Below are 57,671 nucleotides of genomic sequence, written 5' to 3' on the forward strand. Positions count from 1 at the left end.
CTCGACGACGGGTTCGCCCCAGCCGACCACTCCGTCGTCGGTCTCGACGCGGCAGAACAGCCAGCGCGGCGGGACGAGGAAGGTCTCTATCCGCTCGATCTTCACCGGCCGCCGCTGCCTTCCGTGTCGTCGGACCCGGCCGCCTCGTGCGAACCGGTCGTTTCCTCGGGGCTGTCGAGCCGTGCCAGGTCGCGGCCCGCCTGGTCGAGCAGGGCACGCATGGCCGTCTCGGCCGCCTGCGGGTCGCGGTCGCGTACGGCGTCCAGGACGGCGCGGTGGGCGGGGACGGGGTCCTCGCTGTGCGGGGAGCTGTGCACGATCCGGTCGCGGTGGGCGAGGCCCGACTCGATCACCATCTCCATGCGTTCGAGCAGTTCGTTGTGGGTGGCGGCGAGCAGGGCCCGGTGGAAGGCGAGGTCGGCGTCGACGGCGTGGCCCGGGTCCGCCTCCTCCCGGCCCATCGCCTCCACGGCCGTCTCCAGCAACAGCAGGTCGGCCTCGGTGCGGCGCTCGGCGGCGAGCCGGACGGCGGCCGGCTCGATGATGGCGCGCACCTCGGCGAGGTTGCGCAGCAGCGACCGTTCCGCGCCGGTCGTCCCGCCGCCCTCGAACTGCCAGCGCAGCACGTCGGCGTCGAGCAGGTTCCAGTCCGCGCGGGCCCGTACGAAGGTGCCGCGTTTCTGGCGGGCGTCGACCATACCCTTGGCGGCGAGCACCTTGAGGGACTCGCGCAGTGCGGTGAGGCTGACGTCGAGCTCGCTCTGCAGCGCCACCAGGTCCAGCGTGGCCCCTTCCGGGATCTCGCCGCCCAGGATGCGGCGTGCCAGGGCCTCCACGGTCTGGCCGTGCACACCGCGGCGGGCGTAACGCGTCATGTCGTACAGCCTTTCTCTTCCACGCTGGGGTCCGCGTTCTGGTCCAAGGGCATCATGCGGAAGCCTTCACCACGCTCCAGCCGCCGTCCACGACGAGACTGGCCCCGGTGATGTAGGAGGCCTCGTCGGCGCTGAGGAACGCGATGGCGGCGGCCACCTCCTCGGGGGTGCCGAAGCGGCGGGCGGCCGTTCCTGCGACGCTGCGTTCCCGTTCCGCGGGCTCCACCCGGTCCCAGGCCGCGGTGAGGATCGGCCCGGGGAGCACCGCGTTGACGCGCACCTCGGGCCCGTACTCGACGGCGAGCTGCCCGCACAGGGACAGCAGGCCGCCCTTGGCCGCGGCGTAGGCGGGGTGGCCGGGGATGCCGGCACGGGCGTGCACCGACGAGGTGAGGACGACGGCCCCGTGGCGGGCGCGCAGGTCGGGCAGGACCGCGCGGACGCCGAGGAAGCCGCCGGTGAGGTTGACGGCGAGCTGTCGCTGCCAGGACGGCAGGGACATCTCGTGGGCCGGCACGACCTCGACGGTGTAGGCGTTGGCGACGAGCACGTCGACGGGGCCGAAGGCGTGGGCGGCGGTGACGATCCGCGCCCAGTCGTCCTCGGCGGCGACGTCCGCGTGCACGTACCGGGCCTGGCCGCCGTCCTTCTCGATCCCGTCCACCACCGCCTGGCCGCGTTCGTCGGCGATGTCGGCGAGCACGACGGCGGCGCCCTCTGCGGCGAGGCGTGCGGCGGTGGCGGCTCCGATGCCGGAGGCGGCGCCGGTCACCACGGCGGTGCGGCCGGTGAAGCGGGCACCGTACCGTCGTACGGACTGGTCCATCGGGCTCCTTAGAGGGTGAGCTGCTGGAAACATATGCGTCCTACCGGCGGCTCAGCACCACCAGGTCGGCATCGTGCTCGGCACTCCACGCGAACGGCAGGCCGTGGTGGAGCAGATGGGCACCGCTGTACGACGTTCCGGTGGCCGTGTCCCGGTAGCGCGCCGCCGGGTCCAGGCCGCGCAGCCGGAGCCGGTCGGGGCGGCCGGGCAGCAGCGGCGCGCCGTCGAGGCGGCCGGTGGAGAGCGCGGCGACGACGGTCCGGTCACCGGCGTCGTACTGCACGCCGCAGGTCGGGTCGTCCGGCGTCCCGAGCAGCCGGGCCTCGCCGTGGTGGACGACGTCCCGCACCTCCTTGTAGCGGGCGGTCCACCGGGTGGCCTCGGCCCGTTGCTCCGGGGTCCAGGCGCGCAGGTCGGCGCCGATCCCGAGGACTCCGCACATGGCGTTGACGAAGCGGAAGGCGAGGCTGCGCGGGCGCGGGTCGAAGAGGCCGGGGGCGTCGGTGACCCAGGAGCTCATGACGTGGGGCGCGTGGGCGTGCAGGAAGCCGTGCTGGATGCGCAGCCGGTCCATCGGCGCGGTGTTGTCGCTGGGCCAGACGACGTCGGTACGGGCGAGGGTGGCGTGCTCGATCCGTCCGCCGCCGCCGGCGCAGCCCTCGACGGTGACGTCGGGGTGGGCGGCGCGCAGGTGGTCGAGGACCCGCAGGTATCCGGCGACGTGCTCGGCGTCCAGGTCGGCCGGGGCGGCGGATCCGGTGCCGGGGCGGCCGCGTTCGGTGGGCGGGCGGTTCATGTCCCACTTCAGGTAGCCGATGCCGTAGGCGCCGAGCAGCCGGTCGAGGGTGCCGATGACGAAGTCCTGGACGTCGGTCCGGCCCAGGTCGAGGAGCAGCTGGTGGCGGACGAGCCGGGCCGGGCGGCCGTCGATGCGGTAGACCCACTCGGGGTGTTCGGCGTACAGGCGGCTGCCGGGACTGACCGCCTCCGGCTCCACCCACAGGCCGAAGTCCAGGCCGAGCGCGCGGACTTCGTCGACGAACCGGCCGAAGCCCTGCGGGAACGCCGCCGGGTCCGGGTACCAGTCGCCGAGGCCGCCGGTGTCGTCGGCGCGGCCGGTGAACCAGCCGTCGTCGACGACGAACAGCTCGGCCCCGATGTCCGCGGCCGCCTTCGCCAGCTCCAGCTGGCCGACGGCGTCGACGTCGAAGCCGGTGGCCTCCCAGGAGTTGTAGAGGACCTTGCGGGTGCGGTGCAGCCGGTCGCCGGCGAGGCGGCGCTCGTAGCGGTGCCAGACCCGGGACAGACCGTCGAGGCCGTCCGGGCTGAAGGCACAGGCGAGGCGGGGGGTGGCAAGGGTTTCGCCCGCGGCCAGGAGTACGGCGCCCTCGTGCGGGACCCGCCCGGCGCGGACCCGTACGGCACCGCCCGGCTCGGCCTCCGCCGTGATGTGCCAGTTGCCGGGCCATTCGAGGGCGACGCCGTAGGTGGCGTCCCCGTCCTGCACGGCGAGCCAGGGCGCGTACGCGTGGCCGGGCGCACCCTGCGTGCTGCCGATACCGAACGTGCCCCTGGTGAGGTCGAGCCGGGTGTGCTGGAACTCCTGCGACCACTGGCCGGAGAGATACGTCAGCCGGGCCGCGCCCCTGACGGGGACGGTGACGGCGGCCGAGTCGAGCCGTTCCAGGCGGAGTTCGGCCGTGGCGGTGAACTCGGCCCAGCGGAGGATCACGTCGGTGCCGGGGACGGTCCGGTAGCAGAGGACGGTGCGCAGGCCGATCAGCTCGTCCGCGAAGGCGAGCCGAAGAGACCCTTCCGTCTCCTCCGCCCCGTCGAACTCCCACCACACGTAACGGCCTTCACCCGCCACCAGTTCGGAGCCCGTGAACGGCCGCAGCCCGTAGGGCAGATACTCGGCCGGGGCCGCGTCGGCGGGCGTGATGAAGTGGGTGCGGTGGGACCAGTCCAGGGCGGACGGGCCGTCCTCGACCCCCAGCGGTCCCCAGGCGTCCAGCTCCGCCCAGGGGCCGTCCGGTGAGAGGCGGACGGTGTAGCTGGTGTGCTCCGTACGCAAGGTCCAGCGGTCGTTGGTCACTTCACCGCTCCCAGGTTGAGGCCGGCCACGAAGTGCCGCTGGAAGCGCAGGAAGACGGCGACCGTGGGGGCGGCGGCGATCACGGACCCGGCCGCGATCACGTTCCACATCGACACGTACTGGCCCTGGAGTCCGATGAGGGCGGCGGTGATCGGCATCTTGGTGTCACTGCGCAGGACGGTGATCGCCCAGAGCAGGTCGTTGAAGACCCAGGTGAAGGACAGCGCGCTGAGGGCGGCCAGGGCGGGGCGGGTCAGCGGGAGGATGATCCGCCAGAAGATCTGCCAGGGTCCGGCGCCGTCCACGACGGCCGCCTGCTGGATCTCCACCGGGATCGACCGCATGAACCCGTGCAGGACGAAGACGTAGAAGCCGACGCCGAAGCCGATCTGCACGCCGATGAGCGCGGGCAGGGTGTCGTAGACGCCCATCACCTCGCTGAGCTTGGACACCGGGATGAGCAGGATCTGCGGCGGGAGCAGGTTGCCGCCGAGCATGAGCAGCAACAGGGAGCGGCGGAAGGGGAGTTCGTAGCGGCTGAGGGCGAACGCGGCCATCGCGGCGAGGGCCAGGGTGACCAGGACGCAGGGGATGGTGACGAGCAGGCTGTTGATCAGGGCCCGCTGCTGGCCGCCGTCGGTCCAGGCCTGGCCGAAGTTGCCCAGGGTGAAGGAGTGGGGCCGGCTGCCCAGGCCGTGGGCGGCGATGTCGTCGAAGGAGCGCAGGCTGGTCACCACGACCAGGGCGATGGGCAGCAGCCACAGGACGGCCAGGGCGCCGGCGCCGAGGTGGAATCCGGCGGTGGCCGCTCTTCTGCGGCGCAGCGCCGTGGAGTCGGCGGACATCAGTCGGCCTCCCGGAAGGCACGGACGAGGTAGGAGGCGATGACCCCGAAGGCGAGGACGAAGATGACGACGGCCAGGGCGGAGCCGTAGCCGAGGCGCAGGGACTGGAAGGCGGTCGAGTACATGTAGGTGCTCAGCAGCTCGGACGAGTGGTAGGGGCCGCCGCGGGTGAGGGACCAGACGACGTCGAAGGAGCGCAGCGAGTCGATGACGATGACCGACAGGACGACCGCGTTGACGCTGCGCAGCTGGGGCAGCGTGACGTGCCGGAACCGCTGCCAGGCGCTCGCGCCGTCGACCTTGGCGGCCTCGTGGAGCGCCGGGTCGATGCCCTTGAGGCCGGCCAGGTAGAGCACCATCACGTAGCCGATCTGGCGCCACAGCGCGGGCACGATCACCGCGTACAGGGCGGTGTCCTGGTCGGCGAGCCAGGCGTGCTGGAGGCTGCCGAGGCCCACCCCTTCCAGCACCCGGTTCAGGACGCCGTCGGGCTGGTAGACCGCCTGCCAGACAAGGGCGGTGGCGACCAGTGAGAAGACGACCGGCAGGAACAGGGCGGCCCGGTAGAAGCCGACCCCGCGCCGCTCCTGCTGGAGCAGCAGCGCGGCGGCGAGCCCCAGTACGGCGGACAGGCCGCCGAAGAGAACCAGCCACAGGACGGTGTGCCCGAGCGCGCTGCGGAAGACGTCGTCGTGGGCCATCTCCCGGAAGTTGTCCAGGCCGACGAACTGCGGCGGGGACACGCCGTCCCACTTGGTGAGGGCGAGGTAGAAGCCCTGGAGCGCGGGCCAGAACACCCACAGGGCCTCGGCGAGCAGCGGGACCAGGACGAAGGCGAGGACCAGCGGCGGGGTGCGCCGGGGGCCCCGGGGCCGCCTGCCGCTGACGGGCAGGCGGGCCGGGGACTTCCGGTCGGGGGCGGTCAGCACAGCCACGTCAGGCGTTCCAGATCTTCTGGGCATCGCGCTGCCAGTCGGTCAGGATGCTGCCGATCTGCCTCGGCTTGGCCAGGAACTTGGTCAGGGCGGTGTCCGCGGTGGGCTGGAGGGCGTCGCTGGAGTCCCGGTTGAAGAACTGGGTGATCTCGGCGGCCTCCGCGACGTGCGCGCGGCCCTTCTTCACCAGCGCGGTCCCGGCGTCCTTGGCGTCCGGGTTGCAGGGCAGGACGGTGCCGGAGGAGCCCTTGATGTAGATCTCCTGGGCCTCGGCGGTGGCGAGGTACTTCATCAGGTCGATGACCTGGTCCCGGCGGCCGGTGCGGGCGCTGGCGAAGTAGCCGTCGACCGGCGCCTCCTCGGCGAGCGGGACCTTGGAGTCGATGACGGGGAAGCGGAAGAAGTCGATGTCGTCCAGGGCGCTCTTGGGTGCCGAGTCGGCGAAGAAGGTACCGATGAGCATCATGCCGGTCTTGCCGCCCAGCAGGGCGGTCGTGGCGTCCTGGAAGGCGAGGGCGGTGCCGTTCGGGTCGAAGTACGGCAGCACCTCCTGCCAGCGGCCGAAGATCTTGCGCACCTCGGGGTCGTCGAACCGGTGCTTCCCGGCGAGGAGTTCACGGTGGTACTGGGCGCCGTTGATCCGGATGTCGAGATAGTCGAACCAGGCCGACGCCACCCAGGGGGTGTTGCCGCCGGCGCCGAGCCCGATCGGGGCGACGCCCTTCTTCTTGAGCTTGTCGCACAGGTCGAGGAAGCCGTCCCAGCTGGTGGGCTCGCTCACGCCCCACTTGGCGAACTGGGACTTCCGGTAGAACATGCCCCACCAGTAGTAGGTGTTGGGCACGAAGACCTTCTTGCCGGAGCTCGCGGTGCAGAGCGTGTGCAGCGCCTTGGTGTACCGCTTGAGGTCGGGCGAGGAGCTCCACGCCTCGTCGAGGTCGAGCAGCAGGTTCTTCCTGGCATAGGCGTCCGCCACCGAGCCGGGGTACCAGGTGTACACGTCCGGCGGGTTGGCCGAGGTGAGGTAGGTCGGCAGCTGGGTGCGGAAGGTCTCGGCGGCAATGGTGTTGAGGCCGGCCTTGCCGGACCCCTTCTTGCCGTACGCCGCGACCAGGTCCTCCATGGCGGTCTTGGCCTGCGGGGCGGACAGGTTGGACTGGAGGGTCACCGCGCCTGTCGAGGAGCCCTTGCCGGAGGAGGTGGAGGTGACGCAGCCGCTGAGCAGCGCCGCGGTACCGGTGGCGCCGAGTCCGGCGAGGAACCGCCGTCTGCTGGTCTGGGGGTTGGCCATGGTGGATTCCTCGTTCACTTGAATCGGGTCCGGTACACGTGGCCGTCGACGCCGCGGAAGGCCGCGTCCACGGCTCCGTCCGGGCCGTCGACCGCGCCGAGCGCGCCGTCGAACGCGGCGCTCGGGAACTCCTGCCGCTTGCTCCAGCCCTGCCAGGCACCGTCGGCGTACCGCTGCTGCCAGAGCGTGTAGTCGGCGGCCCGTGCGTACAGCAGCACCGCGTCGCCGACGGCGACCAGCGTCGGGCTGCCGCTGACGGTCCCGCCGAGCGAGGTCCAGTCGGACCACTCCCCCGACGTGTCCCGGGTCCGCGTCCACACGTCGTCCGCGGCGGTGCGTACGGCGACGTGGACGCGTCCCTGGGCGTCGACGACGGCGGACGGACGGCCGTACACCGTCCGGCCCCCGGGTTCGCCGAGCGACGACCAGCCGGACGCCGGACCGCGCTGTACGACCGTGCCGTCGGCGCCGCGCGCGAACAGCGTCCAGTGGGCGGGATCGGTGAAGGCGACGGACGGCGCGTCGGTCAGCTGCCCGCCGAGGGACTGCCATTGACCCCAACGGCCGTCGGCGTAGACCCGCCGGTACGCCTGCGAGTCGGCGCCGCGCACGAAGACGTCGACCCGGCCGTCGGCGGAGGCGTACGCGGCGGGCTGGCCGAGGATCTCGCCCCGCGCGGGACCGCCGAGGTCCCGCGTCCGCCCGCCGGTGTTCTGGACGAGCGAGCCGTGCGGCCCCCGGAAGAACGTGGAGCCGTCGCCCGCCACGGCCGGGCTCGCGGTGGCCGTCACGCCCAGGTCCGTCCCCGGAAGCGCGTCGGCGCCGGTCAGCTTGAGGAAGGCGGTACCGTGCGCGGGGACCTCGACGGTGTACGACCCGGTGTGCGTGCCCCGGTCGGCACGCGCGCGCAGGTCACGGACCTGGACCGGGCCGCCGAGACCGGTGTCGGCGAACTGCACGGTGCGCTCGGCCGGTTGGTCCGAGCGGTTGAGCAGGACGACCGCGCGCTGCCCGTGCCCTTGCAGGACCTTGCTGTAGACGTCGCCGACCGGGTCGGTCGCCACCCGTACGCCCTGGACCGCGAGGGGGTCCTGGTCGACGGCGATGATCTCGGGGTTGCGGAGCGTGGCGAGCATCGAGTCGGACAGCGTCCGCGGATCGGAGCCCAGCATCAGCGGCGAGCCCATCTCGGCCCACATCACGAACTGCGTGGTGGACTCCTCCTGGGTGAGCTCGTACGTCCCGTCGGTCATCTTCCGCATGGGGATGAGGTAGTCGGGGTCGTCGTAGTGGCCGGGGCCCTGTGCCTCGGGGTGCCAGGCGTTGGCGTCCATGTTGCGCAGGATGTTCGGCCACTCGCCGGGGCTGGGGGTGCCCCAGGCGATGTCGGTGCCGGTGCGCCAGGAGTCGGCGATCGCCGGGGCGTAGACATAGGTGTTGTGGGCGTCCTGCTCGGGGGTGTGCGGCAGGCCCCAGTCGTCGGTGAGCGGGTTGCAGAGGTTGAGCAGCATCCTGCGGCCGGACTTGGCGACCGCGTCGCTGAACTCCTTGTAGGCGGGACCCGGATCGAGTTTCGCGCCGATCCCGCACAGGAAGTCGGCCTTGATCGCGTCGATCTTCCAGCTCGCGAACTGCCGTGCGTCCTGGTCGTAGTACCCACGGCTGCCGAGACCGCAGCTCCGGCCGCCGTCGTAGGTACCGGCGTCGGTGTAGATGCCGGCCCGGAGTCCGCGTTTGTGCAGGTAGGAGACGAGGGCCGGGATACCGGAGGGGAAGCGGTCCGGGTTGGCCGTCAACCGGCCCTGGGCGTCCCGGGGGTTGTCGGCCTGCCAGCCGCCGTCCAGCCAGACGATGTCGTAGCCGGCGTCCCGCAGACCGCTGCTGACCAGCCTGTCGGCGACGGAGCGCACCTCCTTCTCGGTGGGCGCGCCGAGCCCGTAGTAGGTGTTCCAGCCCATGTAGGGCGTGGGTGCGAGGCCGCTGTCGTAGGCGGCGGGCGCGCCCTGGTCGACTGCCGTCTGCGCGACGGCGGCGGGGGTCGCGGTGGCGGCCAGGAGCACCGCGACGGCGGCCGCGAGGGCGGGCCGGGTGAGCCGTTGGTGCCGGGGTCCGGCTGCGGGCGGGTGCGAAGTCATCTGTGTCTCCCGGGGGTTGGGAAGCAGGAGAACGAGACGCGGGCCGCGCTGCCGGAGCGGGCCACGACGTCACGGCGACGACTGTGGCCCGTGGCCGAAACGGTGTCAAGATTAATTACTAATTTACTAGAAGCCGGATGAGGCTGCGGCGAGGAGAGCGCACACCACGAGTACCGGCGGGAGCACACCGGCCCAGCCCGGTGCCGTCCGCAGTACCGCCATGCAGGCCGCCGCGCCCGCGAACAGGCCTGCCAGCCGGACGGGCACCCAGCGGTTCGGGCGCCCCGCCCCCACTCCCTTGACGATGAAGGTGGCCAGGGTGCCGGTCAGGTAGGTGGTCGGCGCCGCGGCCCGGCCGGCCGCGACCATGGCTCCCGATTGGATGCCCATCGTCAGCGCGGCCCCGAACTGCAGGACGTCCCGGGCCGTCCGCCCCGGCGCTCCGCCCAGGACGGCCCAGACCACCGCGCCCGCGGCCAGCAGGAGTGCCTCGCCGGCGAGACAGAGCACCACCGGCCGCGGCCAGTGCCTGGCGGTGCCTTCGTACCCTCGGGCGAACCGGGCGGTGACGGCCGCACCCAGCCCGAACCCCGCCAGCGCCAGCACCGCCGCGGTCACGCCCGTGGCCTGGGCGCGGCCGACCGCCATGCCGAGCAGGGCCAGGTTGCTCGTCATGACTCCGGCGAAGACATGGTCCAACGCGGTGAAGGAGATGGTCTCCACCGCCCCCGAGGCCGCCACCAGAAGCACGACGGCGACGCGCAGCGCGGTCCCCGGTTCCGCCGGCGGCCGCCCGGGGGTCTCTGTCGCTTGCTTGCGCGGCTCATCACTCACAGTTCCCGAGCGTAACGCCGGGTGAGAGTTCGATCTCCGGCTACGCGGAGGCGGCGCGGACCAGGCCGTCCAGCCGGGCCTGGTGGCCGTTGAGCATGGAGTTCGGGCGCTCGTTCGCCAGGGCCGCGGCCGGTTCGCCGATCCGGGTCTCCTGGGTGAGGATGCGCACCCGGCCGCCCGGCAGGTCCTCCACCAGCCAGGCGTGCAGCACGTCCAGCCGCTCCGCGGGCCCGCCGTCCTGCTTCGCCGTCCACGACAGCCGGCCCGGGACCCCCGCGGCGGGGGCCCGGAACTCGACGACATGGGCGTCCAGGGGCGGTTCTCTGGGGTTTTGAGGACTGTGGTGTGATATTGCGCCTGTTGCTGTCGTTTGGTGTATTACGACGGTTCTCGGGGTGTGTGGCTCTTGTAGCGGATCGTTGCGATCGACATACGGAGCATGGGAACGAATGTACGGAACATTTCTTGTCCTGATGCCGTCGGGTACCCGGTACTGGACTGTGATGGACGACGAGCTGGAGGTCATGCCGGAGGCGGATCGCTTTCTGAGGGAGGTACGCCTGACTCGGGGTCGGGCAGAGAGGGAGTGTCTTTTTCTTTGTGTAAGCCCGGTGTGATGGTTCGGGTCAGTAGTCGGTGATGCGGTCGCCGTAGTAGCCGGCGAGGGTGTTGATGGCTTCTTTCCAGTTGCGGGTCTGACCAGTGATGTGGGGTCTGTTGGGCTGGCGGTCACGGATGACGAGGTAGAGCACCTTCAGGGCGGACTGCTCGTCGGGGAAGTGGCCGCGACGGCGGGTGGCCTGCCGGAAGCGGGAGTTGAGGGACTCGATCATGTTGGTCGTGTAGACGATCTTGCGGATCTCCGGCGGGAACCTGAGGAACATCACGAAGTGCTCCCAGGACCTGCGCCAGGTGGCGGTCAGCGCCGGATACTTCGCGCCCCAGGTGTCCTCGAAGTCCGCGAAGCGAGCCTCGGCCGCATCCGCGGTCGGCGCGGTGTAGACGTACCGCAGCTCCTTCGCGATCAGCGACCAGTGCTTGGTGGAGGCGTACTTGAGGCTGTGGCGGACCATGTGGACCACGCACAGCTGCACGTCCGCCAGCGGCCGGATGTTCTGGATCGAGTCGGGCAGACCCTTCAGGCCGTCGCAGCAGGCGATCAGCACGTCCTGCACGCCACGGTTCTTCAGCTCCGCCAGCCAGGTCATCCAGGCTTTGGCTCCCTCGCCGCCGCTGCCCACCCACATGCCCAGCACGTCGCGTTCGCCCTGAAGGTTGATACCGATGGCAACGTACACGGGCCGGTTGGCCACTGCCCCATCCCGGATCTTGATGACGATCGCGTCGATCATGACGACGGCATAGGTGCGGTCCAGCGGCCGGTTACGCCAGGCGTCCGGCTCGCCCGCAACCTTGTCAGTGGCTCGAGAGATCAGGTCCCGGGAGACCTCCACGTCGTAGATCTCCGCCAGATGGGCCTGGATCTCACCGGTGGTCAGGCCCTTGGCGTACAGAGACAGGATCGACTGGTCGAAGCCTTTGATACGGCGGGAGTGCTTGGGCACCACCTGCGGAACGAAGGAGCCGGCCCGGTCCCTGGGCACCTCGATGTCCACCGACCCGACCTCGGCCAGCACCCGCTTCCTCGACGTCCCGTTGCGGGAGTTGCCCGAGCCGGCACCGGCTTTGTCGCCCTTCTCATAGCCCAGGTGCTCGGTCAGCTCCGCCTCCAAAGCTCCCTCGAGGACCAGCTTCACCAGCCCGGACAGCAGCCCGCCCTCACCGACCAGGTTCACCCCCTCCCGGCGGGCCCGCTCGATCAACTGCTCGGCCAGGTCCCGGTCCAGCTGCGCCGCTCGCGCCAACTCCGCACCCGTTCTCACGCTGTCCGCGACGCTCTCGCGCGGGCCATCGTCCTTGATCGCCATGGTGGATCCTTCCCGACAGAGGGAGCACCTCATGCCAGACGGGTCACACCAGGGCTTACACGAAATTCAGGACAGTCCCGACCGAGGAACTTGATGCCGCGCGGGCGGCTAACCGGGAACTGACCCGGGCACTGAACCAGGCCCGCTGAGGCGGTTTCGCGCTCTTCCTCTGTTCCCTGAAGGCGGAGCTTTCAGGAGGAGGGCTGACCGTTGCGCAGGTGGCCGCGTGTCTCAGTTCCAGGCGGCTGAGGACGTCGGTGCTGTCGATGAACTGGTCGACAGCACCGATCGTCGGCAGGGCGAGGATGGCCGAGCCGGTGATGCGGGTGGTCAGGGCCCAGGCGAAGCGTTCGGCGTGCAGGACCCCAGAGTGATCTCCAGCCGGGGCAACAGCTTCTCCCGGTCAGTAGGACGCGGTCAATGCCTCGATCGTGTCCGGCGTTCGGCAATCTCCCCCGCGCGGCGGTCTTCCGCCGATTGAGCTCCTCCAACCACGAAACCATCACCGCCTCCAAGAACGGCGCACTGCATCACCAGCTCACTGCAGAAGAGCCGCACCCCGGGAAGGCCACCCATCGCCCGCCCCTGGCGGACGGCAGCGACATGGCCTTCGTGCCGGCCTCTCCGGCATTGTCGGACCACTCCAGGAATCAAAGGTAAGTGGATCGACTTGCCACGAGGGCGGCGCGAGGGCTACCTTCAAATGGTAAGTCCATCGACTTACCTCACTTCTCGGCAAGGAACCATGAACATGACTCGTCTTGCGGGCAAGCGCGCCCTCATCACCGGCGGTACGAGCGGCATCGGCCTGGCGACCGCCCAGCGTTTCATCGCGGAGGGCGCCGACGTGCTGGTCACCGGCGTCACCCCGGCCAGCATCGAGAAGGCGCGGGAGATCCTCGGGGACAAGGTGCCCGTCGTGCAGGCCGACGCACGCGATCTCGACGCCCAGCGGGACCTGGCCAAGCAGGTGGGTGAGCACTTCGGGGGTCTGGACGTGGTGTTCCTGAACGCCGGCGTGTCGGACTGGCGGTCGTTCGAGGACCACACGGTGGACAGCTACGACCGGCTGTTCGACATCAACGTCAAGAGCGTCTTCTTCCTCACGCAGGCCCTGGTGCCGGTGCTGGCCAACCCGTCCTCGGTGATCCTCAACGCGTCCGCCAGCGTGCACGGCGGCTACGGGCAGGCGAACGCCTACGCCGCGACGAAGGCGGCTGTCTCCTCCCTGATGCGGTCGTGGAACGCGGACCTGCTCAAGTCGCACGGCATCCGGTTCAACGCGGTCAGCCCCGGCCCGGTGGACACCCCGCTCTACTCCAAGCTCGGGATCGAGGACCCCGCGGTGCAGGCGGCGGTCCTGGAGGGGATCAGCGCCGGCATCCCGCTGGGCCGCATGGGTCTGCCCGAGGAGGTCGCGGAAGCCGTCGTCTACCTGGCCTCCGACGCCTCCGCCTTCGCGGTGGGCCAGGACCTTATCCTGGACGGAGGTTCGACCGTCCTCTGACAGCAAGGACACGGCCGGAAGACGGGCGAGGGGCGAGGGGTAGAGGAATGTCGGTGGAGGACCGAGCGGAAACCCGTGGCGACACGTGCCAGGCCGGGTACCACGCGCAGATCAAAGAGGAGAACCGGGCGCGCATCATCCGCGCCGCCCGCGATCTCTTCCTCGCCCGGGGATACGACAAGACCTCCCTCGCCCAGATCGCCAAGCAGGCCCGCGTCTCCACCGGCACCCTCTTCAAGCGGTACCCCTCCAAGGCCGCACTGTTCGCGGCCGTCACCTCCGAGCAATGGCAGCTGGATGTGGAGTACGCCGCACCGCCCCCGCCCGGTGATCCCCGGTTCGGTCTGGACCACATCGGCCGCGACTACGCCTGCCTGGTCGCGCGGCCCGGCACGGCGGCGCTGTGCCGCCTGATCATCACCGAACTTCCCCAGATGCCGGAACTCGCCGACATCGTCGGCACCGGCTTCGCCATCGACCGCGGCCCCTTCTTCGACCGGCTCCGCGACTACCTGGACGCCGAAGCACAGGCCGGCACACTGGACTTCCGTTCGGCCGACGGACAGCGACAGTCGGCATCCGCAGTGGCCGAGCAGTTCCTCGGCATGATCTGCGCCCAGTTGCTGTGGCCTCAACTGGTACGGACCGACTTCGTCCCGCCCAGCCCCACTGATCCCGCGATCGTGGACGAAGCCGTCGCCCTCATGCTCAAGCGCTACAGCACCGGATCCTGATACCCCGGACCACCACTTCACTCTGCCAGAACGCCGATACGTCCCCCTGCCGGGACAGGTGCACGCGCCCTCCCGGTACTGCCGGCGTACACCCCGGCCTTGCGCCCGATGGCGTGAGCACCGGCAAGTGATCGACGCAATCCTCCAGCACGTGCGAAACCGGGGCCGATGCCGGCCCCGCCGCGACGGTGCTGTCCTTCTGACCGATAGAGGTTTCCCATGTCCAGATCCCAGCGCGACGCCCTGGACGCCATGCTCCGTTCCGCCCCCCGCAGCGAGACGCCCCCCACGGTGGCGGAACAACGCAGCGGATTCAGCGCAGCTCTCACCCGGCCCGCTCCGGCGGGCGTGGTCACCCGCAGAACCGTTCTGGGTGGGCGGCCGGCCCTGGAACTGGAGCCGGCCGAAGTCTCCGGTCGGGGCCGGCTGCTCTACCTGCACGGTGGCGGCTACGTCGTCGGCTCACCGGACACCCACGAAGGGCTGGTCGGTGAACTGGCCCGCCGCCTCGGCCTGCGAGCGCTGTCGGTGGATTACCGGCTGGCTCCCGAACATCCCTTCCCGGCGGCCGTCGACGACGCGCTCGCAGCGTATCGCGAGCTGCTGGACGCGGGCATCGACCCACGCGACCTCGTCATCGCCGGTGACTCCGCCGGCGGCGGCCTGAGCATCGCCACGCTCCTCGCAGCCCGGCACGCCGGGCTGCCGCAACCAGCGGCCGTGGTCGTCTTCTCCCCGTGGGTCGACCTCACCCTCGCCGGCGAGAGTATGCGTTCCAAGCAGGACGCCGACCCCCTCTTCATCGAGGCCGACCTGCGCGCCTTCGCCGATCTCTACGTCGGTGCAGGCGACCGGGCGCATCCCCTGGCCAGCCCGTTGTTCGCCGACCTCACCGGGCTGCCTCCGCTGCTCGTGCAGGTAGGGGCGAACGAGGTGCTGCTCGACGACGCGGTCCGGCTGGCCGCCCGTGCGGGCGCCGACGACGTCGAGGTCACGCTCGAGGTCGGGCCTGGCCTCCCTCATGTCTTCCAGCTCCAGTACGGCCGTCTCGACGAGGCCGATGCCGCGCTGGACCGCGCCGCAGCCTTCCTCACCGCCCACCTGAGTGCCGACCGGCCCCAACCTGTCAACTGAGAGGTCGTTTTCACCTGTAGTGCGTCGGTATTTTCACTATTGCACCCGGTGATGTATTGGTGCGGGTGAGGCGGTCGGGTCGGTCGTGCTTGTCGGGACGGATGGTGTGGCGTCAGGGGCGGGAGTCGGCTTGCGCCTGTCTCATCCCAGGACGCCTGGATCTGTTCCGTGCTTCAGCGCGGCAGAACGCACGCCTGGGCGCACGCCCCCGACCGGCGATACCTCCATGTCATGACCGACCGTCGCGCATATCCGAGTGATCTGTCCGATGCCCGCTGGGAATTGATCGAGCCAGTGCTGTCCGCGTGGCGCTACGAGCGCCACGGCCGGGCCCTGGGATTTGGCCGGCCGCCCGAGCACGACCTGCGCGAGATCATGAACGCGATCTTGTACGTGGACCGCACCGGGGTGCAGTGGCGCTACCTGCCGCACGACTTCCCGAACTGGAACACGGTCTACGGCTACTTCGCCAAGTGGCAGTCCGACGGCATCTTTGCCCAGCTCAACGGCCTGCTGCGGGAGTTGGTGCGACAGCAGGAGGGCCGCAACGCGGAGCCGTCGGCGTGCGTGATCGACGCGCAGAGCGTCAAGGCCTCCACCAGCGTCCCCGCCACGAGCCATGGCACGGACAACGCCAAGAAGATCGTGGGCCGCAAATGGAGCATCGTGACCGACACGATCGGCCTCCTGATCGCGGTACTGGTCACCGCGGCCAGCGTGCAGGACTCCGTGGCCGGCACCCAACTCCTCGACCAGGTCTGCGCCGGGCATCCCGGCATCCGCAAGGTCTGGGTCGACGGCGGCTACCGCCAGCACCTCGTCGAGCACGCCGCCACCCTCGGCATCGACATGGAAATCACCGCCCGCACCCCCGGGACCAGGGGATTCACCCCGATCCCGAAGCGGTGGGCCGTCGAGCGGACCTACGGCTGGCTGATGCTCCACCGCCGCCTGGCCCGCGACTACGAAACCCTCGCAGCCCGCTCCGAAGCCATGATCCACCTGGCCATGACGGACCTGATGACCCGACGTCTCCGGCGAGAGCACCGTCTCCTGGCGCGACCCGGCAAATACCAATCAATCACCTATTCCAGGATGAAACACCGGGAGAAAACGACCTCTCAGAACATCGTGTTGTCGTTGGCGGCGGTCTCGGGCACGGCCTGTTCGGAGCTCCAGTGCTCGACGATCCTGGCATCGCGGACCCGGAAGAGGTCGATGACCGACCGGCCACGCTCGCCCGGCGTGTCGACGTAGTGGCTGTGCACGGCGACCAGGTCGCCTTCGGCGATGACGCGTTTCGGTGTGACACTCGACTGCGGGAACTTGTCGAAGTAGCTGCCCAGGTCGGCCTTGAGGCCGGCCGCGCCGTCGGAGAGGTTCGGGCTGTGTTCGTGGTAGTCGGCGCCGACGTAGGCGTCGATGGCGGTCAGGTCCTTGCGGACCAGCAGCTGGTCGACGAACGCGGTGACCAGTTCCTTGTGGTAGGCGGTGAACCAGCGCTGCCCGACCGCGTCGGTCCGCGGCTCGCTGAGCGTGGCGAACATGTCGTTGCCGCTGGCCGTGGTGGCGGGCACTTCCTGAATGACGTCCCAGTGCTCGGCGATCTTGCCGTCCTGGAAGCGGAACAGGTCGAACACGGCCAGACCCTCGGTGCCCGGCACCATGACGTAGCGGGAGTGCAGCAGCACCAGATCACCTTCGGTGATGATCCGTCGTGGCTCGAAGGCGGCCTGCGGAAACTGCTGTCGCATGCCGGCGCTGAAGTACTTGAGGGCGTCGGCTCCGTCGGGCGCCAGGGGGTTGTGCTGGATGTAAGAATCGGGCCGCACGACCCGATCGACGATGGCCGTGTCACCGCGGACGAACACGTCCTCCAGTAGTTGCTTGGCAAGTTGCGCCTTGCTGTCTCGGACGGTCAGCACGATCTTGCCGGTGGTGCGGCCGGTCTCGCCGAGCGTGTGCGCCTTCGCGGCCTCGGCGAGCGGGAAGGTGGCCTCGATGTGGGCGCGCAGTGCGCCGGTCTCGACGAGGGCGGCGATGGCCTGCATGCCGGCGTGGTCGGCCTCGACCAGCAGCGACTCGTAGCGGATCCCCCGCTCGGCGATCGCCGCCAGTTCGCCGGCGTCGACGGGTACCGGAAGGATCGAGACGAGGGTGCCGCCCGGGCGCAGCACGGCCACGGATCGGGCGCGGGCGGCGGAGTCACGGGAGATCGGGTCGAGGACCACGTCGATGTCGCTGAGCACCTCGGTGAAGTCGACGCTGTGGTAGTCGATGACCTCGTCGGCACCGAGGGATCGCAGGAAGTCGTGTTTGGCGGCGCTGGCGGTGCCGATCACGTACGCGCCGCGGTCCTTGGCGATCTGCACGGCGAGGTGACCGACGCCGCCGGCCGCCGCGTGGATCAGGACTCGCTGCCCGGCCCGGACCCCGGCGGTGTCGACCAGTGCCTGGTAGGCGGTCAGCGCGGCCAGCGGCAGCGCACCGGCCTGGACGTGGTCGATGCCGGCGGGCTTGTGCGTGAAGACGCGGGCCGGCCCGGTCACGTACTCGGCGTGCGAGCCGACTCCGCCCGGGTAGGGCAGCATGCCGAAGACCTCGTCGCCGGGCTTGAACAGCGTGACGCCCACGCCGACGGCCTCGACGACGCCGGAGACGTCCCAGCCGAGCACCAGCGGCATCCGGGCGATGGTCGCGGACTGGGCACGGTTCCCCCAGTCGGTCGGGTTGACCCCGGCCGCGTGGACGGCGACCAGGATCTCGCTCACCCCTGGCGCCGGTTTGGGCAGCAGGGTCTCCTGCAGCACGTCGGGGGTGCCGTAGGTGTTCTGGCTGATGGCTCGCATGGTTTCGGTGTCCGTCATGGGCCCAGCCTGGCCGCCGTCACAGGCCCACTACAATGGCGTGATCGCCAATTTTCGACGGGATCCTGCCGTGATCAAGGTGCACCGCGTCGTTGTCCTCGCCTCGCACGGGGTGTACCCGTTCGACCTGGGCATTCCTCACCGCGTCTTCGGCGCCGCGGACGGCCGCTACGAGGTCGTGACCTGCACCATCGACGGTCGCCCGGTGCGCACCAACGCGGACTACTCCATCACCGTCGATCATGGCCCGGAGGCGTTGCGCACCGCCGACACCGTCATCATCCCACCGTTCCACACCGGCAACCCCCGCCGTCAAACGCCGGTCGACCTGGCGCAAGTCCTCGCGTACGTGGCCCCCGGCACCCGGATCGTGTCCACCTGCACCGGCGCCTTCGTGCTGGCCGCGGCGGGGCTGCTCGACGGGCACCGGGCCACCACGCACTGGCACGCCACGGGCCTCTTCCGGGAGTGGTACCCGCAGGTGGAACTCGACCCGAACGTCCTGTTCGTCGACGAAGGCGACGTGCTGACCTCGGCCGGTGCCGCTGCCGGCATCGATGTCTGCCTGCACCTTGTCCGCAAGGACCACGGCAGCGAGATCGCCAACCGTGTGGCCCGCACCTGCGTCGTCCCCCCGTGGCGCGACGGAGGCCAGGCGCAGTACATCGAACACCCGGTTCCCGATGCAACGGCGAACGACACGTCCGCCGCCCGGCAGTGGGCGCTGCAGAACCTGCACAAGCCGCTGACTCTGAGCGACCTTGCCGAGCAGTCGAACATGAGCCAGCGCACCTTCGCCCGCCGCTTCAAGGAAGAAGTCGGCTTGAGCCCCGGACGCTGGCTCATCCAGCAACGCGTCGACCGGGCCCGGCAGTTGCTGGAATCCACCGACCTGCCGGTCGACGAGATCGCCGGCCAGGTCGGCTTCGCCGGCGGCACCTCGCTGCGCGAACACCTGCACGCCGCTATCGGCGTCACACCACTGGCCTACCGGCGGACCTTCCGAGGCGCACCGGCAACGAGCCGTGCCGCCGCGGCGGATGCTCGGCGGGACGGGCAGGCATGTCGCCCTGGACCGTAAAATTATGTACGTCATACCATCGGCTATGCTGGGGACCGGTATCGGTCGCGGGTATGACAGCAAAGGCACCCGTGAGTTGCCCGACGAGATCGGCTTCGACGCCCAGATCGCCTGCAAGGGCATGCCCGCCCCGATCCAGATCGGCAAGAGGTGGGTGGTGGAGCGGACCAACTCGTGGATGAACGGCTTCGCATCGCGCCAGGTGGGGGCGTTCGCGCCGGTGAGGCGTCGGGTCATGACGTGGGTCATCGCCCAGTAGACGCGGGAAGCGGAGGAGGAGGGGCGGTGCTCGTAGTCGCGGACCAGGCGCCGGTGCAGTGTCAGGATCCCGTAGGTCTGCTCGACCCTCCACCGCTTCGGCTGCGGCACGGACCCCTTGACGTCGTCACCGGATACGGCGACGAAGCCGGCGCCGCGCTGCCCGCCCACCCGGGCATCCGCACGATGAGCTTCACCGGCTCGCCCGCCACCGGCACCGCCGTCATGGAGGCCTGCGCCCGCAACCTCATCCCCCTGTAACGGGAGCTGGGCGGCAAGTCCGCGCAGCTCGTGCTGCCCGACGCGGACCTGGACCGGGCCGTACCGGCGCCGAACTCATGCGGACGTTCCGCCCGGGCGCGGAAGAACTGCGCATCGGCTGGCTCCTGTCCGGGAGCTGATGCGCCGGGCACCCGGCCCCGCGCAGAACACGGCGGGGTCGGGCCGGTCTCGGCCCGCCCGGAAACATCACCTGAGCGCTCCACGGGCACAGGGGTGTCCCGAGGACGCCGTCCCCGGTGGTCCGGGAGCGGACGGCGTGCTCCGGCTGCAGCCGGCGGTGCCCCGCGGAGAGGCCGTCGTGACGGCCTCTCGGTATGACCCGCCCGCGGCCGCTCTCCTTCGGCGGACGCGAGTGGATCGTGTTCGCGAAGAAGGACGACCGTGAGCTGGTCGTCGCCAAGGACGACCTCACCGACGCCGCGTACAACAGCGCGTACAACCCGACCACGGGCCAGGCGCTCTGCACCACCTGGGAGAACAGCGAACTCCGTTCCTACCTGAACGGCTCGTTCTACGACACCTTCAGCGCCGACGACCAGTCGCAGATGATCAGCACCCGGATCGGCAACTCGCCGAACACCGACTACAAGACGCTGGCCGGGAGTGACACGACGGACGACATCTTCCTGCTGTCACAGCAGGAGTACGAGACCTACATCGGCTCCGACCAGACGCTGGTCAGCGCCCTGAAGCATCTGGTGGAACGAGCCCACTCGTCCGTCGGTTCCGTCCCCGACTCTGCACGCCCATGACGCGTCCGTGCCGAACAGCCTCAGCCCAGGGACTTCACCAGGCGTTCGATGCGGGCGGCGACCTTCTCGGCCGTGCCCTCGACGTAGAAGCCGTCGCGGGCCTCGTAGGTGTAGTGGTCGTAGTTCCAGCGGTCGGGCATGTTCTTGGCGCCGCCCTCGAACATCGACATGACGAACGTGCTGGGGAAGTGGGAGGCCTTGCGAATGGCCGTGGCGGTGCTGGTGGACAGCTCCGGCTCCACGCCGGCGAAGACGCCCTTGCCCACCTGGAAGACCCAGAGCGGGATGTCGACGCCGGTGGTCGGAGTGTAGGTCGCGGACTCGACCGGACCGGTGGGGCGGTCCGTGGTCATCTGGGTGGCGGTGACGGAGTCGGTCAGGAGGCGGACGGAGACGTTCTTGCCGCTCTCGTAGCGGGTGATGGCCTGGGCGACCCGCACGATCTCGTTGCCGAGACGCTCGCTCTGCGCGGTCAGCAGCGCGAACCCGGCATCCTGGAGGTCGACGCCGTACGTCCACCCCTTGTCCTTGTCGATGGTGTACCGCTTGGATCGATAGGCGGGGAACTGGTCACCGCAGGCGCCGACCAGCCAGAACCCGATCGCTCCGGAGTACTGCGCCTCCACATGGGCCATCGCCGCGCCGGCGAGGTCGGCGGTGATCGGCAGGTTGCCGTCGGCCGTCTTGGAGTCCTGCATGACACAGGACTGCACGTTGTAGTTGGTGAGCACGGCGATCGGGTTGCCGCCGAGGTCGTCGAAGCGGGCCACGTACACGCCGTCGTCCGATTCGCCCTGCTCGTTGACGCCGAGCCAGTAGCCGTCCGCGGTGAGGACGTTGCGGTTGACGTTGACGTCGGCGGAACCGGAGCCGTAACCGACCTGGGCGTCCTGCAGGTTCTTGACGGCGGCGGCGACCGCGGTCCTGGTCGCGTCCGCGATCCCCTGCACGTAGGCGGCGGCTCCGGCCGACGAGGTGCTGTCGGCGACGTGCGGTGCGGAGAAGCAGTGCGTCACCGTGACCATGATGTCGGCGGAGGCGATCCCGGTGGCTGCCGTGATGGCCGTGCGCATCAGCGCGATCGCCTCCGCGCTGATCGAGGTCAGGTCCAGCACGGCCAGCGCGAAGCTGCGCGATCCGGACTCCACCAACAGCACGCGGACGTACAGGTCGTCGTGGACCGAGGTGAAGGTGTCCAGCGGAAGGACGGAGGCAGCCGGCGTGAACGCCGCCTTGCCCGCGCCGACTTTCAGCGTGCTCGGCGCCTTGTCGGCGGCCCCGGCCGGGGCGGCGACACCCACGACCGCCGCGGCCGCCGCCGCAGCGACCGCCGTCGTCGCCACGAAGGTGCGGCGGCTCACGTCGACCGCAGAGCCGGAAACCTCGATCTCACTGGCCTGTCCCTCAAGCATTGCAAACCTCCACAAGAAAAGTGGGTCGCGCGCCGTGATTTTCGCTGCCCGCGCACGGTGAACGTCACACCGCCAGCAGCGCCGTAACACTGACGAAGCATCACATCGGTTCAGGAAGGCAGCAATTCGCGGGCTGCAAACTGAGGTTTCATACGGTGCGTGTTGACGGTGAACAGTGCGGCGAGGACTCTTCTGGCCGCAGGACGGGAAATTCGAGATCCGATGATCAACACCCCTGGCGAATCACACGGATCTCACAGGCAATTCATCAGCGGTATTTCACAGCACTTTCATCGGTCAGGGCCAGTTGTGTGCCAGAAATGCGGTGGACCATGACCCTGACTACGCCTTGGCCACCGATCATCACATCCGAGTCGCAAGGAGTCAGTCTTGACAAGCAGGCGTGCATTTATCGCGGGATCCGTCGGAACGGGACTCGCGGTCGTCGGCGGTGCGGCCTTCCAGGCGTCCGCGGCCGGCGACCGGAACACGCCGGCCGCCGGCGGTTCGGGCCACGTCCGGAGCGTCACCGCGATCACCGAGGTGTACGGGGACGGGCAGAAGTTCGTGGCGGTGGCGCTGGAGTACGGCCACGACGTCGTCGACCGTCACCTGACCACGTCCACCTTCACCGTCAGCGGCCGCACGGTCACCGACGTGTACGCCAACCGCGCAGCCGAGCGGGCGCCGCGCGGCGAGAACGGCCGGTTCGTGGTCGTCGAGCTGTCTCCCGACGACTCGGGCGCCGCCCTCTGGTCCACCGGTGGGGGTGGTGGAGGCGGCACGCCTCCCGGCTCCCCCGCCCCGACGGCCACCCCGACGGCCACCCCTTCGGCGAGCGCTTCGGCGGGCGCGGCGGCGAGCGGCCCGACCATCCTCACGCCGTCGGCCACCGTGACGCAGGCCGGAACCGTCTACACCACCGCCGGCCGACGTTACGAACCCGACGGAACCGCGCTGACCACCGACCGAGTGGTCAACCCCGTGGTGGACGACTTCGTCCAGCGCACCTTCGCCGATCCGGTGACCGGCGAGAGCCTGCCCTACAACCTCTTCGTCCCGCGCGACTACAACCCGCACAAGAAGTACCCGCTGGTGCTGTTCGTGCACGACGCCAGCGTCGTCGGAGCCCCCGTGCTCGGACCACTGGTCCAGGGCCTGGGCGCGGTCTGCTGGGCGACGCCCGAGGACCAGGCCAGGCACGAGTGCTTCGTCCTGGCCCCGCAGTACCCGTCCGTGGTCGTCGAGGACGACTACAACCCGACGGCCCTGTTCGACACCACCATCAACCTGGTCGAGCACCTGACCGATGCCTACAGCATCGACCCCAAGCGCCGCTACACCACCGGCCAGTCCATGGGCGCGATGATGTCGCTGGGCTTCGGCATCCGCTACACCGACGTGTTCGCGGCCCTGTACATCGTGGCCGGCCAGTGGCCCGCGGCACAGGCCACGCCTCTGGCCTCGAAGAAGATGTGGGTCCACGTCTCGCAGGGTGACGCCAAGGCATTTCCCGGCGAGAACGCCATCATGCAGGTCGTCGAGGCGGAAGGTACCAAGATCGCCACCGCGGCCGGCTGGGACGCCCAGTTCACCCAGGCCGAGTACGCCGCCGCCGTCCGAGCGATCGAGGCCCAGAAGGCACCGGTGCAGTACACCACCTACCTCGCGGGAACCGTCAGCGGAGCGGGTGCCGACGCCGGCGCCGAACACACGGGGACCTGGCGCTATGCGTACACCGTTCCCGGAATTCGGGACTGGGTCTTCCGGCAGTCGCTGTAGGAGGCGCTGTCGCCGCAAAGGATGCCGGCGGTCCGTGCCCCTCGATATCGCCCGGGGCACGGACCGCCCGTTCCGTCCGGAGCGGGATTTCCCGCAATCGGCGGCCCACCGTCGCATGATGGCGATTCCAGCCCGTCGTCTGTTTCGCCACCGTGTACACGACCCCGTCCCCAATGACGCAGTCCGGCGTATTTCCAGAGCGACATCGGCGAATTCGCGCCATGATTGGCGCGACGGGGCCGGCCGGCCCCGCCCCGATGACGATGACGTCCATGAGCACTCCGTACGGGCCGTGGGCCGTCGTCGCCTGCGGATCCGACGGCGTCGGTTCCGCCTTCGCGCACAAGATCGCTGCCCGGGGCCCGGACGTCGTGCTCGTGGCCCGCCGCGTCCCCGTGCTGGAGGCGTCGGCTGCCGGGATCCGCGAGAAGTACGGTGTCCGGGTGCGCACGGTCGCACTCGATCTCAGCGTCCCGGACGCCGCCGCGGACCTCGTCAAAGCCACCTCCGGTCTTGAGATCGGACTCTTCGTCTTCAACGCGGGTGCCGACGACGCCGGCCCCGTTCCTGCACTGGAACGTCGAGACCCACGCCTCCCTGATCCGGCGCAACTGCAGCGCGGTGATGGAGACGGCCCACCACTTCGGCGCCCCCATGACGGCGCGGGGAAACGGCGGACTGATCCTGGTGACGTCGGGCGCGGCCTGGGCGGGCGGCGCGACACTGTCCGTCTACGGAGCGACGAAGGCGTTCGACCTCCTCCTGGCCGAGAGTCTGTGGGCGGAGTGGCACGAAGCGGGCGTACACGTCCTCGGCCTGGTGCTCGGCCGCACCGACACCCCTTCCCTGCGACGGACGTTGAAAGGCAAGGATGGGGCGTCCCTCGGCGAGCTCGCCGACCCGAACGACGTGGCGGAAGCGGCACTGGAGCACCTGGCCCACGGTCCGGTCTGGATCTACGGCAGCGCCGACCCAACCGGCGCCTCACCACTGGGCATGTTGAGCCGCCGTGACGCCGTACTGCTGAGGAGTCGGTCCTGGTCGGCCAAGTCCAGCTGAGAGACCACCCGACTCCCGCAGCTGACGGCCTGGAAATTAGGGTGCGGTCGGCTGAACTGAGGTGATAGGCACGAGATGTGACAGAGCGTCTTGAGTATTCCTCCCTGCTGCAACTGATCGACGAGCGGTCGGCCGCGTTCCGGAGTGCGGTTGCCGCCGCGCCCAGCATTGACGCGCCGGTGCCGTCCTGCCCCGAGTGGACGTTGTTCGATCTGGTGCAGCACCTGGGTACGGGCCAGCGCTGGTGGGCCGCGATCGTCGCCGCGGGCCCGGCCGAGGCTCCGCCGGCCAAGGATGCCGCAGAGGTGCCGCGCGAGCTCGAGGCGCTGCCGGCCTGGTACGCCGAGTCGAACGAGCTGCTGCTGAGTGCGCTGCGCGAGGCCGGCCCGGAGCGCGCGTGCTGGGCGTGGTGGGGCGCCGGCGTGTCGCCGGCGAATGCCTGGGGCGTTGCCCGGCGCCGGGTGCACGAGGTGCTGGTGCACACCTACGACGCCCAGCTCGCCGCAGGCGCCGTGCAGCCGATGCCGGCGGACGTCGCGATCGACGGCGTGGCCGAGTTTCTCGACACCTGCAACTCCACCCCGGCGGCCTGGCCGCACGAGGCCGCCACCATCCACTACCACGCCACCGAGGGCCGCTCCTGGCTCCTCGCGCTGGACGGCACCGGCGCCTGGCCCGCACCCCTGACGGATGACGTCGCGCCCGCCTCCGCTTCGGCCACGGGCACGGCCGAGCAGCTGCTCCTCTTCGTCTGGGGCCGCCTCACGCTGAGGGACCTGAAGATCGAGGGCGACCAGCAGGTGTTCGAGCAGCTGATCGCCTGGGAGCCCGAGGAGTAGCCAGTCAACACCGCCAGCGGACGGCCTCGACCCACGCGCGCCGGCCCTGCCTTACTGGGAAACCCTCGTCGCACTGGCCGACGCGCTCGTGGCCGCTTCCCACGACCAGTACCGCGGGCGGGGAGACGTGCGGCGGCGGACCACCCCCGCGCCCGGCGGGTTGAGCGACAAGGGCACCAAGGGCGAACGGGCCCGCAGGGTTCCGGTCCACGTGCACGTCCTGCGCAGGGTCGCCGTCCACTGGTCACTGACCACCACCCAGCGCTACCTGCAGCCGGACGTACACAAGACGACCGCCGCCGGACCAGCACTCTCCGCGCACTTCAGCGTGCTTCGGGCGCCCCGTTCCCTGCCTGGCCTGATCGTCATGGCCCACTGACCCCGGTCAAGGGCGCTGGTCCCCAACTGGTCCCCGGGAATGATCAAAGGCCGGTTTCGGATCGCTCCGAAACCGGCCATGACCTGCGACTGCCTCCAGTCGGGACGACAGGATGTGAACCTGCGACGCCTTGACCCCCAAGTTGGGTGGTCCGTGAGCGGCGTGCGACGGGTCGTTCTTCGAGGTCAGTGTTCAGCGTACTCGGCCGAGTAAAGGAGTCCGTGTTATCAGATATGCAGGTATACCGAAACAGTTGTCGGTCCGGCTGCCGACGGCCTGGCCGCGCCCCGCATCGGCACCGTCGGCGTGGCGGACGTGGTCGACGGAGTCGTGACAGCCGTGACCGGGCGGCCGGTTCGCGTCTTTCGAGTCTTCGCAGGTACTTCGCCCTGGGCTGTGCGGCGCGAGGGTGATGAGTCAGCCGCAGTGAGCCGCGCGAACGGTGGCGCAGCCGGCCCCGACGACTCGCCGGGCATGGTGCCCGACGCCCCCCTTGCTCCCAGCGGCACCCCCGCAGTCGGCCTGCGCACTGTGACGGGCCAGGGCGGGTGAAGGACGCGGAGCGCCCCCGTGCCGTGAGTCCGCGCGAACGGCACCCGGCCTCCGGAGCGGCATACATTCCAGATCTCGCGAAGTACCGGGGGAATTCAGCGAATCGGTTCGACGTAAGCGCTTCGACGGGAGGTCACGACCGGTGATGCGTGGGCCGATGGCATGCCGCGCGGCGAGTGCGGCGCCGACGTGACGGTCGACGTCCGACCGCTTCGGCCGGTGTCCCGCCAGCCGGCGCTCGGTGGCCCGTCTGCCGGGCTGTATCCCCTGTTCAACGGCATGATGGTGGGTCGGCCGAGCGATCCGGGCTAGGGCGCCGGGCACATCCGCGACCGCTTCATCGCCCGAGCGACAGGCGGCCACACCGTCGTACCGCTGCTGCCACACCGCAACTTTTCGAGCACGCAGAGAGCTTGCGCACCGCGGGAATCAGCAGTCGAATCGATTCCGCAACAGGGTTCGCAGCAGGGGGCTCCACACCCGTGACAGCCCCGCGAAACCGGGAGCACCGTCTCCCCCCGAAACCTCTCCGCAATCCCACTGCACCACGGCACGCTCAAGCGCTTCGGCATGTGTCAGCGCCGCCACCACGACCCGAGCGGGTTGCGCCGGCACGGTAGGGAGATCAGATGGGAACCACACGTACAACACGCCACCTGTCGTCCGGGCGTGGTGGCGTCGCGCGGTTACTCGCGACGGTACGACACCGTGGCGGGCCCGGGAACGCGCCGTCCCAGGCGCACGTTCCTTCGCCGGCCCGCTCCCGGTGGAAGTCGTTCGCCCGGGCGGGGGCCGCGGCCGCGCTCGTCGCGGGAGCTCTGGCCGGCGCCACCGCCACGGCCGGCACGGCCCGAGCCGCCACGTCCGGACCCTGCGACATCTATGCGACAGGCGGGACGCCCTGCGTGGCGGCGCACAGCACCACGCGAGCCCTGTACGCCTCGTACAACGGGCCGCTCTACCAGGTCCGCCGTGCCTCGGACAACACCACCCGCAACATCGGCGTCCTGAGCGCGGGCGGGTACGCCGACGCCGCCGCCCAGGACTCGTTCTGCTCGGGGACGACCTGCCTGATCACGATCATCTACGACCAGTCGGGCCGTGGGAACAACCTCACCCAGGCACCCGGCGGCGGCGCGGCGGGCGGCCCCGACAACCTCGCGAACGCGACCGCCGCACCCACCACGGTGGGCGGCCACAAGGCGTACGGCGTCTTCGTGGCACCCGGCACGGGCTACCGCAACAACCACACCAACGGCATCGCCACCGGGGACAACGCCGAGGGCATGTACGCGATCCTCGACGGCACGCACTACAACGGCGGCTGCTGCTTCGACTACGGCAACGCCGAGACGGACAGCAACGACGACGGCAACGGCACCATGGAGGCCATCTACTTCGGCAACATCAAGGTCTGGGGCTACGGCAGCGGCAACGGTCCATGGATCATGGCCGACCTGGAGAACGGCCTCTTCTCCGGGGTCAATCAGCGCTACAACGCGGGCGATCCGACCATCAACCACCGCTACACGACCGCCATCATCAAGGGCGGGGCGAACCACTGGGCGATCCGCGGCGGCAACGCGCAGTCCGGTGGCCTGTCCACCTTCTACGACGGTCCGCGTCCGAACGTCGCCGGCTACAACCCGATGCGCAAGCAGGGGGCCATCATCCTGGGCACCGGCGGCGACAACAGCAAGGGCGCCCAAGGCACCTTCTACGAAGGTGTGATGACCTCCGGATACCCGTCGGACGCCACCGAGAACGCCGTCCAGGCCAACATCACCGCGGCCGGATACAGCAACTCGTCCGGCGGGACGGGCACCGGCGCGCTGCACGCGGTCGGCGCCGGCAAGTGCCTGGACGTGCCCAACTCGTCGACCACGGCCGGCACGCAGCTGCAGATCTGGGACTGCAGCGGCGGGGCCAACCAGACCTGGACCCGCACGTCCTCGGGGCAACTCACGGTGTACAGCGGCAGCAGCCAGATGTGCCTGGACGCGTACAACAACCAGACGTCCGCCGGTACCAAGGTGGTGACCTGGCCGTGCAACGGCGGCGCCAACCAGCAATGGCAGGTGAACGCCGACGGCACCGTCACCGGCACCCAGTCCGGGCTCTGCCTCGACGTCACCGGCGCATCCACGGCCAACGGCGCCCTGGCGGAACTCTGGCCGTGCAACGGCGGGTCCAACCAGCAATGGAGCCTCAACTGACCTGATCTGACCGGCTCCGGCCCGTGGCCGGGCACACCGCCGACCACGGGCCACCCGCCACCAGACGCGCCACCACCGGAGGATGACCATGCTCAGAGCCGGAGCGCTCCGCGGCCTGTGGGCCGCCCCCACAGCTCTGCTCGCCCTGCTCGCCGGCAGTCCGGCCACCGCCGGGGTCGCGTATGCGGTTCCGGTGGAACGCCAGGCCGCGTCCGCCGACCTGTACGTGGCGCCGAATGCGGCTCCCGGCGGAAACGGCACCGCCGAGCAGCCGTTCGCCACCATCGATCAGGCAGAGCAGCCCGCGCACCGGCTCTCGGCCGACTCGGACGTCGTCGTCCACCTGGCCGGTGGCACCTACCTGCTGACCAAGCCACTTGCCTTCGGCTCCGGCGACGGCGGCCAGAACGGCCACACCATCACCTACCAGGCCATGTCCGGGCAGCAGCCGGTCGTGACCGGCGCCCAGCAAATAGCGAATTGGCATGTACATGATCATACGAAGAACATCTGGTCGGTCCACGTAGGCCCCGGCGTGAACACGCGCCAGCTGTACGTGAACGGCAGGGAAGCACCGCGAGCGGCGATCCAGGTGCCCCGCTCCGCCTTCACCTTCACCCAGACCGGCCTGACCGTCACCGACTCCTCCCTCGACTACCTGGCCGGCCTCTCGGACCAGAACCACATGGAAGTCGAGAGCCTCAACTCCTTCACCGACCGCTATGCGCCGGTCCAGTCGATCAGCGGCAGGACCGTCACCATGCGGCAGCCCGCGTGGAACAACAACTCCTGGGGCTACGACACCATCAACGCGCCGTTCGCCGGCGGGACGATGTACCTGGAGAACAACTACGCGTTCCTGCAGCAGTCCGGACAGTGGTACCTCGACTCGTCCACCGGTGACCTGTACTACCGGGCCCAGCCGGGGCAGAACCCGAACAGCCTCGACGTCGAACTGCCCCGGCTGCAGAACCTGCTCGGCATCAGCGGCAGCTACGGCTCACCGGCCGCCGGTCTGGGCTTCAGCGGCATCCGGTTCACGGGAACCTCCTGGCTCGGACCCAGCGGACCCGACGGCTACGCGGACCAGCAGAGCGGCGCACACATCACCGGCGCCTACGCGATGCCCGCCAACTGGCTGAGCACCTGCAAGTCGGGATGCACACAGTTCGAGGCCACCCGCAACCACTGGGCGCAGATGCCCGCGGCCGTCCAGGTCTCCGCCGCCACCGGCATCACGTTCCTGGGCGACACGTTCTCCGAACTGGGACAGGCCGGACTGGGCGTGGGCAACGACGCCGTCGCCACGGCCTCCGGCACCGGACTCGGCGCGAACGGCGTCACCATCACCGGCAACACGTTCACCGACACCGCCGGCAGCGGCATCCAGGTCGGCGGGATCCAGCCGGACGCGCACCACCCCGGCAACCCGCAGATGACCAACCAGAACATCACCATCAGCAACAACAAGGTCAGCGGGGTCGGCACCGACTACAAGGAGACCGCTGCCATCCTGTCCACCTACGTCACCAACGCCACCATCACCCACAACCAGTGCGACCACCTGCCCTACGACGGCATCGACATCGGCTGGGGCTGGGGCGCCAACGACCCGGGCGGCAGCCAGGACTACGTCAACCGGGGCACGTACAACTACCAGCCCGTGTACGGCACCCCCACGACGCTGAAGAACAACACCGTCACCCACAACCTGATCTTCGACACCAAGAACGCGATGTTCGACGGCGGCAGCATCTACAACCTGTCCGCGAACCCCGGCTCGGTGATCTCCGACAACTACATGTACGACAACCACCGCACCACCGCGCTGTACCTCGACGAGGGCTCCCGGTATCTGAGGGTGTCGAACAACGTGGTGCAGGACGCCGGCAACTGGGCGCTCACCAACGCCAACGCGAACAACCACACCGACGACAGCACGTTCTCCGGCAACTGGTACAACGGCGGCAACACGTACGTGGCCACCGGGCCGCCGCACAACAACGTCCTGACCGGCAACGTCCAGGTCAGCGGCACCAGTTGGCCGCAGGGCGCGCAGCAGGTCATCCAACAGGCGGGCGTCCAGTCCTCGGGCGGCGGTGGCGGCTTCCCCACCGGCTCCCACCAGCTGGTGATCGGCAGCGACAGCCTGTGCCTGGACGTGTACGGCAACTCCGGCAGCGCGGGCGCCGCGATCGACCAGTGGACGTGCAACGGGCAGGGCAACCAGCAGTTCCGGTTCGTGCCGGCCTCCGGAGGTCACGGGCAGCTGCAGGCGCAGAACTCGGGCCTGGTGGTGGGGGTTTCGGGCAGCCTCACGGCCGCCGGGACGCCGGACATCGTGCAGCAGGCGTCGAGCGGGGCGACCGGCGCCCTGTGGCTGCCGGTACGGCAGTCCGACGGCTCGTACTCCTTCCAGAACCAGAGCAGCGGCCTGTGCCTGGACGTCTACGGCGGCGGCGGCAACCTCGGCCAACAGCTTGACCAATGGCCCTGCAAGAACACGGCCGGCAGCAACCAGGACTTCACGCCGCGCTGACCCGACTCGACTCTCGGCACCGACTCGTGGTCGGTGTCTCAGCTCCCCCCCCACCCACAAGGAGATTGATTCATCATGTCCTGGCTCAACGAAGGGCCCCGTCTGCGCACGGTCCTGGTCCTGGCCGCCGGACTGACGACCGGCACGGCTCTGGCCCTGGCCGGCCCGGCGAGCCCCGCCGCCCACGCGGCCTCCGGCACGCTGGGCGCGGCAGCGGCCGACAGCGGCCGCTACTTCGGCACGGCCGTGCCCGCCGCCAAGCTCGGCGACTCGACGTACTCCACGATTCTCGACCGGGAATTCAACATGATCACCCCGGAGAACGAGATGAAGTGGGACACCACCGAACCGTCCCGCGGCAACTTCAACTTCGGGCCCGGCGACCAGATCGTCGGCCACGCCGCCGCGCACGGACAGAGGATGCGCGGGCACACCCTCGTCTGGCACTCCCAACTCCCGTCCTGGGTCAGCTCCATCAGGGACGCGAACACCCTGCGCGGCGTGATGGACAACCACATCACCACCGAGATGAACCACTTCAAGGGCAAGATCTACGCCTGGGACGTGGTCAACGAGGCGTTCGCCGACAACGGCAGCGGCCAGCACCGCAGTTCGGTGTTCCAGGACGTGCTGGGCAACGGCTTCATCGAGGAGGCGTTCCGCACCGCGCGGACGGCCGACCCGGCGGCCAAGCTCTGCTACAACGACTACAACATCGAGAACTGGAGCGACGCCAAGACCCAGGGCGTCTACAACATGGTGCGCGACTTCAAGTCACGTGGCGTGCCCATCGACTGCGTCGGCTTCCAGTCCCACTTCGGCACCGGCGGTCCGCCCGCGAGCTTCCAGACCACGCTGTCGAACTTCGCCGCGCTCGGCGTCGACGTACAGATCACCGAGCTGGACATCGCCCAGGCGTCACCGACGGCATACTCCAACACCGTCAAGGCATGCATGAACGTCGCGCGTTGCACCGGCATCACCGTGTGGGGCATCCGGGACAGCGACTCCTGGCGCAGCGGCGAGAACCCGCTGCTGTTCGACAACAACGGCAACAAGAAGCCCGCCTACGACGCGGTCCTGTCCGCGCTGGGCGGCGGCGGTTCGGGGAACCCGGGCGGCGACATCGTCTCGGGCCAGGTGTACCAGGTGAGCGCGGCCTCCGCGGGGCGGGTGCTGGACGTGCCCAGCGGGCAGACCGGGAACGGCACGCCGGTGCAGGTCTGGGACGCCAACGGGAGCGCCGCGAACCAGCAGTGGCGGGCGAACCAGAACAGCGACGGCTCGTACACGCTGACCAACATCGCCAGTGGGCGGGTGCTGGACGAGCCCGGTGGCCAGACCGGCAACGGCACGCGGATGACGATCTGGGACAACAACGGCGGCGCGAACCAGCACTGGCGGGCGAGCCGGAACGGCGACGGTTCCTACACCCTGACCAATGCCGCTTCCGGCCGGGCGCTGGAGGTCCCCGCGGGGCAGAACGCCAACGGGAGCCCCGTCCAGATCTGGGACTCCAACGGCGGTGCCAACCAGCACTGGAACTTCAGGTGAGGCGACCGGCACCCAACGCTCGCGCCTGATCCCCCGACGAACGCCGCGTCCGGCACTCCGGTCATCGCCGGACGCGGCTTTCGGCTGCCCTCAGACTGACCTGACCAGGCAAAACATGGGATGGATCGCGCCCGAAAGGGCTCGGAGACTTCTATTGACAGGGTCATGTCCCTGTGGGATCACTATGCGACATGGGATGTCTGAGGGCTCCCTGTGCGTGCACGGCACTCTCCGTCCCCTCCCTCCCCCGCATATCCGAGGACACAGAATGCAGCCTCCATCCGCTCCGCACCGCAGCCCCGCGGCTCGTGCCTCGCGCTTACCGGCTGCGGCCGCCGTATCCGTGCTGGCGCTGCTGGCCATGCTCCTGGCGACCGCGCCGACCTGGTCGGCGCCGACGTCCGCGGCAGCCCTGGTGAGTTCGGCGTCGAGGCGGTGCCTGGACGTCAAGGGCAACGTCGACACGCCGGGCACGGGTCTGGAGATCTGGGACTGCAACGGCCAGACCAACCAGGCGTTCGAGTTCACGGCGGCGGGCGAGCTCAGGACGATGAACGGCACCCGGTGCGTGGACGCCTACGACACCCGGACGGCTCCCGGAGCCCCGGTGGTCATCCGGGGGTGCGACGGGCGGGCGACCCAGGTCTGGCGACAGAACTCCGACGGGTCCGTCACCGGAGTCGCCTCCGGATTCTGCCTGGACGTGAGCGGGGCGGGAACGGCCGACGGCACCGCGGTCATCCTGTGGACCTGCAACGGCCAGAGCAACCAGAAGTGGACCACGTCGACGCCTCCGCCTCCGACCGGTGGGACGGGCCCGTGCGACATCTACGCCGCGGGCGGTACGCCGTGCGTGGCCGCGCACAGCACCGTGCGGGCGCTCTACGGTTCGTACAACGGCTCGCTGTACCAGGTCAGGCGCGCCTCGGACAACGCCACCAGGGACATCGGCGTCCTGGCGTCGGGCGGCTTCGCCGACGCGGCGGCGCAGGACGCGTTCTGCGCGGGCACCTCGTGCGTGATCACGGTCGTCCGCGACCAGTCCGGACACGGCAACGACCTGTGGTACCAGGGATCGGCCCAGGTTCCGGGGTCGAGTCAGAGCAGTCCCGCGAAGGCGACGTCCGAATCGCTGACGGCCGGCGGCAGCAAGGCGTACTCGCTGTACATCAACCCCGGCAACAGCTACTGGCGGGACGGCCATCTGACGGGCGTGCCGACCGGTGCCGCACCCGAAGGGGCGTACATGGTGACCAGCGGCACCCACGTCAACAACGGCTGCTGCTTCGACTACGGCAACAGCGAGACGACCAGGAAGGCCGACGCCGCCGGGGCGATGGACGCGATCAACTTCGGCACCCAGTGCTGGTTCGGCGGCTGTTCGGGCAGCGGCCCCTGGGTGCAGGCCGATCTCGAATGGGGCCTGTACCCCGGCGGCAGCCAGTCCTGGAACCCCGACCAGCGGGCGTTTTCGAGCAAGTTCGTCACCGCGATGCTGAAGAACAACGGCACGTCGAGGTTCTCCCTCAAGGGCGGGAACGCCCAGTCCGGCGCCCTGACCACCCTCTGGGACGGCGGGTTGCCCGGCGGATACAGCCCCATGAAGAAACAAGGGGCCATCGTGCTGGGCAGCGGCGGCGACTGCTGCAAGCCCGGCGGCGGCGCCAACCTGAGCGCCGGCACCTTCTACGAGGGAGCCATGGTCGCCGGCTACCCCTCCGACGCGACCGACAACGCGGTGCAGGCCGACATCACCGCCGCCGGCTACCGCTGACCCGCATCCAGCTCCCCAACTCGCCTCAGGAGTCGATGACTTATGCCCACGAGCACTGTGAGAGCCAGGCGTCCCCGGTCGCTGCCCCCGCTACGTTCCCTGCGCAGAACCCTCGCGCTCGCCTTCTCGGCCGTGCTGCTCACCGCGACCGCCCCCCTCCTCTCCCTCGGCACGGCGCAGCCCGCCGCCGCACTCGGAAACGGGCTGGCGCCGACCCCGCAGATGGGCTTCAACGACTGGAACGCGTACGGCTGCAACGTCTCCGAGTCGCTGATCAAGTCCACCGCCCAGGCGATGCACACCAACGGCATGCAGGCGGCCGGCTATGCGTACGTCAACATCGACGACTGCTGGATGACCCACAACCGGGACTCCGGCGGCCATCTGGTGCCGGACCCGGCGAAGTTCCCCGACGGCATCAAGGGCACCGCGGACTACGTGCACTCGCTGGGGCTGAAGCTGGGGATCTACGAGGACGCGGGCACCGCGACCTGTGCGGGATACCCGGGCAGCCTGGGCCACGAGACCACGGACGCGCAGTCGTTCGCGGCGTGGGGCGTGGACTACCTGAAGTACGACAACTGCAACAACACCGGTGTGCCGGCGCGGACCCGGTACACCGCGATGCGGGACGCCCTGGCGGCCACCGGACGGCCGATCCTGTACAGCCTGTGCAACTGGGGCCAGGAGAACGTGTGGACCTGGGGCGCGGACGTGGGCAACAGCTGGCGCACCACCGGGGACATCAGCCCGAGCTTCTCCAGCATGCTGTCGATCTTCCACAGCACCGTGGGACTGGCCTCCTACGCGGGCCCCGGCCACTGGAACGACCCGGACATGCTGGAGGTGGGCAACGGCTCGATGACGGCCACCGAGAACCGCAGCGAGTTCAGTCTCTGGGCGGAGATGGCCGCACCCCTCATCGCGGGCACCAACATCCCCTCGGCCAGTGCCTCCACCCTGTCCGTCCTGACCAACTCCCGGGTGATCGCGGTCGACCAGGACCCCCTCGGCAGGCAAGGGACCATGGTGTCCTCCTCGGGCGGCCTGGACGTGCTGGCCAAGCCGCTGGCCAACGGGGACGTGTCGGTGGCACTGTTCAACGAGACGGGCTCCACGGCGGCCATCACCACCACCGCGGCAGCGGTCGGGAAGACCGGGGCGTCCGCCTACACCCTCACCGACCTGTGGTCGGGCGCGTCCTCGACCACCTCCGGCACCATCAGCGCCTCGGTACCGGCGCACGGCACGGTCATGTACCGGGTCGCGGGCGGCACCAGCGGTGGCGGCGGCACCAGCGTGACCGGCGCGCTGCACGCGGTGGGGGCGGGCAAGTGCCTGGACGTGCCGAACTCCACCACGACCGCGGGCACCCAGGTGGAGATCTGGAGCTGCAACGGCGGCGCCAACCAGACCTGGACGCACACCACCACCGACCAGCTCACCGTCTACCCCGGCAGCGGCCAACTGTGCCTGGACGCCTACGACAACCAGACCACACCGGGGACGAAGGTGGAGATCTGGCCCTGCAACGGCCAGCGCAACCAGCAGTGGACGCTGAACTCCGACGGCACGATCACCGGCGCCCAGTCCGGCCTGTGCCTGGACGTCACCGGCGGGGCCACGGCTGACGGAACCCTCGCCCAGCTGTGGACCTGCAACGGCGGCAGCGGCCAGCGGTGGACGCTGGGATGACCCCGTCCTCCCCGCGGCCACCGGCAGCTTCGGTGCCGCCGTACGGCGGCACCGCCACAGAGGAGGTCTCCTTGCCCGGCTCAGCAACCGATCGCCGACGAAGGCGATTCCCGGCCGTGCTCCTGATCGCCCTGGCGATGGCCCTGGCCGCGCTCGGGACACCCTCGTTCGCCACCTCCGCGCGGACCGGCACACCTGCCGGCGTCCACGCGCCCGTGCCCGCGGCGGACGCGTCGCTTCCGTGCGACCTCTACGCGGCGGGCGGCACGCCGTGCGTGACGGCGCACGCCACCACCAGGGCACTCTTCGCGGCGTACCACGGGCCGCTGTACCAGATCCAGCGGTCCTCCGACCACAGCTACCGCGACATCGGAGTGCTCGCCGCGGGCGGGTACGCCGACGGCGCCTCCCAGGTGTCGTTCTGCGCGGGCACGTCGTGCACGATCACGAAGATCTACGACCAGACCGCCAGGCACAACGACCTGCCGATCTCCTGGGGCGGCTACTGGAAGGGCCCGGGTCCGAACGGATCCGACGTCGGGGCGGACGCCATGGCCCTGCCGGTGACCGCGGCCGGTCACCAGGTGTTCGGTGTCAAGGTCACCCCGGGCGTCGGCTACCGGCTCGACCACGCGAGCGGCGTGCCCACCGGCTCCCAGCCCGAGGGCATCTACATGGTGACCTCGTCGAACTACACCAGCCAGTGGTGCTGCTTCGACTACGGCAGTGGCGAGAACTCCCACACGGACACCGGCAACGCCACCATGAACGCCATCTACTGGGGCACCGCCTGCTGGTTCGGCGGCTGCACGGGCAGCGGCCCTTGGGTTGAGGCCGACCTGGAGAACGGCATGTTCCACACCAACACCGGCTCCAACAAGGACCCGAACAACCCCGGTGTGCACTATCCGTTCGTCAGCGCGTGGCTGAAGAACAACGGCACCAGCAACTTCACCCTCAAATACGGCAACGGCACGAGCGGCGGCCTGACCACCACGTTCTCCGGCCCCCTGCCGAACGGCTACTCGCCGATGAAGGTCGACAGTTCGGTCCTGCTCGGCACCGGGGGCGACAACAGTCCCAACGGCGTGGGCGAGTTCTTCGAAGGCGCGATCACGGCCGGCTATCCGTCCGACGCCACCGAGAACGCGGTCCAGGCCGCCATCACCGCCGCCGACTACGGGTCGGGAAGCGGTAGCGGCACGACAGGTGCCGTGCACGCGGTGGGTGCGGCCAAGTGTCTCGACGTGCCGGGCGCATCCACGACGGCGGGTACGCAGCCGCAGATCTGGGACTGCAGCGGCGCGGTGAACCAGACGTGGACCGCGACCGCGTCCCACCAGCTCACCGTGTACTCCGGCAGCAGCCAACTGTGCCTGGACGCTTCCGACAACGGCACCAGTCCGGGCACGAAGGTCATCACCTGGCCCTGCAACGGCCAGACCAACCAGCAGTGGTACCTCAACGCCAACGGCACCGTCACCAGCGCCCAGTCCGGCCTGTGTCTGGACGTGACCGGCGCCGCCACCGCCAACGGCAGCCTCGTACAGCTGTGGACCTGCAACGGCGGATCCAACCAGAAGTGGTCGCTGAGCTGACCCGACGAATCGCTGTATCGCTGTCTCGCTGAACCGCCGGCCCATAGGAGGTCCGTATGAGGACGCGAGCGAGGGGCCGCCGTGTGCTGCTCGCCGTCGGAGTCGTGTTGGCGTTCGTGCTGCAGTTGCTGTCGGCGGCCGGGAGCCGTGCCGCCGCGGGCGAGGCTCTGAGCGTGAACCTGGCGTCGACGCGAGGCCCGTCGACCGGTGTGGGTGAAGGGTTTCTCTACGGCTTCACCCAGGACGGCAGCCAACCCGTGGACCAGTTCATCCAGCCGCTGGGGATCAACGCGTTCCGCGGCGGGGGCTGGTTCTCCGGCGGCTGGATCAAGGACAACTACCAGTACGGGGCGGCCAGTCGGGCCGACGTCGACGCGATCATCGCGCAGGCGAAACGGCTCACCCGGCCGCCGTACCACGCGCAGTACCAGGTGCTCGTCAGTGACATCTACGGCGCGAACGGCGGCCAGCCGTCCAACACGACATACCCGTGCGACAACGGCAACTGCGCGAACTGGATCAGCTTCATCGACTCCACCGTGGGAGCGCTCCAAGCGTCGGGGCTGAAGTTCTCCTACGACATCTGGAACGAGCCCGACATCTCCTACTTCTGGACCCGCGGTGTCAACAGCGCCCAGTACTTCCAGATGTGGGACACCGCCTACCGGGAGATCCGGCGCATCGCCCCCGGTGCGCAGATCGTGGGACCGTCCCTCGCGTTCACCCCGCAGCGCAACCCGAGTGAGTGGCAGACCTGGCTCGCGCACGTGAAGGCAGCCGGGACGGTGCCGGACATGATCACCAACCACGACGAGGGCGACGTCGACGACCCCGTCACCGTCGCGCAGGCACTCAACAGTTCCCTCAGCGCGGCAGGTATCGGTCCGCGGCCGCTGTCCGCCAACGAGTACCAGCCCGCCGACCGGCAGACCGCCGGGGTGACCGCGTGGTACCTGGCACGGTTCGCACAGTCCGGGTACGCCAACGCGATGCGCGGCAACTGGGTGTGCTGCGTCGCCCCCAACCTGACGGGAGTCCTGACCCAGAGTGGCGGCAGCTGGCAGCCCACGGGCAACTGGTGGGCGCTTCGGGACTACGCCGACATGACCGGCACCCTCGTCGACACCTCCGGCCAGGTCGGCTCGACGGCCATCGCGGCCTCCGAGGACTCCGCCGCCGGGCGCGCGGTGGCCGTCATCGGCGACTCCAACGGCTACACCGGCGCCGCGTCCGTGACCTTCGGCGGACTGTCGTCCGTCCCCTGGCTGACGAACGCCGGCAGCGTCCACGTCACCGTGCACCGCATCCCGGACCAGGCGCCGCTGGGTGCGCCGCAGACCGTGTACGACCAGAACCTGAGCGCCTCGGACGGCTCGGTCACCGTGCCGTTCGCGTTCCAGGGCTCGCACGACGCGTTCGCCGTCTATCTCACCCCGGCATCGTCCGACGGCGGGGGCTTCCCGGACGGCTACCACCAACTCGTGGTCGCAAGCGACCAGTTGTGCCTTGACGTGTACGGCAACTCCGGCACCGCGGGCGCCGCGATCGATCAGTGGACCTGCAACGGGCAGGGCAACCAGCAGTTCCAGTTCGTGCCGGCCTCGGGCGGTTACGGCGAACTGCGCGCCCAGAGCTCCGGCCAGGACGTGGCGGTCGCCGGCAGCTCCACGGCGGCAGGCACCCCGGACATCGTCCAGCAGGCCCCCGGCACGGCGGCGGCCGCCCTCTGGCTGCCCGTGCGCCAGTCCGACGGCACCTACGCCTTCCAGAACCGCAACAGCGGTCTGTGCCTGGACGTCTACGGCGCCGCCGGCAACGCCGGACAACAGCTCGACCAGTGGCAGTGCAAGAACGCGCCGGGCACCAACCAGGACTTCGCGGTCCGCTGATACCGCACCGGGCGCGGACCCCACCGACCTGCGAAAGGAACTCCCACCGTGTCAGCATTCAGACGGCTGTTACGGCGCCTGCGCGCCTCGACGGCCGTGCTCGCGGGCCTCGTCCTGGCCGCCGGCGGCCTCGTCGGCACGGCCGCCGCTACGGCCCATGCCGCCACCTCCATCACCGTCAACGGCGCGTCCGGCGGACGGACCTTCGACGGCGTCGGCGCGATCAGTGGCGGAGGCGGCAACAGCAGACTCCTGATCGACTATCCCGAGCCCCGGCGCGGCCAGATCCTCGACTACCTCTTCCGGCCCGGCTACGGAGCCTCCCTGCAGATCCTCAAGGCCGAGATCGGCGGAGACACCAACTCCACCTCGGGAGCCGAGCCCAGTCACCAGCACACCCGCTCCGACCTGAACTGCGACCGCGGTTACGAATGGTGGCTGATGGAGCAGGCCAAGGCCCGCAACCCGAACATCAAGCTGTACGGCCTCGCCTGGGGCGCCCCCGGCTGGATCGGCGGCGGGAACTTCTGGTCCACCGACATGATCAACTACCTGGTCTCATGGCTGGGTTGCGCCAAGCAGCACGGCCTCACCATCGACTACCTCGGCGGCTGGAACGAGCGCGGCTACAACATCTCCTGGTACGAGCAACTGCGCAGCGCGCTCAACTCCAACGGCTACGGCAGCGTCAAGATCGTAGCGGCCGACTCGGACTGGTCCGTGGCGGGCGACGTCGACTCCGACCCGGCGTTCGCCGCAGCGGTGAACGTCATCGGCACGCACTACCCCTGCGGCTACCGTTCCTCCCAGTCCAACTGCTCGGTGCCGTCGGCCGCCACGTCGTCCGGCAAACCGCTGTGGGCGAGCGAGAACGGCTCGGACGACTACAACGCGGGAGCGCCGGCCATGGCCCGCGGTATCAACCGCGGATACATCGACGGCCGGATGACCGCGTATCTCAACTGGCCGGTGATCGCGGCGATCACGCCCAACCTGCCGTATCCCACCATGGGCCTCGCCCTGGCCTCGCAGCCGTGGTCCGGCCACTACACGATCGGCAAGAACACCTGGGTGATGGCGCACACCAGTCAGTTCACGGCCCCGGGCTGGAAGTACCTCGACGCCTCCAGCGGCTACATCGGCGGCAACCGGAACAACGGCAGCTACGTCTCGCTGAAGTCCCCGAACAACTCCGACTACTCCACGGTCATCGAGACCATGGACGCCGGCAGCGCCCAGACGCTGAACTTCGACGTCACCGGAGGGCTGTCCACCGCAGCCGTCCATGTCTGGTCGACCGACGTCAACTCCGGCAACCCGGCCGACTACTTCGTGCACACCACGGACATCACCCCGTCCGGCGGCGGCTTCAGCCTGACGGTGCAGCCCCATCACGTCTACACCCTGACCACCACGACCGGCCAGGGCAAGGGCACCGCCACCGGCCCCGCCCAGGGCACGATGAGCATGCCGTACAGCGACTCCTTCGACGGCTACGCCACCGGCACCGAGGCGAAGTACCTCATGGACTGGCAGGGCGCCTTCGAGGTGGCGGCCTGCGGCGGCGGCCGCAGCGGCAAGTGCGTGCGCCAGATGAGCCCGCAGAAACCGATCACCTGGGACGCGCTGTCCGACCCGCACGCCTTGCTCGGTGACACCGGGTGGAGCAACTACACCGTCTCGTCCGACGTGCTGCTGGAACAGCCGGGATACGCCGAGCTGATAGGGCGCGCAGGCGGGCAGGACTACAGCAGCACCGGAGGACTGAACGCCTACCACCTGCGGGTCAGCGACACCGGAGCCTGGTCGATCCTGAACTCCGGCACCAACGGCAACGTCTCCGCCCTCGCCCACGGCAATACCGCGGCGCTGGGCACCAACCGGTGGCACACCCTGGCGCTGACCTTCTCCGGCACCACCCTCACCGCCGTCGTCGACGGTTCCACGGTCGGTTCCGTCAGCGACCGCACCTGGGCCGGCGGTCAGGCGGGCTACGCGACCAGTCAGGGCGAGACGGCACAGTTCGACAACCTGTCCCTCACCCCCGGCAGCGGCGGACCCGGCGGCGGCACGACCGCCGCGATCGTCGGGGCCGCCTCCGGCCGGTGCGTGGACGTGCCGAACCAGTCGCAGACGTCCGGCACCCAGGTGGAGCTGTGGGACTGCAACGGCGGCAGCAACCAGCAGTGGACGAGCACCTCGGCCGGTGAACTACGGGTCTACGGCAACGCCTGCCTGGACGCCTCGGGCGGCGGCACCGGCCCCGGCACCAAGGTCGACATCTGGACCTGTGACGGCGGCAGCAACCAGAAGTGGACGCTCAACGCCGACGGAACGGTCGCCGGTGCCCAGTCCGGCCTGTGCCTGGACGCCACCGGCGCGGGAACGGCCAACGGCACCCTGCTGGAGCTGTGGACCTGCAGCGGCGGCAGCAACCAGAAGTGGGCGCGCAACTGATCCGGTGACCGCCGAGATCCGAGACCACCCACCCCGTCAATGACGCCGAGAGGCCCGCATGACTTCCTCCCCCCTTCCGATCAGCCGGCGCCGGCTGCTGGCGGCGACCGGCGCGGCCACGGCCCTCGGCCTGCTGCGGTTCGCCCCCGAGGCCGCCGCGACCGACGGCAGCGGCAGCGGCAGCGGCAGCGGCAGCGGCAGCGGCAGCGGCAGCGGCAGCGGCAGCGGCAGCGGCAGCACCACGGTGGGCTCGACCACGGTGATGTGGACGCCGAACTCCAGCACCAACAACGCATGGACCATCACCGGCGTGTGAACCGCCCCGGCGACCGACGTCCCTGTGCAACCCCCCACCACGGAAGAAGGAGTGCATGAAACGCACACCACTCTTGACGTCCTTCGCGGCGGCCTTACTTCTCGTCCTGTCGGCTGCGGGCTCCTCGTTCAGCAGCGGCCTCGGCACGCCCGCGTCGACCACGACCACCGGCGCCCTCGGGGCGACCGCCGGCTGCGGCAGGGCTCCGGCCCTGACCAGTGGCACCCACACGATCCAGAGCGGCGGCCAGACACGCAGTTACATCCTGCGCGTCCCCGCCGGGTACGACAACAACCACCCCTACCGGCTGATCTTCGGCTTCCACTGGCGGGGCGGCACGGCAGGCGACGTCGATTCGGGCGGAACGGACGGGTACAACTGGTCCTACTACGGCCTGCGGCGCCTGGCGGACAACGCGAACAACGGCACGATCTTCGTCGCCCCCCAGGGCAACGGCAACGGCTGGGCCAACCCCGGCGGCCAGGACGTGGCCTTCGTCGACGCCATGGTCAGCCAGCTCGAAGCAGGTCTGTGCGTCGACACCACCCAGTTGTTCTCCGCCGGCTTCAGCTACGGCGGTGCGATGTCCTACGCCCTCGCCTGCTCACGGGCGACGGCCTTCCGTGCGGTCGCGGTCTATTCCGGCGCGAACCTCAGCGGGTGCAGCGGCGGCAATCAGCCCATCGCCTACATGGGTCTGCACGGTATCAGGGACAACGTGCTGCCCATCTCGTCGGGACGGGAACTGCGCGACACCTTCGTCCGGACGAACGGCTGCACCACGCAGAACCCGCCCGAGCCGGCCTACGGAAGCCTGACGCACATCATCACCACCTACTCCGGATGCCGGTCCGGATACCCCGTCGTCTGGGCCGCGTTCGACGGAGCGGGCCATGACCCCGGTCCCATAGACGGCTCCACCGGTGACGGCTGGCACACCTGGACGTCGGCAGCCGTGTGGCAGTTCTTCACGCAGTTCGGCTCGAACCAGCCGCCGCCACCGCCCTCCGGCAACCAGGAGATCGTCGGGCAGCAGTCGGGGCGCTGCCTCGACATCAACAACTCCACGACGGCCAACGGCACGCAGGCACAACTGTGGGACTGCAACGGCGGCTCCAACCAACGGTGGACCTACAACACCGGAAAGCAGCTGATGGTCTTCGGCAACAAGTGCCTGGGCGTCGGCCAGTCCGCGGGCAACGGCACCCCCGCGGCGATCTGGGACTGCACCGGGCAACCGGACCAGCAATGGAACGTCAATCCCGACGGCACGATCACCGCAGCACAGTCGGGACTCTGCCTGGACGCCAACGGCCAGGGGACCGTGAACGGGACGAAAGTCCAGCTGTGGAACTGCACGGGCGGTGCGAACCAGCACTGGCAGCTCGACAACTGACCCGCCGGGGCCAGGCACGCCCGATGCCGGCCTGGCCCCGTGCCATGCTGCCGAAAAACGGCACCGGGGTGGGAAGCCCGTCTCGAAGCCCACTACGTTCGTCCACTACCGCTACCGCTACCGCGACCACGTCCGCGCCGACCTCATCCCGGCCTTCGGGCGCATCGCCCTTCAAGATGTTCGTCCGCGGCACATCACCGCTTGGCAGGAGGCCGAGTTCGCTCGCGAGCGGGGGCGCACCACCGTCTACCGGATCGGCGCCACTCTCAGGCGCCCTCGGCTCCGCCGCGCGCGCACGGCTGATCGCGGACAACTCGTGCCGGTACGCGATGGCGCCCAGGCCCACGGCGCAGGAGCGGATGCGCTGGAACCCCGCCCAAGCGGCCGCGTTCCTTCGCCACAACCACACCCATCACGGCGACCAGCCGGCCGACCTGTTCGAACTGCTGCTCGGCACCGGCATGCGCCGTGGCGAGGCCCTCGGCCTGCACTGGACGCATGTCCACCTGTCCGAGAAGTCCCTGCTGGTGCGCTGGAACCCAACGGCTGTCAACAACCACCGGCTCTATCTCGGCCATCCGAAGACCAAGGCGAGCCGGAACTGGGTCAGCCTGTCCCTGCGTGTCGCGGCCGCGCTGGAAGGCCTGGTCTTCTGCCAGCCGGACGGTTGCCCGCTGCGCCCGCAAGGTGTCCTGACCGAGCTGCGCCGACGCTCTGAGGAGATCGGCCTGCCCCGGATCGGCGTCCACGACCTGCGGCACACCGCCGCCACCATCATGATCAGCTCGCGGGCCCCGCTGACCGTGGTCTCCAAGACGCTGCGCCACTCGACGCTGTCCACCACCGTCAACCTCTACGGCCACCTGCTACCCCACGCCGCCCGCGACGCCGTCACCCCCATCGACAAAGCCCTGACCCGCTCCGACCGCGAACACCGCCAGAGCACCTCGGCACCAGAAGACCGGGCAGCTTGAGACCGGCTGCCGAGCGTCTCTCGATTGCCATCACGTGTCACACGAACGCACCCAGCGGGCCTGCCGTTTCCGGCAGACCCGCTGGTGAACACCGTCAGGACGACAGGATTTGAACCTGCGACCCCTGACCCCCAGCGGATCTAATCAGGACGCATGATGTGCGCAGCAGGATCCCTCGTGCGCCATCGCGCACACTGTGTGGTCCCCAGCTGGTCCCCACCGACGGTCATAGCTCTGCCGCCAGACGCTCCCTGAAACGTGTCGACGCCATGGCTAGGTCCACCGGCTGGACGCTGCCGCACAGGTACCGTCTCCCCGAGGGCGACATCTTCTCCCTGGGGCATACTCGTCGACTACGACTCCGTAAGCCGTCTGCCCGGTCCCGGCCCCCGACACTGCCGAGTCCAGAACGGCTTCGATTCGCTGTCGCCGACCACCACACCGAGGATCTCGCGGTGCCCGGTGGCGGAGATCCCGGTCGCGATGACCACGGCCTGCGAAGCGATCCAGTGATTCATCCTGCCGCGACCTGCTCACCTACGGCGAGGAAGCCGACCTGGCCTCGGTCATCCAATGGGCGGCCAGCCGAGCCGACGTCGCACAGGTCTGCGACGCGCTGCACGAGTCCGGTCTGCATCGCATCGCCTATCGCATAGCGGAGGTGCGCGCAGAGCGAGGGGTGAACCGCCGGGTTCGGTAGAGATCTCAGAGGGCCGGCGCTGTCGGCGAAGTACACAACGCCGGTGCCGGCCACCGGCGATGCCTCGATCGGGGAGTCGTTGGGCAGTGTCCAGCGTCGCTGTCCGGTGTCCGCGTCGACCACCACCAGATCGAAGAGATCATCAAGGACATAGACGGCGCCGTCGGCTATGGCCGGCGTCCGGTAGGGAATGCCCCCGCCGGGTACCTTCCACAGCGTTCTGTCGCCGACGTCGACACCAGTCATCGCTCCCCCTGCCCAGGCATCGTTGGCCTTCCGCGTTCACCCGGCGCCCTTGTGCACGACCAGACCGCGCAAGCCGGTAATGAAACGAACCCCGACATGTCGCTTTTGGGCAGCGCCACCGTGAATCCGCGTGCTCCTACAGCCCGTTGGCCTCGCCCGGCCTCGCAACTCTCGGGTCCCGTTACGGTCGAAGCCGACGCGAGACGGCTACGACGGATCGATGGGACAACGCGGACCGGCCGGAGAGTTGGACGCCGCACGGGCGGTGAACTCCCGGCCCGGCGCCGCGGGACGGCGTCCACAGCCGATGGCAGCGCGGCGTGCCCGCCCATCCCGTCCGTGGCCGGACGAGCCGCGCGGGGGGCGGTATCCGCGAGGTTCGGGCCACAGGCACCGGCCTATCGCGCACGTCGCGCGGGTTCTCGGCATCCGTCCCGAGGCTCCGCGCGACGGGGTGAGACGGGTCTCGGCTGAACGCGTTCATCGTCTGGTGAGCGGGAGGCTCAGGACCCCGCGGTCGTGCCCGACGATCAGGTCCGGACCCGCGGTGGCCAGACAGGTGAGCACCACATCCAGGGCGATGTGCCCCACCGCGCCGGTCTCCGGTTCCCATACCCGCAGCCGGTGACCGTGACGGGTGCCGGTGACCAGGACCGTGTGGCCGCCGTGCAGGGCGGAGGCGGTGATGACCGGCAGGCCCCCGGTGCCTGTCGAGGCGGGCAGACCGTCGCCGACCGGGGCACCGGTGGCAAGGTCCCACAGCATGACCACGCCCTGGTTGTCCCCGGTGGCCAACATGGTTCGGTCGGGTGTGGGCACAGCCGCCACGGCTGCCACCCGGTGGTCGGCATCGGCGAGGGCACGGGCGCTCAACTGCACGGCCGCGCCGCGTTCCCAGGGGTCCTCGACGGCAGGGTCCCACACATGAAGGCGGCCCCCGGTATCCGCGGCCGCGATCAGTGTGTGGTCGGCGGAGATCGGGACGGCGGCGATCGACTGGATCGGACTGCCATAGGGGTTGAGGCGCCCGACGCACTCACCGGTGTCCGGATCCCACAGCCGGACCGCGCCTCGGGGGGTGGCGGTGACGAGCAGGGTGCGGCCGTCGGGGACGATCGCGGTACACATTCCGGTCACCCCGCCAGGCCAGTCCCCGGCCGGTTCGCGGACCGGCTGCCCGGTGACGGGGTTCCACAGGGCGATCGTCCCGGTGTCGCCTCCGCTCGCCAGAAGGACGCGGCCGTCGGGCAGGGGCAGGGCCGTCATGGAGCGGATACGGTCACGGTGTCCTGGCAGCGGGGCATGGACGAGCCGGGCGTCGGCCACGTCCCACAGGCACACCACGGCCCTGTCCCCGGCGCCGGCCACGAGCGTCGGCCGACCCGGGCGGGAGACCACCGCCAGCGCGTTGACACCCCCGGATGAACCGGGCGCCGAATCGGAGAACACCGGCACATCGGAGAACACCGAGATACGGCCCCAGGGGGTGCCGTCGGCCGCGAGCACCGCGTTCCCGTCCTGCCGGAACCGAGTCGCCGCTTCACCTGTTCGTCCGGGCGCCGTCGACTCCACCATGGCGGCCGACTCGTCGGAGTCCGCCCGCGCCTCCGTCGGGCGGTGCCGGGGGCTCGCACCGTCCGGGTTCTCCGCCAGGCCGTCGGCGATCGTCCACGTCTGCTCGCAGTCCCAGCAGCGGAAGTCTCCGGTGAGCGCCATCAGTTGGCGGGCCAACTCCCATGCGTCCTGTTGCGGGGTGCCCCCGACGGCGACCATGCCGACGACCAGACACAGGACGGCCTGTCCCGGTGTTTCGGGGGGTACCCCTGCCACCGCGACGTCGCGTGCCGCCCGCAGGAAGGGCTCCCACTCCTCGCCCACTGCCTCCTCCCGCAGTGCGGCAGCGACCTCGCCCCAGGGATGTCCTCCCTGCCTGACATGGGCGGGATCAGGGCGTCCCGGAGCCTCGGCGGGCGGACGTGCCGGGTCCACGAAGAAGTCGGGGATCTCGGTATCGCTCCCGCACTCGGGACATATCAGCAGGAGGTCACCTTCCCGGGGATCGGGGAACCGCCACAGCGCTTCGCCCATGTGGTGGCCGGCGAAGGCCACGCAGGCGAGCACGAGGTGGGCGCAGACCCGCGGGGTGGTATCGGCGGCAAGGAGGCTTCGGATGGCCGCCCGCTCGGCCAGACGCAGTGCGGCGCCGAAACCCGTCTCGAGATCGGCCGGGACGGGGGGCCTGTCCTCCGCGGTCACGATGCATCCCAAGTCCACCCAGAAGTCCGCGGTCTGTCCCGGAGGCAGGGCCGCTGCCGCCTCGACGAGATGCGGCAGAGCGGCATAGGCCCCGTCGAAGACGGTCCCGTCGTCCATCAGGCCGCCGGCCAGGTACGTCCAGGTCTGCCTCCATCCATCGTCGCTCCCGGTGGCAGCCGCGGAGGACAACTGCTCCAGGAGTGCTTTCACCTCTTCGACCTTCACACCGTCGAGGTCAAGCCAACGAGGGCTGTGCAGGGGCAGCTTGGGAATCATGGAACGAGTCTCGCAGGCAGCACTGACAATCAGGAGGCTGCCCCGGATCAGCTCATCATCCGATCGGCGACCACTGCCACGGAACGGGGGACGATCCGCTCCAGGACCGGCAGAACAAGATCCCAGTCGCCCGCAACCATCACGACCTGCGCGGCGAGCCTGCGGGCGTGGGACGGCTCGGACAACTCCACGAGTGCGGCCAGGGCGCGGGCTCGTGTCGCGCGGTGGGCGATCGAGCGGGTGAGAGCCTCGGCCCGGGCGTGATCGCCGTGCCGGGCCGTCTCCCGGACGACCGCGACCAGTGCCTCGCCCTGCGCCCAGCGGTCGTTGATCGAGTGAACGAGAGCCTCGGCCCAGCCTGGATCGCCACGCCGGGCCAGCTCCCGGACCACTTCGATCAGCGCCCTGTCCTGTGCCCTGCGGTCGTTGATCGTGTGGGCGAGAGCCTCGGCACCGCCCGTGTCACCGGACCGGGCCAGTTCCCCGACGACGTCCGCCTGCCGCGCCACGGACAGATCGGGGTCGAGACGGCCGGCGAGGGCCATGGCCCGCTCGACCTGCCCGTGCCTGGCCAGCAGGAGCGTCACGGACCTCAGCAGAATGTCGTGATCACGGCCGTCGCCGGTCTCGAGCAGTGTCTCGGCCCGGTCGGCAAGGGCCAGGACCACGTCCTGGTCGGCGCTGTGAACGACCGCGTCCAGCACACAGGCCATGTCCCAGGCGTCGAGCGGGGATCCGGGAGGGAACGGGCGAACGGCGGCCTCGTCCAGGTCTCCTTCCGGGACCACCATGTCCTGTTCGGCGGCTTCGCCGAGCGCCCACCCGCATACCGTGCCCCCGGCGCCGACGGCCGGTCCGGGCGGGGTGCGCAGGAGAGCATCGAGCCGGTGAAGGTCTCCCGCCAGCGCCTCGCGGGCCAACACCGCCGCCAGGGGCCGTGGCTGGGACCACCCTGTCGAGTTGCGGGAGCGGGTGATGTCCTCCACGCGGTCGGCAAGTGCAGCGGCTCGGTCATGGTCGCCGCTGGCGACGGCCACCTCCACGAGGAGGGCGAGCACCTGTTCCGTCCCGTCGGCGGCGTAAGAACTCACCACGTCGTCGGCGCGAGCGGCGAACCTGAGCGCCTCATCGATGTCGCCGCTGTCCGCCACCGCCTTCGCCAACAGGGCCCAGGCCCACGCCCAGTTGTGCGGGTAGCGGATCCTCTCCGCCAGAGCGACGGCCCGGTCACGCTCACCGGCACGGGCCCACGCCGGCACGAGGGCGACCAGTGCCTGGTCCCGCACCTGCCGTAGGGGAATCGACTCGGCCAGCGCCTGAGCGCCGCCCAGGTCTCCCGCGCCCGCCGCGGCCTGCACCAGCGCCAGTAGTTCCGTACCCTGCTTGAGCTCGTCACTGATCGTGTACGCCAGCTCAGCCGCACGGACGAGGTGGCCGGTGCGGGCAAGCGCCCTCGGGAACCACCCACTGGTGAGACCGGTGCTCGAGTGCCTGCCGACCGACAGCCGCAGAAGGGTCAGCAGGCAGGGCTCGAACCCCCCCTGAGCGATGTCCCTTCCCATGTCGTTCTCGGGTGCCAGGCCGCGACGTAGCTCTCGTTCCCGCGTCATGAAAAGCTCCGGCCCCCACTGGGCCAACCCCTCTGACATACCTGGTGCCCCCCTTCGAAGCCCCTCAACTGCGCACCTGCGCAGGCGGCCCAACAGTAACGGGCCCCCGACCTGACGGAGTCTCGCCAGTGGCCTGGCCGAGACGCTGGTCCCGTTGGAGCGCAGGAAGGCGACAGCGCGCCCGCGCAGCTGAATCGCCGCACAGATCCACGCACCGCTGAGCCCGTTGTTTCAACAGGGCAGCGGTGAACATCGCGTGGCTCTCAGCTCGGACATCAGCTTCGACGATGCCTGGGCTGCGTGTTTTCCCCGATGCGGTGATCCCCAAGAGCGTCTACAGTCGTCTCGGTCACATTTCTGGGGGGCGTATGAAATATCGAATGTTGACCGCCGGTGTGGTGAACCTGCTGATGGGAGACGGCGAGACAACTCCGAAGGGCATCGAGACCACCGCCCTGGAAATGGTCCGCACGGGCCGACTGCAGGGTGAAGAGAAAGCCGACGGTACGGTGACCGTACGAATCGTCCCGCAGACCGCCGACTCGGCACCGCTGCGGCCCGTCGAGGAACTGATGGTCGAACGGATCCGCCGGCGCTGCCGAAGCGGTGTGGACCGCGTGCCGATAGGCGCCCTCGGGCCGGGCGACGGCGACGAGTTCTGGGTATGGTGGCGCGGCTTTCAGAACAGCGTCCGCAACGAGGCGACCGCTCTTGGCCTCATACGGTCGGCCCGGAACAAGTACGTGACGCTGCTGTATCGGGGTGCGGCCCTCGCGGCCTGGTTCGGCGCCCTGTGGGCCGGCGTTTCGTTCAGTCCCGAGTGGATGCGGATCATTCTCAAAGCGGTCCTCTTGCTCAGCCTGTTGGGGCTGGTGCGACTGTCAGACGTCCCGCTCGAATCCGGGCCCAGGTTGACGGCCGCCGGACGGCAGGCCGCGCGCGAGTGGCGGACCCACGACCGCGCTGGAGAGCATCGGCTGCCCAAACGCCAAGTGGGAGCGGCTGGTCCCGAATCGGCGCTTCCCGTGCGCGAGCCGCAGCGGATCTGGTCCGCGTACGGCAGATCGTGGCACGTCGTGGACGCCGGGCCGCTGGACACCCCGCGCTGGGGACACCTGTGGCAGCTCGTGCTGCTGGCCCTGGCCGTGTGCGCCGCCTTTGGTGCCCTGGTCGCGGTGACCCTGACCGCGCACCGCCCGGCGTTGGCCTGGGAATGGGACACCGCTCCGTTGCTCGCCGGCGTACTGCTGTGGGGTTTGTGGCTGCCGGCCCGCCGCCGGGTCCTGGCCGTTCCCGACGAGGCGAGCTTTCGCGGTGCCGTCATCTCACGCTGGGACTACGACACCCACTACGACGACCCGTACACGGACATCACGCACTACTGCTGCTCCATCGAGGACCCGGCGACGCGGAAAGCCTGGTCCTTCGAGGTCGACCAGTGGAGCCGGCCGATGTTCTCACGCGCAGCGAACCCCGAGCTCAAGGACCGGTTCCGGGTAGGGGACGTCGTCGATGTCCACTGCAGCCCGCGTCGGCGAAAGATCCATCAGATCAGTGTGGTCGAGGCCGTGTCGCGGACCGACTGACGATTCCAGCGACGAGGCGTCGTAACCGCTATCGGTTCGAAGTACCACGCAGCCGTAGACGCTGGGTCGGCCAGAACCTCCGGGTACGCGTCCAAGATGGAGGCACAGAGGAAGCCCAGCAGCGGACTGGTCGGCACAAAGCGGTACTTCCCACCAGACGGTGGCGACGAACCTCGCGCCTCGGCCGTCCTCCGGTCCCTGCGTCCAGGGCGCGAGCTATACCGCAACGCGGGCATCCTCTCAGCCGAGTTGTGTCCGACCCCCCGGACGGCCCTCTAGGTGCCGGATGGCCCCGGTCTCACGCTGGCCCAGGCCGCACTCGTCCACGTCGACCCTTGAAGCCTCCACTCCCGAGACCTACTTGACAGTCGGCGCCGACGACCTGCTTCGCCACTGACCGACGTCGAGGCCACCGGCACGGTGAAGTTCGCAGACCATGCATGCACATGCCGCAGGGAACCTCATCGCCGCTGGGGGCGCCCTGGACCTTATTGGGCCGTCCGGCTGCATCAACGGGCGGCATTAGGGTTCAACAGCCGTAATTGGCACGAGCCAGCAGGCCCATCGACATCCGTGCCACACGCTGCCTCAGGGCCAAGCCGGCGCGATGCCAGACGTCGACAGCTGCCAGCCTCCGGGAGGTCACGTTCGATGAAGTGGTGTACCGACGGCCATTCCACGAGACGGGCCCCGCCGCCATCATCTGTCCGGGACGCACTAGAAAATCACAGGTCAAACCATGTATCCGCGCCACCGGCCTGTCATCTGCGGCGCACTTTGACCGGGTCAAGGTGCGCCACAGCCCCTTCAACGTGAACTGGTCCCCAAGCGGTCCCCAAGAATAATCAAGGGACCGCTTCAGATCTCCTCTGAAACGGCCCCTGACCTGCGACTGTCTCCAGTCGGGACGACAGGATTTGAACCTGCGACCCCTTGACCCCCAGTCAAGTGCGCTACCAAGCTGCGCCACGTCCCGATGCGCTCACTCGCGGTGACCCGCGTGATCGCGTGAAGAGAACCTTACCCCACGTCCGCGGGCGGGCAGAAAGAGGGCGGGGGCAGTGGGGGGACAATCGGTCGTATGGGAGACGCGGAGACAGGGGCACGGGACCGGGACGCCGCGGGGCGGGCGCGCAGCGCCCGGCCGCGGGACGGGCTGGGTCGGCCGCTGCCGTACGGCGCGCCGGGTGTCGAGCGGCAGCCCGAGGGGGTCGTACGGACTCCGCAGGAGACGGTCGCCGAGGCGCAGGCGCTGCTGGACGCCGGGAAGCCGTTCCACGCGCACGAGGTGTTCGAGGACGCCTGGAAGTCGGGGCCCGAGACGGAGCGGACGCTGTGGCGCGGGCTGGCCCAGCTGGCGGTGGGGCTCACGCACGCGGCCCGCGGGAACGGGACCGGCGGGGCGCGACTGCTGCGGCGGGGCGCGGGCGCGGTCGAGGAGTGGGCGGCCGGGGGCGGGGAGCGGCGGCCGTACGGGATCGATGTCGACGGGCTCGCACGGTGGGCGCGGGAGCTGGCCGGGCGGGTGGAGGGCGGTGCCGGGAGCGTCGAGGCGAAGGGCGAGGCACCCCGGCTGCGCGGCTCCCGGTAGCACCGGGGTGACCCGCTGTCAGTGGCATACGGCAGACTCGGGTGCGTGCGAGAGATTCATGTCATCGGTATCGGCGCGGGCGACCCCGACCAGCTCACCCTCCAGGCGGTCCGGGCGCTGAAGAGCACGGACGTGTTCTTCCTCCTCGACAAGGGCGAGGTCAAGAGCGACCTGACCCGACTGCGCCGGGACATGCTCGACACGCACATACCGGACGGGGGTTACCGGCTGGTCGAGGCGCGGGACCCGGAGCGGGACCGGGCCGCGGGCGGCGGGGCGTACTCGCCGGCCGTCGGTGACTGGCGCAGCGCCCGCGCGGACATCTACGAGCGGCTGATCCGCGAGGAGTTGGGCGAGGGGCAGACCGGCGCCTTCCTGGTGTGGGGCGATCCGTCGTTGTACGACAGCACGCTGGCGATCCTGGAGGAGGTGCTGGCCCGCGGCACGGTGCGGTTCGGGTACGACGTGGTGCCCGGGATCAGCAGTGTCTCGGCACTGGCGGCCCGGCATCGTACGGGGCTGAACCGGGTGGCCGGGCCGGTGCAGATCACCACCGGGCGGCGGCTCGCCGAGGGGCTGCCGGACGGGGTGGACGACGTGGTGGTGATGCTCGACGCGCACCAGGCCTTCCGCCGGTACGCGGACGAGGACATCGACATCTACTGGGGTGCGTACCTCGGCACCCCTGACGAGATCCTGGTCTCCGGTCCGATCGCCGAGGCCGGTCCGCGCATCGAACGGCTGCGGGCCGAGGCACGTGAGCGCAAGGGCTGGATCATGGACACGTATCTGCTGCGCCGCCACCCGGAGGTTCCCAGGGAGGGCTGATGGTCAGGTGGGGTCGAGCCCGAGCCGTTCCAGGACGCCGGCGACGTCCGGCACCGCCGTCACACCGTCCGGCAACGGGGGCCGTCGTACGACGACCACGGGCAGCCCGAGCTCCCGTGCGGCCGTGAGTTTGGCGGCCGTGGCCGCTCCCCCGCTGTCCTTCGTGACCAGGACGTCGATCAGGTTCCCGGTCAGCAGCGCGGTCTCGTCGGCGACGGTGAACGGTCCGCGCGCCAGCAGCACTTCGGTGTGCCTGGGCATGGGCGGCTCGGGGGGTTCCACGGACCGCACGACGAAGTGCCGGTCCGTCAGGTGGGCGAAGGCGGACAGGCCCAGGCGGCCGGTGGTGAGGAAGACACGGGGGCCGAAGCGGGGCAGGGCGGCGGCGGCCGCGGGCAGGGACGGGACGGGGTGCCAGTCGTCGCCGGGGCGTGGCTGCCAGCCGGGGCGGCGCAGGACGACGGCGGGGGTCCCGGTGGCCCGGGCGGCGCCGGCCGCGTTCGCGGTGATCGTCTCGGCGAAGGGGTGGGTGGCGTCCACCAGCGCGTCCACGTGGTGTTCGCGCAGCCAGTCGCCGAGGCCGGCCGCCCCGCCGAAGCCGCCGGTGCGCACCTCGCCGGCGAGCGTGCCCGGCCGTGCGACCCGGCCCGCGAGCGAGGTGGTGACCCGGACCCCGGGGCGCCCCGACAGCTCGGTGGCGAGGCGGCGGGCCTCGGTGGTACCGCCGAGGATCAGGACGTGCGGGGACATGGGACGAGCGTACGGGGCCTTCGCATCGGGTGACGCCGTGGGGCCGGGCGGCCGGCCGACGCCGTGACGCACGACGGCCGCCCGGACGGATCGCCGGGCGGCCGTGGTGGGACGGGACCTCCGTCAGCCCTGACGGGCCTTGAAGCGGGGGTCCTTCTTGTTGATCACGTAGACCACGCCCCGCCGGCGGACCACCTGGGCGCCCGGCTTGGCCTTCAGTGAGCGCAGGGACTTGCGGACCTTCATGGTGCTGTTCTCCTCGGGTCGGCCGCCGGGCGGGGTCAGCCGCGGGCGGCGGCGGTGCGGCCGTAACGGCGTTCGAAACGCTCCACTCGGCCGGCGCTGTCCAGGACCCGCGCCCTGCCGGTGTAGAAGGGGTGCGACGCGGACGAGATCTCCACGTCGATCAAGGGGTAGGTGTTGCCGTCCTCCCACTCGATCGTCCGGGACGAGTCTGTGGTGGAGCGCGTCAGGAACGCGGTGTCCGCGGCGCGGTCCCGGAAGACCACGAGGCGGGACGCGGGATGAATGCGGGCCTTCATGGGGTTTCCTCTCTTGGTTGCCGGTGCGCTTGCGGTCGGCTTCAGCGCTCTTCGCGGAAGTCGACGTGTGCGCCGGCCACCGGGTCGTACTTGCGCAGGACCAGCCGGTCGGGGTTGTTCCGGCGGTTCTTGCGGGTCACGTAGGTGACGCCGGTTCCGGCCGTCGACTTCAGCCTGACGACCGGACGCGCGGTGCTGCGTGCCATGAGGTTCTCCCTTCGCCCACACCCGGGATCTTTGATCCGAGCATGTCATTCACGACCTCTGCAACAACGCCTCCCGCCGTCGCATTCCCGGGTCGCCGGACCGGCCGGGGGTTCCCGGACCGACCGGTCAGCGCAGGAGGAGCTGGAGGCCCCCGACGATCGTCGCGGCGATGACCAGCTGCTCGAAGAGGCGCTGGTTGATCCGGTGCACGGCCCACTTGCCGATGAAGGCGCCGGGGACGACGAACGCGACGAGCGCGGCGTCCAGGAGCAGCGAGTGGCCGTCGATCAGTCCGAGGCCGGCGCTGAAGGGGACCTTGGAGAGGTTCACGATCAGGAAGAAGAACGCCGAGGTACCCAGGAAGCCGAGTTTGCGGAAGCCGGCCGACAGCAGGTACATCGACATCACCGGGCCGCCCGCGTTGGCGACCATCGTGGTGAAGCCGCCGAGCACGCCGTACGAACCGGCCTTGGCCCGGCCCGCGCGGGTGGTGACCTCGTCCGGGTCGTCGGGGCGGTCGGCCGTGCGGCGCCGCCACAGCGTGACCCCGGCCATCAGCAGCAGGATCGCACCGATCGAGGTCCGTACGACGCCGTCGTCGGCCCAGACCAGGAACAGCGTGCCGATCACCACGCCGGCCGCGACCGCCGGGAACAGCCGCCACAGCGTGGGCCAGTGGGCGTGCCTCCGGTAGGTCGCCACGGCCAGCACGTCGCCCGCGATGAGCAGCGGGAGCAGTACGCCGGTGGAGGCGCGGGCCGGGAGGACCGCGGCGAAGATGGCGAGACTGACGGTGTTGGCCCCGCTGACGGCGGTCTTGGAGAAGCCGACGAGCAGGGCGGCGAGTGCCAGGGCGGCGAACTCCCAGCCGGATATGTGCCAGAGCGTCATCGTGTCCATGCGGGGACCGATGCTATGTCCGGACAACCGGATGGTGTAAGTACCGTCTCGCTGGTTGGCTCCGGCCCCCTCCCGGGGCGGTTGCCGGCCCTGTCCGGGGTGCGCGGCCGTGCGGGGCCGCTGCGTTTGCGGGCGATCCGCCAGGGCACCCGCACAGCGATGACGGCACAGCTCAGAAGGGAGACGCGCACCATGTCCGTGGTGAGGAACACACTGCCCGACGAGGCGCTCAGGATCACCGGCGGTGCCCTCCAGGAGACCTTGGTGGATCTGCTCGGACTGTCACTGGTGGGGAAGCAGGCCCACTGGAACATCGTGGGCCCGCGGTTCCGCTCGATCCATCTCCAGCTCGACGAGGTGGTCGCCGCCGCGCGCGCCCACTCGGACACCGTCGCGGAGCGCGCCGCCGCCCTTGGCGTGCCGCCGGACGGCCGTCCGGAGACCGTCGCCGCGGCCTTCTCACTGCCCGGGGCCAAGGACGGCTGGCTGCGCGACGACGAGGTCGTCGACCTGATGGTACGGACCCTGGAGGCGGCGATCGGGCGGCTGCGCGAGCGGATCGCCGCGACCGACGAGCCCGACCCGGTCACCCAGGACCTGCTGATCTCGATCACCGCCGACCTGGAGAAGCAACGCTGGATGTTCGCCGCCGAGAACAACTGAGCCCACGGAAGGCTCACTTGGACCGATCCGGTCGGTCCGATCGATCCGGTCGGTCCGATCGATCCGGTCGGTCCGATCGATCCGGCCGGTCCAGTCGGTCGGGTCGGTCCAGCCGGTCCAGCCGGTCCGGTACGTCCGCTTCGAGCGCCGCCGCCCGCAGGGCGGCCGCCACCCGGGTGACCGCCTCCGCGGGCGGGTGCGGCAGCCGGGCCAGCAGCTGGCGGCGCTGCTCCTGCGGTCCGCCGCGCACCGGCAGGATCCGGACACCGGCCGGCGCCGCGGAGGCCAGGGCGGCCGGTACGGTGGTCAACCCGCAGCCGGCGGCGACGAGATGGAGCTTGGCCAGCCAGTCGCGCGCGACGTGGGCGATCTCCGGCCGCTCGTCCAGGCCGGGCCACACGCCCATCAACCGGTCCTCTCCCGAGGCGGACCCGGCGATCCAGCGCTGCCCGCGCAGATCGGCCACGTCGACGAAGCCGCCGCGGGCCAGGGGGTGACCGGCCGGCAGCGCTAGGCACAGGGCGCGCTCGGTGAGGGTCTGGAGCACCAGCGGGGGCGACTCGGCGTCCGGCGCCCGGAACGGCGGTGCCGACGCGAGCAGGGCCAGGTCGATGCTGCCGGCGCGCAGGGCACGCACCAGTGCGGGGGTGGTGCCCTCGCGGCCCACGACCCGGAGGCCGGGGTCCGTCCGGCGGAGCGCGGTCAG

General features: G+C 70.0%; 46 protein-coding genes, 1 tRNA gene and 8 pseudogenes (2 of these 55 running past the window's edge). 29 read left to right on the plus strand and 26 right to left on the minus strand.

Annotated elements, in window-relative coordinates:
* From dgoD to ACFY6U_RS10925, 11 genes are all read right to left on the minus strand, one after another.
* Positions 1-105, minus strand: partial view of a galactonate dehydratase gene (gene dgoD, locus ACFY6U_RS10875; RefSeq protein ID WP_390036842.1) — the beginning only. 1,041 nt of this gene lie to the left of the window's left edge; 105 of the gene's 1,146 nt are visible here — the first part of the coding sequence; it begins with the start codon at positions 103-105; the stop codon falls past the left edge of the window.
* The gene (locus ACFY6U_RS10880) at positions 102-875 is read right to left on the minus strand and encodes a FadR/GntR family transcriptional regulator (protein ID WP_390036844.1); all 774 of its coding nucleotides are present in this window, start codon (positions 873-875) and stop codon (positions 102-104) included. The genes dgoD and ACFY6U_RS10880 overlap by 4 nt, the downstream gene beginning before the upstream one ends.
* A gap of 52 nt (positions 876-927) precedes the next feature.
* A complete protein-coding gene (locus ACFY6U_RS10885; protein ID WP_390036846.1) occupies positions 928-1,701 on the minus strand; it encodes an SDR family NAD(P)-dependent oxidoreductase in 774 nt (257 codons plus the stop codon).
* 40 nt (positions 1,702-1,741) lie between these two features.
* The gene (locus tag ACFY6U_RS10890; protein WP_390036848.1) at positions 1,742-3,796 is read right to left on the minus strand and encodes an alpha-galactosidase; all 2,055 of its coding nucleotides are present in this window, start codon (positions 3,794-3,796) and stop codon (positions 1,742-1,744) included.
* The gene (locus tag ACFY6U_RS10895) at positions 3,793-4,641 is read right to left on the minus strand and encodes a carbohydrate ABC transporter permease (RefSeq protein WP_390036850.1); all 849 of its coding nucleotides are present in this window, start codon (positions 4,639-4,641) and stop codon (positions 3,793-3,795) included. The genes ACFY6U_RS10890 and ACFY6U_RS10895 overlap by 4 nt, the downstream gene beginning before the upstream one ends.
* Positions 4,641-5,576 (minus strand): carbohydrate ABC transporter permease, encoded by a 936-nt coding sequence (locus tag ACFY6U_RS10900; protein WP_390036852.1) that lies wholly within the window; start codon positions 5,574-5,576, stop codon positions 4,641-4,643. The genes ACFY6U_RS10895 and ACFY6U_RS10900 overlap by 1 nt, the downstream gene beginning before the upstream one ends.
* A gap of 1 nt (position 5,577) precedes the next feature.
* Complete coding sequence (locus tag ACFY6U_RS10905; protein WP_390036854.1) at positions 5,578-6,867, minus strand: ABC transporter substrate-binding protein; 1,290 nt, start codon at positions 6,865-6,867, stop codon at positions 5,578-5,580.
* Between the two features lie 14 nt (positions 6,868-6,881).
* The gene (locus ACFY6U_RS10910; RefSeq protein ID WP_390036856.1) at positions 6,882-9,002 is read right to left on the minus strand and encodes a glycoside hydrolase family 27 protein; all 2,121 of its coding nucleotides are present in this window, start codon (positions 9,000-9,002) and stop codon (positions 6,882-6,884) included.
* Between the two features lie 126 nt (positions 9,003-9,128).
* Positions 9,129-9,836, minus strand: a complete 708-nt coding sequence (locus ACFY6U_RS10915; RefSeq protein WP_390036858.1) for a DUF1275 family protein — start codon at positions 9,834-9,836, stop codon at positions 9,129-9,131.
* 40 nt (positions 9,837-9,876) lie between these two features.
* Positions 9,877-10,047, minus strand: a complete 171-nt coding sequence (locus ACFY6U_RS10920; RefSeq protein WP_390036860.1) for a hypothetical protein — start codon at positions 10,045-10,047, stop codon at positions 9,877-9,879.
* 415 nt (positions 10,048-10,462) lie between these two features.
* Positions 10,463-11,764, minus strand: coding sequence for an IS256 family transposase (locus ACFY6U_RS10925; protein ID WP_390036862.1), 1,302 nt, complete (start codon positions 11,762-11,764; stop codon positions 10,463-10,465).
* 751 nt (positions 11,765-12,515) lie between these two features.
* On the opposite strand from ACFY6U_RS10925, the gene ACFY6U_RS10930 reads away from it, so the two are divergent.
* From ACFY6U_RS10930 to ACFY6U_RS10945, 4 genes and pseudogenes are all read left to right on the plus strand, one after another.
* Complete coding sequence (locus ACFY6U_RS10930; RefSeq protein WP_217240709.1) at positions 12,516-13,271, plus strand: SDR family oxidoreductase; 756 nt, start codon at positions 12,516-12,518, stop codon at positions 13,269-13,271.
* Between the two features lie 47 nt (positions 13,272-13,318).
* A complete protein-coding gene (locus ACFY6U_RS10935; protein ID WP_390036864.1) occupies positions 13,319-14,005 on the plus strand; it encodes a TetR/AcrR family transcriptional regulator in 687 nt (228 codons plus the stop codon).
* A gap of 219 nt (positions 14,006-14,224) precedes the next feature.
* A complete protein-coding gene (locus tag ACFY6U_RS10940; RefSeq protein ID WP_390036866.1) occupies positions 14,225-15,139 on the plus strand; it encodes an alpha/beta hydrolase in 915 nt (304 codons plus the stop codon).
* Positions 15,140-15,370: 231 nt separating this feature from the next.
* A pseudogene (locus ACFY6U_RS10945) lies at positions 15,371-16,238 on the plus strand (IS5 family transposase).
* Positions 16,239-16,260: 22 nt separating this feature from the next.
* Here ACFY6U_RS10945 and ACFY6U_RS10950 read toward each other — a convergent pair.
* Positions 16,261-17,064: a nuclear transport factor 2 family protein gene (locus ACFY6U_RS10950; RefSeq protein WP_390037612.1), complete on the minus strand. Its 804-nt coding sequence runs from the start codon at positions 17,062-17,064 to the stop codon at positions 16,261-16,263.
* A pseudogene (locus ACFY6U_RS10955) lies at positions 17,053-17,988 on the minus strand (NADP-dependent oxidoreductase); the annotation flags it as partial. The pseudogene ACFY6U_RS10955 and the gene ACFY6U_RS10950, both read right to left, overlap by 12 nt.
* On the opposite strand from ACFY6U_RS10955, the gene ACFY6U_RS10960 reads away from it, so the two are divergent.
* Both ACFY6U_RS10960 and ACFY6U_RS10965 read left to right on the plus strand, forming a co-directional pair.
* Positions 17,966-19,087 (plus strand): GlxA family transcriptional regulator, encoded by a 1,122-nt coding sequence (locus ACFY6U_RS10960; protein WP_390036867.1) that lies wholly within the window; start codon positions 17,966-17,968, stop codon positions 19,085-19,087. The pseudogene ACFY6U_RS10955 and the gene ACFY6U_RS10960 overlap by 23 nt on opposite strands.
* A 106-nt stretch (positions 19,088-19,193) precedes the next feature.
* Positions 19,194-19,277: pseudogene (locus ACFY6U_RS10965) on the plus strand (IS5/IS1182 family transposase); the annotation flags it as partial.
* Here ACFY6U_RS10965 and ACFY6U_RS10970 read toward each other — a convergent pair.
* Positions 19,274-19,465, minus strand: a pseudogene (locus ACFY6U_RS10970) (IS5/IS1182 family transposase); the annotation flags it as partial. The pseudogenes ACFY6U_RS10965 and ACFY6U_RS10970 overlap by 4 nt on opposite strands.
* Here ACFY6U_RS10970 and ACFY6U_RS10975 point away from each other — a divergent pair.
* Positions 19,400-19,606: an aldehyde dehydrogenase family protein gene (locus ACFY6U_RS10975; RefSeq protein WP_390037614.1), complete on the plus strand. Its 207-nt coding sequence runs from the start codon at positions 19,400-19,402 to the stop codon at positions 19,604-19,606. The pseudogene ACFY6U_RS10970 and the gene ACFY6U_RS10975 sit on opposite strands and share 66 nt — an antisense overlap.
* 335 nt (positions 19,607-19,941) lie before the next feature.
* On the plus strand, positions 19,942-20,379 hold the full coding sequence (locus ACFY6U_RS10980) for a DUF6273 domain-containing protein (RefSeq protein WP_390036869.1): 438 nt from the start codon (positions 19,942-19,944) through the stop codon (positions 20,377-20,379).
* A gap of 20 nt (positions 20,380-20,399) precedes the next feature.
* Here ACFY6U_RS10980 and ACFY6U_RS10985 read toward each other — a convergent pair whose 3' ends face one another.
* Positions 20,400-21,791 (minus strand): hypothetical protein, encoded by a 1,392-nt coding sequence (locus tag ACFY6U_RS10985; protein ID WP_390036871.1) that lies wholly within the window; start codon positions 21,789-21,791, stop codon positions 20,400-20,402.
* Positions 21,792-22,181: 390 nt separating this feature from the next.
* Between ACFY6U_RS10985 and ACFY6U_RS10990 the strand changes: the two genes are divergently transcribed.
* The 17 genes and pseudogenes from ACFY6U_RS10990 (at position 22,182) to ACFY6U_RS11070 (ending at position 44,810) form a co-directional block, all read left to right on the plus strand.
* Positions 22,182-23,573 (plus strand): hypothetical protein, encoded by a 1,392-nt coding sequence (locus ACFY6U_RS10990; protein WP_390036873.1) that lies wholly within the window; start codon positions 22,182-22,184, stop codon positions 23,571-23,573.
* 272 nt (positions 23,574-23,845) lie between these two features.
* Positions 23,846-24,067 (plus strand): annotated as a pseudogene (locus tag ACFY6U_RS10995) (SDR family NAD(P)-dependent oxidoreductase); the annotation flags it as partial.
* 49 nt (positions 24,068-24,116) lie between these two features.
* Positions 24,117-24,632, plus strand: a complete 516-nt coding sequence (locus tag ACFY6U_RS11000) for an SDR family NAD(P)-dependent oxidoreductase (protein WP_390036875.1) — start codon at positions 24,117-24,119, stop codon at positions 24,630-24,632.
* A gap of 77 nt (positions 24,633-24,709) precedes the next feature.
* The gene (locus ACFY6U_RS11005; protein ID WP_390036877.1) at positions 24,710-25,471 is read left to right on the plus strand and encodes a maleylpyruvate isomerase family mycothiol-dependent enzyme; all 762 of its coding nucleotides are present in this window, start codon (positions 24,710-24,712) and stop codon (positions 25,469-25,471) included.
* Between the two features lie 88 nt (positions 25,472-25,559).
* Positions 25,560-25,850: a hypothetical protein gene (locus ACFY6U_RS11010; RefSeq protein WP_390036878.1), complete on the plus strand. Its 291-nt coding sequence runs from the start codon at positions 25,560-25,562 to the stop codon at positions 25,848-25,850.
* 1,181 nt (positions 25,851-27,031) lie between these two features.
* Entirely contained in the window at positions 27,032-28,618 is a 1,587-nt protein-coding gene (locus tag ACFY6U_RS11015) for an arabinofuranosidase catalytic domain-containing protein (protein ID WP_390036880.1), read from the plus strand.
* Between the two features lie 82 nt (positions 28,619-28,700).
* The gene (locus ACFY6U_RS11020; RefSeq protein ID WP_390036882.1) at positions 28,701-31,157 is read left to right on the plus strand and encodes an RICIN domain-containing protein; all 2,457 of its coding nucleotides are present in this window, start codon (positions 28,701-28,703) and stop codon (positions 31,155-31,157) included.
* 75 nt (positions 31,158-31,232) lie between these two features.
* Positions 31,233-32,708, plus strand: a pseudogene (locus tag ACFY6U_RS11025) (endo-1,4-beta-xylanase); the annotation flags it as partial.
* Between the two features lie 349 nt (positions 32,709-33,057).
* Positions 33,058-34,485: an arabinofuranosidase catalytic domain-containing protein gene (locus tag ACFY6U_RS11030; RefSeq protein WP_390037616.1), complete on the plus strand. Its 1,428-nt coding sequence runs from the start codon at positions 33,058-33,060 to the stop codon at positions 34,483-34,485.
* 42 nt (positions 34,486-34,527) lie between these two features.
* Entirely contained in the window at positions 34,528-36,180 is a 1,653-nt protein-coding gene (locus tag ACFY6U_RS11035) for a glycoside hydrolase family 27 protein (protein WP_390036884.1), read from the plus strand.
* Between the two features lie 116 nt (positions 36,181-36,296).
* Positions 36,297-37,778, plus strand: coding sequence for an arabinofuranosidase catalytic domain-containing protein (locus ACFY6U_RS11040; protein ID WP_390036886.1), 1,482 nt, complete (start codon positions 36,297-36,299; stop codon positions 37,776-37,778).
* A gap of 56 nt (positions 37,779-37,834) precedes the next feature.
* Positions 37,835-39,667, plus strand: coding sequence for an RICIN domain-containing protein (locus ACFY6U_RS11045; protein WP_390036887.1), 1,833 nt, complete (start codon positions 37,835-37,837; stop codon positions 39,665-39,667).
* 48 nt (positions 39,668-39,715) lie between these two features.
* A complete protein-coding gene (locus ACFY6U_RS11050) occupies positions 39,716-42,124 on the plus strand; it encodes a ricin-type beta-trefoil lectin domain protein (RefSeq protein WP_390036889.1) in 2,409 nt (802 codons plus the stop codon).
* A gap of 58 nt (positions 42,125-42,182) precedes the next feature.
* Positions 42,183-42,440 (plus strand): hypothetical protein, encoded by a 258-nt coding sequence (locus ACFY6U_RS11055; RefSeq protein WP_390036890.1) that lies wholly within the window; start codon positions 42,183-42,185, stop codon positions 42,438-42,440.
* A gap of 55 nt (positions 42,441-42,495) precedes the next feature.
* Entirely contained in the window at positions 42,496-43,836 is a 1,341-nt protein-coding gene (locus tag ACFY6U_RS11060; protein ID WP_390036892.1) for a ricin-type beta-trefoil lectin domain protein, read from the plus strand.
* Positions 43,805-44,035, plus strand: a pseudogene (locus ACFY6U_RS11065) (hypothetical protein); the annotation flags it as partial. The gene ACFY6U_RS11060 and the pseudogene ACFY6U_RS11065, both read left to right, overlap by 32 nt.
* A gap of 130 nt (positions 44,036-44,165) precedes the next feature.
* Positions 44,166-44,810 carry a site-specific integrase gene (locus ACFY6U_RS11070; RefSeq protein WP_390036893.1) on the plus strand — a complete coding sequence of 215 codons (645 nt, stop codon included), beginning with the start codon at positions 44,166-44,168 and terminating at the stop codon, positions 44,808-44,810.
* Between the two features lie 404 nt (positions 44,811-45,214).
* Here ACFY6U_RS11070 and ACFY6U_RS11075 read toward each other — a convergent pair.
* The 4 genes and pseudogenes from ACFY6U_RS11075 to ACFY6U_RS11090 all read right to left on the minus strand — a co-directional run.
* Positions 45,215-45,331: pseudogene (locus tag ACFY6U_RS11075) on the minus strand (transposase); the annotation flags it as partial.
* Positions 45,325-45,756, minus strand: coding sequence for a PQQ-binding-like beta-propeller repeat protein (locus tag ACFY6U_RS11080; RefSeq protein WP_390036894.1), 432 nt, complete (start codon positions 45,754-45,756; stop codon positions 45,325-45,327). The pseudogene ACFY6U_RS11075 and the gene ACFY6U_RS11080, both read right to left, overlap by 7 nt.
* Before the next feature lie 480 nt (positions 45,757-46,236).
* The gene (locus ACFY6U_RS11085) at positions 46,237-48,288 is read right to left on the minus strand and encodes a WD40 repeat domain-containing protein (RefSeq protein WP_390036896.1); all 2,052 of its coding nucleotides are present in this window, start codon (positions 48,286-48,288) and stop codon (positions 46,237-46,239) included.
* 47 nt (positions 48,289-48,335) lie between these two features.
* Entirely contained in the window at positions 48,336-49,898 is a 1,563-nt protein-coding gene (locus tag ACFY6U_RS11090) for a hypothetical protein (protein WP_390036898.1), read from the minus strand.
* 287 nt (positions 49,899-50,185) lie between these two features.
* Here ACFY6U_RS11090 and ACFY6U_RS11095 point away from each other — a divergent pair, with 287 nt between their 5' ends.
* Positions 50,186-51,484 (plus strand): DUF2207 family protein, encoded by a 1,299-nt coding sequence (locus tag ACFY6U_RS11095; RefSeq protein ID WP_390036900.1) that lies wholly within the window; start codon positions 50,186-50,188, stop codon positions 51,482-51,484.
* A gap of 902 nt (positions 51,485-52,386) precedes the next feature.
* Here ACFY6U_RS11095 and ACFY6U_RS11100 read toward each other — a convergent pair.
* A tRNA-Pro gene (locus tag ACFY6U_RS11100) sits at positions 52,387-52,460 on the minus strand.
* A 105-nt stretch (positions 52,461-52,565) separates the two neighbouring features.
* Between ACFY6U_RS11100 and ACFY6U_RS11105 the strand changes: the two genes are divergently transcribed.
* Positions 52,566-53,075 (plus strand): DUF309 domain-containing protein, encoded by a 510-nt coding sequence (locus tag ACFY6U_RS11105; RefSeq protein WP_390036902.1) that lies wholly within the window; start codon positions 52,566-52,568, stop codon positions 53,073-53,075.
* A 45-nt stretch (positions 53,076-53,120) separates the two neighbouring features.
* A complete protein-coding gene (gene cobF, locus ACFY6U_RS11110) occupies positions 53,121-53,903 on the plus strand; it encodes a precorrin-6A synthase (deacetylating) (RefSeq protein WP_390036904.1) in 783 nt (260 codons plus the stop codon).
* A gap of 3 nt (positions 53,904-53,906) precedes the next feature.
* Here the strand turns inward: cobF and ACFY6U_RS11115 are convergent, their stop codons facing one another.
* The 5 genes from ACFY6U_RS11115 to ACFY6U_RS11135 form a co-directional block, all read right to left on the minus strand.
* Positions 53,907-54,653 carry a cobalt-precorrin-6A reductase gene (locus ACFY6U_RS11115; protein WP_390036906.1) on the minus strand — a complete coding sequence of 249 codons (747 nt, stop codon included), beginning with the start codon at positions 54,651-54,653 and terminating at the stop codon, positions 53,907-53,909.
* A gap of 123 nt (positions 54,654-54,776) precedes the next feature.
* Complete coding sequence (gene ykgO, locus ACFY6U_RS11120; RefSeq protein WP_046728129.1) at positions 54,777-54,899, minus strand: type B 50S ribosomal protein L36; 123 nt, start codon at positions 54,897-54,899, stop codon at positions 54,777-54,779.
* 35 nt (positions 54,900-54,934) lie between these two features.
* Complete coding sequence (locus tag ACFY6U_RS11125) at positions 54,935-55,195, minus strand: type B 50S ribosomal protein L31 (RefSeq protein ID WP_390036908.1); 261 nt, start codon at positions 55,193-55,195, stop codon at positions 54,935-54,937.
* A gap of 41 nt (positions 55,196-55,236) precedes the next feature.
* Positions 55,237-55,401: a 50S ribosomal protein L33 gene (rpmG, locus tag ACFY6U_RS11130; protein WP_093497749.1), complete on the minus strand. Its 165-nt coding sequence runs from the start codon at positions 55,399-55,401 to the stop codon at positions 55,237-55,239.
* A gap of 127 nt (positions 55,402-55,528) precedes the next feature.
* Complete coding sequence (locus ACFY6U_RS11135) at positions 55,529-56,302, minus strand: sulfite exporter TauE/SafE family protein (protein ID WP_390036910.1); 774 nt, start codon at positions 56,300-56,302, stop codon at positions 55,529-55,531.
* 192 nt (positions 56,303-56,494) lie between these two features.
* Between ACFY6U_RS11135 and ACFY6U_RS11140 the strand changes: the two genes are divergently transcribed.
* On the plus strand, positions 56,495-56,965 hold the full coding sequence (locus ACFY6U_RS11140) for a Dps family protein (protein WP_390036912.1): 471 nt from the start codon (positions 56,495-56,497) through the stop codon (positions 56,963-56,965).
* Between the two features lie 13 nt (positions 56,966-56,978).
* Here the strand turns inward: ACFY6U_RS11140 and ACFY6U_RS11145 are convergent, their stop codons facing one another.
* Positions 56,979-57,671 carry the 3' portion of a LysR family transcriptional regulator gene (locus tag ACFY6U_RS11145; RefSeq protein WP_390036914.1) on the minus strand. It continues 339 nt past the right edge of the window, so only the last 693 of its 1,032 coding nucleotides appear in the window; its start codon lies beyond the right edge, outside the window — the gene reads right to left on this strand; its stop codon occupies positions 56,979-56,981.

The sequence above is a fragment of the Streptomyces sp. NPDC013157 genome, from assembly GCF_042899865.1.
Taxonomy (GTDB): domain Bacteria; phylum Actinomycetota; class Actinomycetes; order Streptomycetales; family Streptomycetaceae; genus Streptomyces.

Bases quoted from the DNA above. Each gene is read 5' to 3' on its own strand.
- ACFY6U_RS11095 (WP_390036900.1), top strand. From the start codon at position 50,186: ATGCCTGGGCTGCGTGTTTTCCCCGATGCGGTGATCCCCAAGAGCGTC.
- ACFY6U_RS11060 (WP_390036892.1), top strand. From the start codon at position 42,496: ATGAAACGCACACCACTCTTGACGTCCTTCGCGGCGGCCTTACTTCTC.
- ACFY6U_RS10925 (WP_390036862.1), bottom strand. From the start codon at position 11,764: ATGGCGATCAAGGACGATGGCCCGCGCGAGAGCGTCGCGGACAGCGTG.
- ykgO (WP_046728129.1), bottom strand. From the start codon at position 54,899: ATGAAGGTCCGCAAGTCCCTGCGCTCACTGAAGGCCAAGCCGGGCGCC.
- ACFY6U_RS11105 (WP_390036902.1), top strand. From the start codon at position 52,566: ATGGGAGACGCGGAGACAGGGGCACGGGACCGGGACGCCGCGGGGCGG.
- ACFY6U_RS11085 (WP_390036896.1), bottom strand. From the start codon at position 48,288: ATGATTCCCAAGCTGCCCCTGCACAGCCCTCGTTGGCTTGACCTCGAC.
- ACFY6U_RS10930 (WP_217240709.1), top strand. From the start codon at position 12,516: ATGACTCGTCTTGCGGGCAAGCGCGCCCTCATCACCGGCGGTACGAGC.
- ACFY6U_RS11055 (WP_390036890.1), top strand. From the start codon at position 42,183: ATGACTTCCTCCCCCCTTCCGATCAGCCGGCGCCGGCTGCTGGCGGCG.
- ACFY6U_RS11135 (WP_390036910.1), bottom strand. From the start codon at position 56,302: ATGGACACGATGACGCTCTGGCACATATCCGGCTGGGAGTTCGCCGCC.
- ACFY6U_RS10980 (WP_390036869.1), top strand. From the start codon at position 19,942: ATGACCCGCCCGCGGCCGCTCTCCTTCGGCGGACGCGAGTGGATCGTG.
- ACFY6U_RS11090 (WP_390036898.1), bottom strand. From the start codon at position 49,898: ATGACGCGGGAACGAGAGCTACGTCGCGGCCTGGCACCCGAGAACGAC.
- ACFY6U_RS10880 (WP_390036844.1), bottom strand. From the start codon at position 875: ATGACGCGTTACGCCCGCCGCGGTGTGCACGGCCAGACCGTGGAGGCC.
- ACFY6U_RS11070 (WP_390036893.1), top strand. From the start codon at position 44,166: ATGGCGCCCAGGCCCACGGCGCAGGAGCGGATGCGCTGGAACCCCGCC.
- ACFY6U_RS11125 (WP_390036908.1), bottom strand. From the start codon at position 55,195: ATGAAGGCCCGCATTCATCCCGCGTCCCGCCTCGTGGTCTTCCGGGAC.
- ACFY6U_RS10885 (WP_390036846.1), bottom strand. From the start codon at position 1,701: ATGGACCAGTCCGTACGACGGTACGGTGCCCGCTTCACCGGCCGCACC.
- ACFY6U_RS11045 (WP_390036887.1), top strand. From the start codon at position 37,835: ATGAGGACGCGAGCGAGGGGCCGCCGTGTGCTGCTCGCCGTCGGAGTC.
- ACFY6U_RS11080 (WP_390036894.1), bottom strand. From the start codon at position 45,756: ATGACTGGTGTCGACGTCGGCGACAGAACGCTGTGGAAGGTACCCGGC.
- rpmG (WP_093497749.1), bottom strand. From the start codon at position 55,401: ATGGCACGCAGCACCGCGCGTCCGGTCGTCAGGCTGAAGTCGACGGCC.
- ACFY6U_RS10895 (WP_390036850.1), bottom strand. From the start codon at position 4,641: ATGTCCGCCGACTCCACGGCGCTGCGCCGCAGAAGAGCGGCCACCGCC.
- ACFY6U_RS11020 (WP_390036882.1), top strand. From the start codon at position 28,701: ATGACCATGCTCAGAGCCGGAGCGCTCCGCGGCCTGTGGGCCGCCCCC.
- ACFY6U_RS11115 (WP_390036906.1), bottom strand. From the start codon at position 54,653: ATGTCCCCGCACGTCCTGATCCTCGGCGGTACCACCGAGGCCCGCCGC.
- ACFY6U_RS10935 (WP_390036864.1), top strand. From the start codon at position 13,319: ATGTCGGTGGAGGACCGAGCGGAAACCCGTGGCGACACGTGCCAGGCC.
- ACFY6U_RS10985 (WP_390036871.1), bottom strand. From the start codon at position 21,791: ATGCTTGAGGGACAGGCCAGTGAGATCGAGGTTTCCGGCTCTGCGGTC.
- ACFY6U_RS11140 (WP_390036912.1), top strand. From the start codon at position 56,495: ATGTCCGTGGTGAGGAACACACTGCCCGACGAGGCGCTCAGGATCACC.
- ACFY6U_RS11035 (WP_390036884.1), top strand. From the start codon at position 34,528: ATGCCCACGAGCACTGTGAGAGCCAGGCGTCCCCGGTCGCTGCCCCCG.
- ACFY6U_RS11015 (WP_390036880.1), top strand. From the start codon at position 27,032: ATGGGAACCACACGTACAACACGCCACCTGTCGTCCGGGCGTGGTGGC.
- ACFY6U_RS10910 (WP_390036856.1), bottom strand. From the start codon at position 9,002: ATGACTTCGCACCCGCCCGCAGCCGGACCCCGGCACCAACGGCTCACC.
- ACFY6U_RS10940 (WP_390036866.1), top strand. From the start codon at position 14,225: ATGTCCAGATCCCAGCGCGACGCCCTGGACGCCATGCTCCGTTCCGCC.
- ACFY6U_RS10905 (WP_390036854.1), bottom strand. From the start codon at position 6,867: ATGGCCAACCCCCAGACCAGCAGACGGCGGTTCCTCGCCGGACTCGGC.